This is a genomic window from Streptomyces sp. NPDC057438 (assembly GCF_042802995.1).
In the GTDB taxonomy this organism is placed as follows: Bacteria; Actinomycetota; Actinomycetes; order Streptomycetales; family Streptomycetaceae; genus Streptomyces.
Window position 1 is genome coordinate 1 of record NZ_JBHVDD010000024.1, and the last position, 57,671, is coordinate 57,671.

The following is a 57,671-nucleotide window of genomic DNA, read 5'->3' on the forward strand; positions in this document are numbered from 1 at the left end:
GATGTGGTGCCCCGGGCGATCTGGCTGACCCGCTCGGCTTTGAGCGCACACGCTTCGGCGATCCGGTTGAAGGAGATCCCCACGTCGTGGGCCATTGCGAAGACGACGGTGAAGTCCCGCTCGCGCAGGGCCCGGACGAACACCGGGTCGGCCAGCAGGCGGCGCGGCACTTGGGCGGGTGACGGCGGTAAGTCGTCCACAAGTCCCCCAGAACTCTCGTGGAATGACGAAGCGTCAGCCCAACGACCATACCCATCGTGGGGGCCCCGTCACGGGGTTATCGCCCGTGTGGTTCGCGGCTGTACTGGCGGTGTTCGCGGCCGTGCCGTCCAGGGCCCGGCCACCAGCCCCGCAGGATGCGCCGCCGACTGCCGATCACTTCCTCCACAGTCGAGGCGATCACGGCATGGCAGAGAATGCGGGACCGGTTCGAAGCCCCATCGGTCAGTGACTCCTACCTGTTTCCTGCGATCACGGACAATAGCGGCTTCGACCACCTGACCAGCAACAACTTCAGCGCCGGGCTACGGGCTTGGGTCGATTCACTCCCATCTTTGGACAGCGATGCGCTGGACGCAGAGGGCACCATCCTCCCGTTCGATCGCTCGCTGATCTTCCCCTATGCCTTCCGACACTCGTTTGCTCAGCGGCATGCGGATGCCGGAACCCCGATTGACGTCCTGCGCGATCTGATGGACCACGACGATCCCAAGACCACGATGGGTTACTACCGGGTCTCCTTCGAACGCAAGCGCCAGGCTGTCAAGACGCTCAGCCTGATGGTCATCGACCGACACGGCAGCTCGGTGCCCTGCTCCTCAAAAGCCTACGAACAACGCTCCGTCGCGGTCCCGTTCGGAGGTTGTACCGAGCCATCCAACGTCAAGGCTGGCGGTCAGTCCTGCCCGATCCGATTCCAATGCTCGGGCTGCGGCTTCTACCGCCCCGACCCGTCCTACCTGCCAGCGATTGAAGATCACGCCAACAGCCTCCGCGGGGACCGGGAGCGCGCGACGGCGATGGACGCGGCCAGCTTCGTCATCGACAACCTCACCGCCCAGATCACCTCCTACGACGACGTCGCGACGAAGATGCGCAAACGGATGGCGGCCTTGCCCGAGGACGAACGGTCTGAGCTGGAGGACGCTGCTGCGGTGCTTCGCCGTGTCCGGGCCGGCGGCGATCACAAGCTCCTCCCTCTGACCGAGGTCTCCAAGACAGGAGAATGAGATGGCTGCCCGCACCCCTGCCGAAGTCCTCGCCGAGTCCCGGCGGAACACCAGCCTCCTCAAACGCCAACGGGTGCTGGACACGATCCTTCATGCTGGACGACGGTGCACCGATCTCCTTCTCTGGCGTCGCTCGCGCTGCCAAGGTGTCGACCTGGCTCGTCTACGCAGAGGGCGTCCGCGAACACGTCCAGGCAGCCATTCAGCGACAGGAACAGACTCCCGTCACTGCGGCCCCCCAAGGCCGCAGAGCAGGGTCCATGAACCGCTCCGGGATCGGTGGAGGCTCTATGCGTTGACGCCAGCCGCCGGTTGGGGCTGGTGTTGAGCGTAGTAGTTGGTTTCGTGTTCGTGGGGCGGGACGTCTCCGATCGCGGAGTGGAGGCGCTGGCTGTTGAACCAGTCGACCCATTCCGCGGTGTCGAGTTCGACGTCGGCAAGGCCGTGCCAGGGCTTCCGCGGTTTGATCAACTCCGTTTTGTAGAGGCCGATCTGGGACTCCATGAGTGCGTTGTCCAGGGCGTCGCCGACGGTGCCGATCGAAGCGTCGATGCCGGCCTCGAGAAGGTGGGCGGTGAACGCGAAGGACGTGTACTGGCTGCCCGCATCCGAGTGATGCACCAGCCCTGGTCCAGCGGGAGTTCCGGCACGGTCCCGACGCCACAACGCCATATCCAGGGCATCGAGTACGAGCTTGGCCCGCTTGCTGGTGGCCGCGGACCAGCCCACGATCGTGCGGGAGAAGACGTCCACGACGAACGCGACGTAGACGATCCCGGACCAGGTGGCAACGTAGGTGAAGTCGGCCACCCACCGCTCGTTCGGACGTGACGCGGTGAAGTCGCGCCGGAGCAGGTCACCAGCCCTGTCCTGGCCGTCGTCCCGGATGGTGGTGCGGACCTTCTTGCCGCGTCGGGCGCCCTCCAGGCCGAGGTCGCGCATCAGCCGTGCGACGGTGCAGCGTGCCGCCGGTATGCCCTCGCGGTGGAGTTGCCGCCAGACTTTTCGCACGCCGTAGACACTGAAGTTGTCCGTGTGGACGCGGCTGATCTGCGTCTTCAGTTCGGCGTCGCGGACAGACCGGGCGCTGGGGGCGCGGTTCTTGGCGGCGTAGTAGGTGCTCGTTGCGATCTTCAGTCCGTGGCTGGTCAGAACACGGCAGATCGGCTCGACTCCGAACACCTGGCGGTGTGCGTCGATGAACGCTACGAGCGTTTCGAGGGCCGGTCGAGCTCGGCCGCGAAGAAAGCCGACGCCGCCTTCAGGATCTCGTTGGCCCGCCGCAGCTCGGCGTTCTCGGCCCGCAGCCGCTTGATCTCCGCGGCCTCCTCGGACGTGACGCCGGGACGCTGGCCGCTGTCGACTTCGGCCTTGCGGACCCAGGTCCGCACCGTCTCAGCCGCACCGATCCCCAGCTTGGCTGCGACCGCCTTCATCGCGGCCCACTCGGTCGGGTAGTTCGGGCGGATCTCCGCGACCATGCGCACCGCACGCTCACGAAGCTCGGGCGGGTAGGGGGACGGACGTGCCATGACTCGATCCTCTCAGGGGATCGAGCCTCCATCAGACCCGGAGCGGTTCACATCAAGCCGTCCAACGTGCTCCGGCTTGACGGTCGATGGGTTCTGGCCGACTGGGGCATTGCGCGCCGTCCGCCTGGCCAGACCACTCACCCACAGCGCACCAGGGTCGGAGTGAGCATGGGCTCGGAGGGCTTCGCTGCCCCGGAGCTAAGCGTCGACGCTCACAGCGCCGGTCCGCCAGCTGACATCTACAGCCTGGGGCAGCTGATCGGCTGGGCGGTTACAGGCAGGATCCCGCAGCAGAATATTCCTCTCGTGCCGGACTCTGGGCCGTGGCGTGCGGTTGTCCGGGAGGCGACGCGCACGGACCCCGGGAGACGGCCGGCGACGGTGCGAGCGTTCCTTGACCTCATCGCCCAGGAGATCGACACACCTCCTGTGCCGCCTGTAGTACAGGCCGAATCACTCCGTGATGCTCTGAATGCTGGAGCAGTGAACGCGGCAGAGGAATTGGTGGCCCTGGCCGCTGCCCATCCCGACGACGCTGCCCTCTACTGCGACGTACTCCTGAACATCGACCCCGAGGCGCTCATACCGGCGTTGATGGCGGACCCTCCTCGAGCACTCGAGATCGTCCGGGCAATGCCCGAGCTCCTGGGCACACACCGGTCAACGGAGCGCGGCGAAGTTGACGCTGTCATCCTGTGGCTGTTCACCGTCGCACACCACGCCGCCGATGCAGCCCAGCTGCACCTGCTGGAGGAAAGCTGCAACGGCGCGTTCGCCTGGGACGCGATGTGGGACCAGTGGACGCCGCAGGACAAGATCAGGCCCTGGCTGCGCACCCTGACAGGAGATGCCGCCGGATCGGTCGCAGGAGCACTGCGCGATCATCCCGATTGCGCACGCCACTTCTCCTCCCTGGCGAACGAACTCCGAGTCGATCACCGGATCCGCTCGGCAGTCTCACCATCTTCGCCGGGTTCGGCCGGAACCGCTGGCCCAGCGTAAGAGGCGGCTACGCCTGGTATTCGTCTTCGGTGCGTGCGGTGTGGCCGGGGCCGGGGTGAGCGACGCCGGGGACCATGGGGCGGGTGTAGTAGTCGAGTTCGATGGTGCTGAAGGCGTCGTCCGGCAAGGGTGCGGTGTCGTTGTCGGCGATGATGAGCTGGAGGCGTGAGCCGTATGCGTCGGTCAGGGCTTTGAAGCGGCTGTAGATGCGCCGGCCTCGTTCCTGGTCGTCGGGGTTGCTGCCGAGCGCTTTGCGGGGAGTGTCGATGATGAGGATCGACGGGACGAGGACGTCGGGGTGGGTGAGACCGCATTCGAGGAGCGCGAGGTGGTAAGCGATGTTGACGCCGGCCTGGAGACTGCCGCCTGAAGCCTGAAGTTTTTCGAAGGGCGTACTGTCGACCACTGGCAGGTAGGTTGCCGGGTCGATGACGGCCGACTGCTCCCAGGGCAAGTTCAGCTCTACGAGGGTGGCGCTGAAAAGACGGCTCAGGTCACTGACGAGGGTTCGTCTGGCATCGCTTTCCGCCTTGCGCGTCTTGAGCTCGGCATTGGCGGCTTTGCGCCGCGCGGTGATGTCCTTGGCGGCTTGAGCGATGGACCGTACGCGCGCCCACGAATCACGCAGGTGAAGGACGGCGTCGATCGCCGCGTTGAGGGCGGCTACGCGAGTGCTGGAGTCCGCGATGGCATCGAACCGCGGGGCGACGACGTCGCGTGTCTGTGCATCGAGCTGTCGGCGCAGGCTGGTGGCGAGGAACTCGGCCTCAGAGGACCGGTCACGGGCCCTGCGCAGGACCTCGGTGTCCGCTCGCATCAGCTCGCGCGCGTCCTGCAGCTGCTGCTCCAGCGCGCTGCGCGCCTCCCGGACGGCTGCCGGGTCCGCGTCGTCATCGACGGGATCGGTTTGGAGGCAGACAACGCAGTGATCTTCCGGGACAGTCCGGGCTTCGAGGCGTTGCGCGCAGCGCGGGCAGACCACGAAGTTGAAGGGAGAGAGCTGGTCGATCGCGGTTGCGGAGCGTTCCAGGCGCCGCAGGTCGAGTTCGACCTGGGCGATGACGGACTCACGAGCCTCGACCAGTTCCCGGGCGGCGAGCATCTCCTGGGTGGCAGCCGTCGCCGCCTGGACGGCCACTCGCAGGTCCCCGCGTAGGACGGCGTCCGCGGCACTGGTCTCGGAGACCTCGGTCCGCAGTGTGCGCAGTGTGTTCTCGGCGTTGTGCAGCATGTCGCGCAGGCCGGCCAGCTCGGTGCGCAATTCGTCATCGGTCCGGGGATCCGTGGCCCGCAGGAAGGCGCCGACGTTCTCCTCCTCGGCTTCCTTCTTCCGCAGGTCCGTGGTGAGCTGGTTCACCTGCCTCTCCAGTTCCATGACGGCCGAGGTCGTGAGACCGAGCATGAGCTCGAAGAGCGTCTTGCGCTGCTTCTTGAAGTTGTTGTCGCGGTGTCCGACTACCTGGAAATCCAGTTCACTGGCTTCCAGGTAGACGTAGCGGAAGAGGTTGGTGAAGGTGAGGTTGAGGGTCGCGGCCTTGCCGTTGCGAGTGGTGGGGATCTTCTCGCGCGGAAAGCCCAGAGCGTTCAGGAGAACGTCCGACAGGCTCACCTGCCCCTCCTCGGCCCGGGTGCCGAGAGTGTGCTGGAGCGCCATCGTCTCGGGATCGAGGACGTCGACACGGTCGGAGCGATCGCCGCTGATCGTCCGCTTGAGGATCATGTGCTGCTCGCCGACCACGACGGAGGCCAGTACCGAATGGACGTGATCGCGTACTGCGGGCGTCAGGACGGCGGTGCCCCCGACCGCGTGCTTGAGCAGCATGAGAAGGCTGGACTTGCCCGCACCACTGGGGCCGCTGATGACGGTGGCCGGCTGATCGAAGCGGTACGTCGTCTCCGCGGTGGCGGTGGTGACGGTCAGAGCGAGAAATCGGAGGTGGGTGGCCATCAGATTTCCGTCCGCAAGGGCCTGTCCACCGCGTCGGGCAGGCGATCATAGATGAGGGTCTTCAAAGCCGATCCCGACTTGTCGAAGCGCTTCTTCAGCAGGGCGGTCCGCTGAGCCACCACGGCCCACTCGTCGGTCTGCGCCAGCATCGACGCGGCCATCGCTCCGTCCGCGGTGACACGGAATTCCGCGCGTGCTGACCCGCTGTAGGTGATGAGCCCGCGGCCGGCCAGGGAGCCGAGGACGCTGTAGTACCGCTGGTCCCAGGGCCCGTACTTGTACCGCGTCATCCGGCTTTCCACCGCCAGACGCTCTGAGGACGTGGGCTCTGCCCCCGCCGGCCAGCTTCCTCCCTGCTCAATGAGCAGACGCTCCAGCATCGTCGGGTAGCGCAGGAGGAAGTCCAACTTGGCCAGCTTCGTCAGACCGTCCAGAGACCTCTTCGCCGTGGTGAACCGCTCGATCAGCAGAAGAACTCGGGCCTCGTGGTAGCGCGCTTCCCTCCGCTCATCACCCCGGGCCTGACGCCGGATCTCTGCAGCCGCGGCCAGGCGCTCGGCACCGTTCGTCACGATGCTTCCCCGGCCGAGACATCGAAGGGAGCGGAGAAGTAGAAGTGGCACTCGTCGCAGAGCTGATAGGCCAGACCCCGAAGATGAAGCTTGTTGATCTTAAAAGGCAAGGTCGTGTCGATGGCCTCAGGGGTGAGGCGCTGCCTGATGAGCTGATTCATCCGCTGCCCGTAGGCAGCCCCGTCAATGACCTCGCTCTGCGCGTGCGCCCGGCAGTCGAAGACGGTGTCCACGACCTCCAAGCGCAGGTTCTCCAGGTCCATGGCGTCCCCTGCCAGCCCGGAACGGCGCTGTGACCAAGTTACGTACCAGGCCGAGCGGAGCTCCTCGGCGTAGGTGGCCTCGTCAGAAGGCACCTGGCCCTGCGCCAGCTTCTTACGCAGTGCTGCCCCGCCAGGGGCGATTGTGGGTGCCTGGCCGCGGGTGTACGTCGGCACAGTCGCTTGGCGATAGACGAACTCGTCCAAGATCGTTTGGGGGTAGAGCGTACGGCTCGCGACACGTCGCAGAATCTGGGTGTCGTAACGCACTCGATTTGAGTCGGCGACGTAGGCGGCCAGCTGCCCCTGCTCGCCCTCGCTTCGGTTGGCCTGCTCCACCCGTTCGATGATCCGTCTGTAGCTGGCGTTCACGTCGACGTGATCGAGCTGCAGGCTTTCGATGGCTGGCTCAAGCAGTCGGCGAATGTTGATGTCTGTGATGTGGCGATGGGACGGCACGTCTTTGTAGTCGATCTCCAGCACTGCCATGAAAGCGGCCACCTGCTCGATGAAATCCTGCGGGGCAGCGATGTCACCGACCTTGCGCAGTTCCGGCAGCACTTCAGGGATGCTGTCGTAGGGCTGCTTCCAGCGAACCTTCAGCAGGTGCTGCGACAAGCTCTTGGCCATGGCGTCCCTGCCGACCGCGAGCTCCGGGTCTGGACCGCACATACGGGCAAGCGTGGAAGCGTTGTCTTTCGCGGGGCTGAGGGGCGCATTCGTAGTCAGGCGAAGCCGCACGTTGCTCGCGCGCCCGCAGGCATACCACCGGTCAAACAGATGGGCTATCCCGCCGTCCTTGCAGAGATCCGCGAGTGTCCACTGCGTGCGGCTGCTGTGCTTGACCGACACCAGCTCCACCTCGCCGTTCGTAAACGCGATGACGAAGTCCTCATGCCACTCGCATACGACGTAGTCGATGACATCCTGGGTGAGCATGGCCAGACAAGCCTGAGCTGCCACTTCGGCCTGATACCGATACAAGCCGAGGGTTTCGGATCCGCTGTCCTCGCCAGGGCGAAGCTGAAAAATCGGGTGAACGAAGGGCTCGGGATCACCCACCGAGTCCGCCAACACATCGACCACGCCCACCCCCCACTACCGACCTCTGAGTCAGTCATGCTCCGGCCGGACGATCCGAAGATCCACAGATCTACCACAGCTTTATGCTGTGCGTAACCGAACAATCACAAAGGATTGGTGAGCCCACGACCCGAAGCCGGCTAGCAGCGCCCGGGTCTGCAACCGTTACGCCCACTCCACGCCCAGTTCCCGCAGCGCGTTCAGCTGTTCCTGGGTGAGCTTGTCGCGCCGGGTCTTGGTGTTGCTGTACCAGATGCCGAGCTTGGTTTCGGTCCCGTCGGGCAAGGTCTCCACCGCCTTACGGGGCACCGGCTTCTGGCCTTCCCGCTCGATCCACTGCGCGAGGGCGGCGAGGCCGCGTTGGAACGCCTGCTGCGCCTTGCTCGGGCCCTTCGTCGCGTGCTTGGCCGTCGGGGCGGGAGACGGCGCCTCAAGCGGTTTGACGCCCAGCTGGGTCAGCCGTTCCTGCTGCTCGGGCAGGAGCCGCGCCCAGGTGCCCGGCTGCTTCTGCTGTTGGAGCCATCGTCCGATGTCGTCGCCGTCCATGAGCACGCCGGGTGCGATGTCGGGCAGTTGGCCGTCGGCGTCGACGAGGTCGGCGAGGACGCGGTAGTGGCGCTGCCAGTCCAGGGGCCACGGGCAGTCCCAGTCCTGGTCGATCTCCGTCAGTTGCGCCGCGCGCACGGCGGCCCGCTCCGGGTCCTTGCCCAGGCCGTTCTTCGCGCCCTTCCGCCGGAGGTTGGCGATGTGCTGCCCGATGGGCACCATCGCCTTGCCTTCGCCCCACACGGCGTCCTGCCGCGGCGCGAGGTGGCCGGTGGCCCGCCGGTACGACCGGAGCGCGGCGAGCTTGGCCTCCCAGGCTTCCTCGCCCGGTTCCCAGAGCATCCCGGCCTCCGGCGCGTCCAGGAGGACCTTGCGCCGGTCCTCCAGCTCACCTGCCCGCAGCGCCTTGCGCTGCTGGTGCACCCACCGCCCGAGGGGGAAGTCCTTGGTGACGCCGACTTCGACCTCGGCGTCGTAGGGCACGGCGTAGAGGCCGGTGATCTCGTTCTCCTTCCGCCAGCGGAGCAGGGCCTGGTAACCCTCCAGCCACACCAGGGACTCGGGCCGGTAGACCCGGGTGCGCAGGAAGGCCGCGATGGTCGCGGCGTCGCGCGGGCTGGAGAAGTGGAGCAGGGCTGACTCGGCAGCGGCGTCGGTGTCGTTCTGCTCTTGGTCCTCGCCGTCGCTTTCGCCGCCGGCCCCGACGATCCGCCCGTCCTCGTCACGCTGGATGTGGACCTTGCGCTTGCCGCTGGTGAGGGCACGGGAGGCGAGCTGCTCGACCAGACGTTCGTCATGCGAACGCAGGCCCTGAAGGACCGCTACAAGGGGGCGGAAGCTGGCACTGGCGACCATGTCCGTCGGGTCCTCGTTCGGCTCCAGGAACACCGGCACGATGATCCTGGCGACCTTGGTGGAGCCGTCCTTGTTGAGCCGGAGCGCGCGGCCGATGTTCTGCACGATCTCCACTTGGGAGCCGCGGGTGTCCGCGAAGCACACGCCCTCGACTCCCCGCTCGCCGGTGATGTCGACGCCTTCTCCGAGCACGCGCACGGACGCGAGGAAGGCGCGGTGGACCCGGCGGCCGGCTGCGTCGATGCCGTTGGCGAACTGCCTGAGCACCTCGCGCCGTTCGGCGACGGTGTGGTCGCCGCACAGCCACGCCGACCACACCCGGTCCGGCGGGCCGTGGCGGCCGGCCTCCAGCTCGTAGAACTCCGCGTCGATCGACGACGCGGGGATGCGAGTCTGTAGGGGAGTGTCAGTTCAGCCTCGTCATCTGAGTGTCAGTGGTATTGGCCCGGTGACCTGGTGGTTGGCGCTGACGGATGGTGCTCATCCGGTGCTGACATGAGTTACGAAGGGCCATGTCATTCTCGTGCAGCCCGCTATAGCGGGTGCCGAGTTTGTGCTGGTCAGACACCACCAGCACACTGGCCGGTTCACCGCCGCCGTCGACCGGACCTTCCCCGCACCTCACATACAGCCGCGACCTTGTACACGCAGTCCTCAGCAGCCTTGACCCCGCACAACGCCATACCGACTGACCCGAGGGGAGGGTGGCGGTGTCAGTGCAGGGCGTTACGATTCCCGGTCTTGTTGCCCAGGGGGTGTTGTGATGGTGCCATGGCCGGCCAAGTGGAAAGAGCGCTGGGCGTTCGTGCAGGACTTCGTTGCCGCTGACCTTCATGAGGTGTATCGGCACGGGGTGAGGGCTGGCCTAGCAGACCCCAGCACGGCTCGACTGCTGGGCAGACGCGACGGGGCGCACGCCGGCCTGGTGCAGTGGCGGATGCTGTTTCCGGAGAACGAACAGCAGGTCCGGGCGGCATCCGCACGAGAGCTCGTCGACGCCAGCAGGGCATGGTCGGCTCTAGGCGAAGCCCAGCGGAAACAACGGGAGGCAGCCGAGGCGACTGCGTGGAAATGGTGGGCCGTCTGCTTGACGGCCGCAGCGGCCGGTTTCACAGTGCTGGCTGCGTGGGGCCAGGTGGTGGGGAGCACCGTATTGGCTGCCACGGCGCTCATCTGCCTCCTACTCCGCCAGCGGGAGACGCAGGTGTGGGCCGACCTGCGTCAATGTTTCCGTGCCGGATGGCTGGCCCTTGGAGTCCTCGCGCTGCGCTGTCAGTTCGGCTTCCTGGCGGCCCTATGGGGGCAGGAACTGCGCCGGCATGCGATCAAGCCGGTGATCGTGAAGGTCGTGCGCAGCATGCTGGGGGAGGACCCCGATTCGCTGCTGATCACCGACAACTATGACGGGCTGCGCTCACCCCGGGGGCGCGGATATGTGGTGGACAGCGCCCCGACTCTGCTGTTGAGACGGAAGCTTTCGCAAATCGACGCAGGAACGGTAGCGGTGTGCGGGCCACGAGGCGCTGGCAAGACGACCTTGCTCGAAACCTGCGTCCAGGAGGCTGATTTCGGTCTACTTGCTCAGGCACCGGCCACGTATGCACCTCATGACTTTGTGCTGTCGCTCTCGGTACAGCTGTGCGAGACATACGTCGAAGCGAAAGGGTACGACCTACCCGAGTTCGCCCGGTTGTCCAACGTGCGCCGATTCCTGCGCCGTGTATGGGGCTGGTGCAAGAGACGGCTGCACTGGTCTGCTTTCGCTCTTCCCGCCGCAGCATGTCTCGTACTGGGCGGGGCCGCAGCGGCCCGTTTGTTGCCTGACTACTACGAACCTTCCGTACGCGACTACGTCGGCACGCACGTCGATTCGGTGATGGCCTGGGCCGAGCTCACCTGGCACGGCCAAGCGGCGGGGACGAGCGTTTCCCTCCTCATCATCGGTGCCCTGTGGTGGAGGCTGCGCACCGCATCCTGGCTGTTCGGATTCCTGCGCCAGTCCGTTCTGGCCCTCAGTGCTCTCACGGGGATTGCGCTATGCCTGGTCAGCCTGGCGACACTGCTTGCAGACAATGAAGTCGTTCGGCGTCTGGGAGCTCTGTCTCCGGCCACGGTGCTCAGGCTCTGTTTCTATGCCGTTCTGTGCTTTGTCTTGTCTCAGGCAGCGAGCAGTGGCCGGCGCCTGCCCGCAGACGAATCACAGACGGTTGTGAAGACGGCCGTCAGGTGGGCTAGCAGGGCCATGGCCCTGTTGCTGGTGGTCTTCGTCCTGCGCAACCCTGAGACACAGGCGGTACTGGCCGATCCTGAAAACCCCTTGCGTATCGCAGCAGTATTGACTGGCCTCCTCCTGCTCAAAGCCAGCAACTGGAAACCCCGTCCATCGGAACCGGCACTCGTGACACGATGTCGCAACCACCTCTACCGGCTGCAGACGATCCAGTCATCGAGCGCGGCACTCACCACCGGCGCCTCACAGATCGGCTCACTGGGCACCGCCCACACGACCTCCGTGTCCACGATCCCCCCGAACTTCCCCGAACTCGTAGGCGACTTCCGAGAACTCCTGTCCCAGATCGCAGCGGAGTACAGAAAGGAGGGCGGCCGCGTCGTACTCGCCATCGACGAGGTGGACCGCCTCGGATCAGAAACCCAAGCTCTGGCCTTCCTCGGCGAGATCAAGGCCGTTCTCGGCGTCCCACACGTTCACTACCTGATCTCCGTCGCCGAGGACGTAGGAGCCGCGTTTGTCCGCCGGGGTCTGCCGCACCGCGACGTCACGGACAGCTCCCTCGACGACGTCGTCTACGTCCAGCCGTCCACCCTGCAGGAGTCCCGCACCATCCTGGCCCGCCGCGCCCCCGACCTGTCGGACCCGTACATCATGCTCGCCCATGCTTTGTCCGGAGGGATACCGCGTGACCTGCTGCGCTACGGTCGGCGCATCATGGAGACCCGGGACAAGACCGCATCCGACGAACTAGCGGACATTTCCCGCGGTCTGGTACTCCAGGAACTCGCCGAAACCTTGGCGGGTTTCCGGACCCTTCTCAGCAAGAAACAGTGGTCACCCGATACCTACAGCATCCTCAACGCCTTCCGTAACCTCGTTGCCCACCTACGCAGCGCCTGCCCCTGCACGGAGTTCGAAGTGCATTACGCACTGGAGCAGTTCGCCATCGGCTCGGCCAACGACCTCGGCCAAACGCCGCATGCTGACCTCACAGAGGACGCCCGGCACATCATCGACGAGGCGTCTGCTTACGCCTACTTCTCCCTCACACTGCTCGACATCTTCAGCGCGGACGGGTTCGACCGGCGCCGACAAGCGGCGGCTGAGCGTGGCCCTGATGGTGATCCGGAACTCCTTGCCGAGGCACGGCAGGAACTAGGACTGTCCCCCTACAGCGCTCGCCCGCTCATCTCCGCAATCCGGGAGGCATGGTTGCTACCGCTGCAGCCTGCCTCGGGGGCGGGCACCATCCCGCCTCCGCGGTCACGCCCCTGCTCCCACCATCAGCAAACTTTTTAAGGGAAGTTACCGACTGCGCCTCTCCAACAGCCCGGCCGACGCCATCGGGCCAGCATCGTCCCAAACCCCTGCACGAAAGGAGAGTCATTCCGCCATGTCTGGCGGCAGGGCCCGCTGAAAGAACCGCTCATACGCATCGTCCGGCAACTGACCGTCCAGCGCGAGTGCAGTACGCAGGGAACGCACCGTGATCGCCCGGGGCACCTGGAAGCGTCGTTCGGCTTCCCCGATGATGCCGCTGATGGTGTAGTGCGCATGGTCGGGACGATGGCGGATGAGCCAGTCGAGCATCTGCGTCACAGGGGTCAAAAGCCCGAAGAACTGAGCACCTTGCTCCGTTCCCCACAGGGCCAAGTTGCTTCTCCCGCTCGTGGCTATCTCGTCCATCACTGCCAGACGGATGACCGTCGAAAGCGCGTCGGGAGGCACGATTCGGTCGAGTCCGGCCGCCGTGTGCCAGGCCAGCTCGTCGCTCACTTCACGCACCACGTCCTCGTTGCGGTGCCGTCGCGCCCATCGCCGGCGCGCCTCAGGATCGTTCCACAGCACGGACATGAACTGGGTGCTGAAGTGTGCCTGCAGGTCCGCAACCCCGACTGACGTGTCGCTGCTCCCCTTGGACGCCATGGTGGCCACAACGCTGTCAGTCGAGCGGAAACGCTGCTCGAGCCAGTCCTCGATAACCGGCCGGGACCATGCTCTTCGGCCACCCACGACAGCCTGTGGCTGCGGAACGTCACTCTGTTTCGATGCCATGGCTCTGCGCAGAGCGACAGGCTGCATGCCCGCAAGCTCCGCCATCTTCGTCAAGCCCACCAGGACGTCCGTGGCCAGCTCGGGAGCCGTCAGTCCCACTACACATGCGGAGACGTCGGAGGCTGTCTTGCGCTCGGCGCGATACTCGGCCCACAATGCAAGGTGGTTTTTCCACTCATCGGCTTGCAGCGGCTCGGTGCCGACGTCGCCAGCACGCAGGACAGACGCACGTGAAGGGTCCCCGCCGCTCTGGAGGAGATCTTCGGATAGTACGGTCACTGCTGATTCCACTGGTCTGCGTGAATAGGTCTCACTCGCCGCATCCCATACCTGGAGCGGTCGATACCACGTCGTTCCGTCCCACCAGTATCCGCCAGAGCGAAACAGCAGCGGCCCGTCGTGCCACAGCGTATGAAAACTCGCGGCATCCTCGTCCCGGACCAGCAGAACAGATCGGCCGAACTCGGGATGATAGCGCACACACCAAGCGAGCCCCCGGCGGACCGGGTCCGTCGTGAACGCGCGCCAGCTGCCGTCGAGGTACTCCTCGTCCCAACGCCCCCACATGCCGTTGCCTGCTCCACGCCCCACCGCTTCAAGGGCCTGGGGGTCATCCAACGGGACGTGAGTGTCATCAACAAAGGGAAGCCCAGGAACGCAGTGGTCGGTTGAGATCCCGTTCGCCACCACAGGCGGAACATGCATCAGACCGCCTTCCCCCTCCTGTAGACACGTAGTAGCCCAGTACAGCCTACGAGCGGCTTCGTGTGTCAGCCCTGCGGCGGACGCCCACGGCAAGATGCCTGACGAGCAACTGTCAAGAGTAGTGGGTCGGTTGAGGGTGATGGGCTCCTCGGGGCGTTCGACGAGATGACGTTCTCGAAGCGGGCGCCGGCCCGGACGACGGTGACGAGGTGGGGTGGGGCTCTGGGCCACCAACCTGAAGCGATCCACTCGCCTGTATGCGGACCGTTTGGAGGCTGCCGCGGCTGGAGATGCTCGCCCCTGAAGGGGAGTGGGTCAGGCGGCATCCCGCCGCTACTGTGGGACAGCAACACCGGGGGAGCAGTTGCATAACAGGCACTACCGCTTTCAGTTGCCGGCGGAATATCTGTCCGCTGATGTTTTCCCGACTCTCTCATTCGATGCGCAGACATTCTTCCTGTGCAATGAATGCGGCGAGGAGTACCGGCTCAACCGGCATCTGAGCCCACTGAGTCCACCTCGGGAATTAGGGGGAGAGCCATGTCCTAGTGGGGACGGTGGGGCGCTGCGGCTCATCGTGCATCGATGGGTTCAGGAGGCGCTCTGCCAAGACTGCGACCGTTCATGGATAGTGAGGACTGCACTATTCAGACCGGTCAGCTGCCCTGACTGCGGTTCGAGTCAGTACTTTCCGATATCAACATGGCTCCGGCCTGAATACCCGAGTCGGTTCAACGACTTCCGGCCGCTAGAGGCAGGAAATCACCACGTGTGGGGCGTCGATGCTGCCGCCGACGTTCGAAGGCTTGTCGATGAGCTGAAGTGGCGAAGCTATTACCCGGATGCAGCACAGCATCTCATACCTACCGTTCTTTTCATCCGTAGCCTTCATACCTGGTGCAGTTATGACACCGGCGCGTTACCCCTGATGAACCTGGAAGGGTCCTTGCTGCGTCAGTACTACCGGGAGACTGGAGAACTGACTGCCGGTCTCCGAGCGGTCGCAATATTGAGAGAATGCGCCGAAACTGAAGCGGAACCTCTGGCGCGATATGCGATCCTTCACAATCTCGCTCTTTCGATCAACAGCCTACTGGCCGGAGGTGACCCGGAACTTGCGCTGACCGGAGGGCCAGAAAGCTATCGAGCGATCGGCGTGGCCGCCGCGGAGAATGCGTTGGAGATCTGCAGCGTATTGGTGGAAGAGGCCGAGAGCCTCGAAAAACGCACCAACATGCAGGAAGGACTGGCCCGGACACGGCATGCTCTCGGGTCTCTGCTCCAGTCTGGCGATGCCTCACGAGAGGACCTCGACAAAGCTGTTCGCCTCTTTGATCTGGCCCTGACCGACCCAGCTCTCGGTGAAGTGCGGGGCTCTCTGCGAGTGTCGAGGGCAGAGGCACTCCTGAGCCTGACCGAGAGCTCGGTATCCCCGCCCCTCCAAGCGCTGCGTGACGTACTTGCCAGCTTTGACAGCCCGCGTAACCTGGATATCCAGCAGTTCTGCAGGAACTTGATCATGATCGCGCGGATGCAGGAGGCGCGTGGCGACCCCCACGGCGCGCTCGCATCGTTCCAATTGGCAGCCAGAACGGCTCAGGAGCAACTTCTCATCGCGGACGACGAAACCACGCTGGGTCACGGCGCTGTGCAATACTGCAATGCTTTCGATGAAGTGGCCCGTCTGCAGGTCGCGCTAGGCAGGCCGCGATCGGCACTGGAAACTGTCGAGACAGTCAGAGCAACCACCGTGCGCTTTGGTAGAGAGACTCCGGAAGATATTCGGCGCCGCGTCAGCGCCTCGCTCGTGCGCGTTTTAGTTGGACCGCGGGTCCATCTCCCCTCCCGTCGGCGCGTTCTTACACGATGGCACATAATTCCCCGAATTCCTGTGCAAATTCGCAAAGATGTCGCTGAGTTGGTGAATATAGACAGGCCCTCCAAACGCATCAACAGAGGTCTGATGGCGCTGCGCGATGCGGGGTGGCCAGATGACACCGCCATCTGCAGCTTCACCGCCACCTCTGGCAAGATGTCGGCGATCCTGGCCTTCCCAGACGGCGCACGTGGCTGGGACGTACAGGGCCACCAGTGGCCGATCGATCCCAACACCTTGGAGCGCGTGATCGCGGGCCTGCACCTTGAGCCGGGAACATTCCGCGAGCGCCGTTTGCGCCGATCTTGCGCCGAGGCTCATAAAATCATGCTAGGCGGCATCGAGAAAGTAATTCAAGACTGGGGTGGAAAAAGGATCGCCATTAGTGCACCTGGCCCGCTGAGCCATGTGGCCTACGAAGGAATTCCTCTTGACGGCGCCCAACTCTTGGGTCGGAAGTTCGAACTCTTCTACCTGCCGTCCGTGCTGCTCGGAAATCACCTGGCTCAGCGGGTAGTCGGGGAACAGGGTACTCGTGTTCTTGCCGTGGTTTACAGTGGCACTGATCTTCCGCGAGTGTCCGTCGAGGTCGAACGCCTGAGAGAGCTGTGGACGGACAGAGTCGACGTTCTCTACGGGGCCGACTGCACCAAAGCGGACGTGCTGAATACATTGGGGGGCGACTATCACCTAGTGCACTTTGCCTGTCACGGAACATTCAATCCCCTAGCACCCTTGCGATCCGCCCTGCATCTGACAGACGACCACAGCAACGACTCGAAACGGGTAACCGCTGGAGACCTTCTGGAGCGCCGTTTCACGAGAGACCCAGTGGTGACCCTTTCAGCCTGCTCGTCGGGTCTGACGTCCTTCGGTACGACGAACGACTGCACAGGTTTGACAGGGAGTTTCTTACGCATGGGCGCCCGTGCCGTTATCGCAAGCAGATGGGCCGTATACGATGACACCGCTGAAAAGTTCATCCGTCATCTCTACACCGCAATGGCCGAGGGAATAACCCCCCAACGCGCGGTGGCCTGTGCACAGCGCGCCTTGTCGGCCGATCAGGGCCTTGAGGACTGGGCCTCATTCTCCTATATGGGCACTCCTTGACGACCCCTTGCGTGAGATGCGAAAAGTAGGATGTGAAAGGTGGTCTAGTGGAAATCGACATTCGGATTGAGTCCCGTGTGGAAGCGGAAGTCGAGGTCGCAGAAGGCGCGCTGCGGGCTCGCGACGGCGTGACGATCTCCAGGGGCCGGCCGTCACGGGCCATGGACCCAGTCACGGTGCTCTCGGTGGCGGGAAGCGCAGCTTCCATCCTGCAGGCACTATGTGCGCTTCGCGATCTGTGGTTGAGCCGCGGTGAGGGGAGTGTTGTGGCCGCGGAGAACGAAGCGGGCCAGCGCGTCCTCATTGTCCAAGCCACCCAGGAGGAACTCGAACGGCTACTCCGCCCCGACGAGAACAACTGATGATCGTCGGGGCACCCAGCGTTTGCGCCCCCGCCCAACTCTGGGGAGGCAGGAAAATGTGAACAGACAGCGCGGGATCGCAGGGCGCGAGGAGCGGCTGTCAAGAATGGTGGGTCGGTTGAGGTGTGTCACGCTGCGACGGGTTCCTCGGGGCGTTCGACGAGGTGACCGTTTTCGAAGCGGGCGCCGGCCCAGACAAGGGCGACGAGGTGGGGTGCGGTCACGGCGCGCCAGCGGGCCTGGGCGGACTCGACAAGCTTGAACACCATCGCCAGGGCGGCGGCCGGGCTGCCCGCGCCGCGGGTGACCTTCGTACGAAGTTGCACCGTGGAGAATGTCGACTCGATGGGGTTGGTGGTGCGCAGATGGATCCAGTGCTCGGCGGGGAAGCCGTAGAACGCCAGCAGCTCGTCGACCTCGTCGGTGATCTTCTTCACGGCCTTCGGCCATTTCGCGCCGTACGCTTTCTCGAACGCCTTGACGGCCTTCTCGGCGTGGGTGCGGTCCTCGGCGTTGTAGATCTCCTGCAGGGCCTTCTTCGCGCCCGGCTGTGCGGACTTCGGCAGGGCGTTCGCGACATTCCGGGTTTTGTGAACCCAGCACCTTTGATGCCAGGCATCGGGGAACACCTCCGCGAGGGCCTTCCACAGGCCCATCGCGCCGTCCCCGACCACCAGCGCCGGATCGCGCATGCCGCGCCGACGGCAGTCGCGCAGCAGGTCGGCCCACGACTCGGTCGACTCCCGCAGCCCCTCCGCCAGCGCGATCAGCTCCTTGGAGCCGTCGGTGCGCACGCCCATCAGCACCAGGACACAGGAGCGGGCTGGCCCAGGCGGACCTTGGGGTGCACGCCGTCGGCCCACACGTACACGTAGTCGGATTGCGACAGGTCGCGCTCCTGGAAGGTGGCGTGGTCGTCCTGCCACTGCCTGGTCAGTCTCGTCACAGTGGCCGGCGACAGCCCGGCACGAGCTGCCCAGGAACTGCTCCAGCGCGGGCACGAAGTCCCCGGACGACAATCCGTGCAGGTAGAGCAGCGGCAGCACCTCGGAGACCTTCGGCGACTTGCGGCACCACGGCGGCAGGATCTTCGAGGAGAATCGCTTGCGTTCGCCGGTCGCTTCGTCGACCCGTCGGTCGTTGACCCGCGGTGCCTTGACCTCGACCGAGCCGGCGGCCGTGGTCACCGCGCGTTCGCGGTGGTAGCCGTTGCGGACCACCAGCCGCCGACCCGCCTCGTCACGCTGGTCGGCCAACTCAGCTATGTAGGCGTTGACTTCGGCCTCCAGGGCGGCGGCCAGCATCCGCCTCGCGCCCTCGCGGACGATGTCGTCGATCAGGGAGCCGGTCTCGGTGGAACCGTCGGCATTCACTACGCTGAACACGGGCGTGCCTTCCCGGCCGACGGTGCAACGTCGGCCTACTCGATGACCAGAAGTCGATCACTCGGGAAGGTACGCCCTTCGCGTCCAACCTGAGGCCGATCCACAAGTCATGAGCATTGCTCATGCCTCTGGCGGTCGCAGGCGCCTGCTTCCGAGGAGCCTATCCTCACCCACATGGGGAGAAGTGATCATCCACCGATAACTCAGAGTACGGAGCGAGCCGTTGGGCAGGATGAACTCCGTCCTACGCCGAAGATGGCGCCTTTTCGCCGCCTGGTGTCGTGGAGGCGGTTTCCTGCGGCCCTGCAGATCTGGCGGGACTGTAAATTGTTCGGCTCTGGCCCGTAGTCGGTGGTGCAACGTCCTGGCCACCGGCGCTGAAGACGTCCAACTCTGGGACGTACGGACATGCCGGATGATCCACGAGCTTCTCAAGCCATGGCCCACATTCAGGGATTGCTGGCCTCTTGCTTGCGGCGTCGGCGGAGTTCGCGTTGGGCCTGGGCGCGGGCGCATTCGCGGGAGCAGTACTTGACGCCGGTGGTGCGGTGTTGGCGGTATGCGGCGCGGCCGCGTTGGCGGACGAAGGCGCGGCCGCACTTCTCGTTGGCGCAGTGGTGGATGGTGGCGCCTTCGACGAGGTGGTTGTACAGCTGCAGGAACGCCGCGGAGTAGACGGTGGGGTAGCGGTCGGAGAGATCGCCGATGCCGATGCTGAAGCGGCCAAGGGCCCGGTTCAGCACCTCCTCCAGCGAGGTGAGTTCGGCGTCGATGAGTATCTCCTGCAGCTCCTCGAGCGACTGCGGCCAGGGCTGCTCGCGGTGCTGGGTCTGTGCTCGAAGGTCGGCCAGCGTCTCCTCGGTGACGTGCGGGCGGACGAGTTCCTCGAGCCCGCCCTCCTGCTGGCAGGCCAGCCATGTCGTGATCGCGTCCTGCGCGGTCCGCACGTAGATGGCCACCAGGTCGCGGTGGACACCGAACGGATGGGACTGCTGATCGCTGCCGGCTTCGGGGATGTCCTGCACCTTGTAGTACACCTCCTCGTTATCGAAGGACAGATCGTCCCGGTCGGCGCCGAAGAGTGGGCCGTAGGCCGACATCATGCGGGCTGCGCCCTCGAGGTCGTCGGCCGGCAGTTCCATCAGCTCGCGCAGGTAGAAGTCCTCGGGCAGCTCTACGAAGGTGCGGTCCTCAAAGGGAGCGGGAGTCCACAGGATCCAGTCGCCCTCCACGCGCACGTTCTTGATGCGTCGCGTCAGGGGCGGGATCGGGATGGTGGACCCAGGCCACAGCGTAGGACGAAAACGTGGGTCAACGTACTCCGGCATGTCGGCATCATAGCCGCTACGGTGGTAATACAACACAGTGGAGCTTCGTACTACGCGAAGTTGCGGCCGACAGGGAGGCGCAGGAGTGACCGACTGGCTGGCACGAAAGACCATCGGAGACCAGCACGAACGCACCGTGAAACAGGCACTTGAGACACGCGGTTGGACCGTCCACCCTTGCGGACAGGGCACCTACCCGGCACCGATTCAGCAAGCCCTGGGCCACACGCACTCGGCACTGCGCTACTTTCCCGACCTCATCGCCGCTCGCGGCAGCGAGCTGGTCACCATCGACGCCAAAGCCCGCATGCCCAGCACCTCGTCCCAGAACTATGCCATCTCCCACACGTGCGCCCTGGCAGGCCTGCAGTTCATGGGCGCTCATGCGCCCGTACCGCTGTACTACGTCCTGGGGGACCTCTGGGTTTTGACGCCCGCGGAAGTCCTTTACAACGCCTTCCACACGCTCCGGCCCACCAGTGGTGCCTACCATCTGGTCAGTAGCCGTCATGCGCTTCCCTTCGACGAAGTCTTCGGGACCAGCACCGCTTATGAGCGCGCCGCCTGAACCTCGACTGGCATGGACCGCAACCGCAGCTGCCGGATCGGAGCGCCCAGCAGCAGCGGCCGACGGCCCAGCGAGCGAAACGCCGCTCCACCCAGGGACTTGGGGACACCGCCACGGGGGCCAGATCTGCCGGAGCTCACCCTCCTGTCGTGTGATCAGGAGCAGGATGGTGGCGAAACGTTCGCCAGGAGAGGGGGGCCTGTGGAAGTGGGGGAGCGGTGGGCGTACCGGGTGGCGCCGCACCACGGACCGGTCGCGGAAGTCGAGGTCCTGAAGATGGCCACGCAACGCCCGCTGCGTGTCAAAGTCCGCTTCGTCGCGGAGGAAGCCGAAGGCAGGCAGGAGTGGGTGCCGCCGGCCCGGCTGCGTGTGGTCTGGCAGGACAAGGATGCCTGGCTGGCCCGCGAGGAGCGGTGGAGCGAGCTGACGCGGGACAGCCCGGACGACGAAGACACAGCATTCCGAGCGGTCGTCATCCTGTTCGACGAGCACCTGTGGGAGGGGCTGGTGTCTTTCGGCGTCAACTACCGTGACCGGGGACTGCTGTACGTCGACGATGTGCCCGCGCTGGCGACGCTCCTCGACGTGCCCGAGAGCTTCTTCTGTAGTGACCCGCGGGCCTTCACCGACACCGATGGTGCACTGACCGCGCCCTGGCCCACCACCGTTGAGGTGGCGCGGCTCCTGGCCCGCAGCCGGGCCGACCATCTCATGGCCGTCGTGGACCAGCACGAACGCCAGGCACGGCAAGCCGCGATCTACGGCCGCTACTACCGTGGCCGCGGCAAGAATTCCGGCACACACATCAGCCCCGAGATCTGCGCAGAGGTCGATCGTAGCTCCCAACCCGCCTACGACCTGCTGCGCCAGTGGTGCGGCGCGGACGTTGTAGAGAGCTTCGAGGAACTGAAGGCGCTGCGTGATGAGGTCTTCCGCATCGGCCAGCTCATGGAGCAGGCCATCGGCTGTCTCCGCCAGGCCGGACAGGTCAGGGCAGCCGACCGCTTCGAGCGGGAACTCGGCATCCCCCTCGAGACGCTGCGCCATGCAGAGCGCGACGACTGACATCCGACCGTCCTGGCACCGACGACAGGAAGATTCCGTGGCCCGCACCAAGCTCAGCGAGCGCCAGCTCGACGTCCTGCGTCGCATCTGCCACGGCGAGAAACCCGTCACCTCCGACGACTCCGGCCTCACCACGACCGTCTATGCCCTGCGCGACCAGGGCCTGGTCGCCATGACCCGGGCTGACGGTCGCTGGAGCGCAGCCCCCACTGAGGCCGGCTGTCGACACCTCGCCCGCACCGACGCCTCGCTCGCCCCACGTTCGAACGCCTCTGCCCCCTCGACGGCCCCCGAGGCGGCTGAACTGATCACCAGACTCCAGCAAGCCGGCGGTACCCTGCACATCACCACCCCCACCCCGGACGAGCGCGCCCGCTGGCGCCGCGCCCTGCACACTGCACGCGCAGACCACCTGGTCCCTGACGGCCACCATCTCCGGCACACCGGACGCGACAAAGGCGACCTGGTCATCACCCTGCGCCCTGGGTCACCGCCGCGACGCTCCGCGCCCCCAGGCGAGTCCGTTCCAGTTCCCGAGAACTTGCCCCCAGAACGCCTGCACCCCGCAGCCGCCGCAGCACACATCCCGGCCTGCCCCGACTGCCAGCCCCGCGCCCGCCGCATCCTCCACGCCCTCTGCCACGCAGCCGAGGCCAACACCTACACGGTCAGCAACCCAGAGACCGGTTCAGCAGCCAGCCTGGTGATCACCATCGGCGACAGTTCCTTCCCGCTCTCCCTCCACGAAGGCTCCTACGAGGTCCCCGACCCCAGCAGCGCAAAATACGCCTGGCAACGCGTGACCGCGCGCACCACACGCCCATCCCACGAACTCGAGCTCAGCCTCGAGCACACCTACGCGCATCGGGGCCGGCGTACTCACTGGGGAGACCGGAAGCAGTGGAGCCTGGAAGACAAACTCCCCGCCCTGTTCAGAGAGATCGCTCACCGTGCACACACCGAGTACGAACGACAGCAGGCTCAACAGCGCAAAGAAGAAGAGACACGCCAACGCTGGCTGACCGCGATGCAACAAGCTCGCACCGCCCTGCTGGAAGACCATCGGCTGAAAGCCCTGCGCACGCAAGTGCAGGCATGGCAGGAAGCCACCGCCATCCGCGCCTACTGCGACGCACTCGAAGACCACCACGCCACCTCTGGCAAGGCCGAAGCAGCCACTGCCTGGGCGACCTGGGCCCGGGACTATGCCGACCGCATCGACCCAGTACCCCAGAACCCAGGGACACCAGAACCCCCGGCGATCACACCAGAAGACCTGCGCCCGTACCTGCGTGGCTGGAGCCCATACGAGCCCAAGCGGGGATGACCGCCTCAGTAGGGGCCGTGCGCATGCAGGTCATTGGATGCAGAGGATGACCCGCACGCCGTGCAGGTAGCCCCAGCCCGCTGTATGCGTGCCGGGTGCTCGCATACCAGGGGCTGGGGCAGGAGGCTTTCGCCGGATATCAGAAGCCGTATCTCAATCGAACGTGATCACTTGACTCCTGCTGGTCAGGCATGGTTTCGCTCGGGTTGAGGGTGAGGTTCCCCCGCTGTGCGGTAGGTGCTGATCAGCTGGTCAGAGCGGGTTGGCGGGTGTTCAGGTTCGTCGGTTCGGCCGTCGCCTGCTTGGTGTAGTGCTCTTCCTCGAACTCGATCGGGCTGAGCCAGCCGAGCCGTTCCTGGATGCGCCGGCTGTTGTAGAAGCCGTCGATGTACTCGAAGAGCGCGAGGTTCGCCTCGGCCCTGGTCGCGAAGACGCGACCGCGCACGCACTCCGTCTTGATCAGCATCCACAGGTTCTCCGCGAGAGCATTGTCGTACGAGTCCCCGACGGAACCTATAGATGCCTGAACTCCCGCTCTGACCAGGCGAGTTGTTAGCTTGATGGACGTGTACTGACAGCCGTGGTCGGCGTGATGGATGAGCCTGCCGGGCTCGACCTCGCGGGACGCGAGGGCGTACTCCAGCGTGGTCAGCACCAGGTCGGCGTCGGCTCGGGCGGAGGTCTCCCACGCGACCACCCGGCGGGAGAACGCGTCGCGGATCGCGGAGAGCCACAACGGCCCCTCGCCGGTCGAGATCATGGTGAGGTCGGTGACCCACAGCCGGTTCGGCGCCTTCGCGGTGAAGTCCCGCTCCACGAGGTCCGGGGCGAGCGTGGCCTTCGGGTCACGGCGCGTGAAGCCCTTCCGTCTCGGGCTCACGCCTGCGATGTCGGCCTCGCGCATCAGCCGCTCGACGCGTTTGCGCCCGACGTGGACGCCCTCCCGCTTGAGGACGGCGTGCACGCGCGGTGAGCCGTAGACGCCGCCGGATTCCGTGTGGATCTCCTTGATCCGCTCGGTCAGCTCGGCGTCACGACGCCGCCGTTCGCACGGTTCGCGCTCGGCGCGGCGCCACCGGTAGTAGGTGGAGGAGGAGAGGTGCAGTTCCCGAAGCACGCACTCGACTCCCAGGCGGGGATGCTCGTCAAGGAGCGCGGTCACCTGGGCCGGGTCGGGTCGAGTTGCGCCGCGAAAAAAGCCGACGCCGTCCGCAGGACATCGTTCGCCCGCTTGAGCTGGGCATTCTCCTTGCGCAGCGCGACCAGCTCGGCGCGTTCGTCGGTGGTGAGCCGGTCATCGCGCTCGCCGGCGTCCGCCTCGGCCTGCCGGATCCAGCCGCGCAGGGCCTCCGGATGCACACCGAGGTCGACGGCGAGCTTCTTGATCTGCGGCTTCGGGTCCGAGGTGCGATACATCCGCACCGCGCGCTCACGCAATTCGAGCGAGTACTTTCTGGGAGCAGCCATGGTCGATGTTCCTCTCATGAAGACCATCTGACCCACTGTCATCAACCCCCGCATCTCGGGGGAACCTCAGGGAGGCATGCCGACGTCTTGTGTCCGCTTCATGGTCGAGGAGTGCGCGGTGGCGTCGGTGCTGGGAATGCTGGAGGAGCGGGAGGCGGCTGCCCGCATGCGGGTGGAGGGTCTGCGGGAGGAAGTCGCGCGGTTGGCTGAGGTGTTGGAGGCCGCGGAGATCGAGCTGGACCGGCGGGTGATCGCGCGGGAGGAACTGGTCGAGGCCCTGGCAGTCTCTGCGGCCGAGTCCACTGCCGTGACCATGACCGAGGCGGAGCAGAAAGCGGCGCCGTCGCTCGCGCCGGTGCCGGGCTCGCCGGTGCCGCCCTGGCGGGAAGGGCTGCCGGTGACGGTTCTTGCGCCGGACTATCAGTGAATTCTGGGCGTGCTGGAACAGCAGCGGTCCACGGGTCACGGGCCGCTTCGGGCCAAGGAGATCGCGGTGGAGCTGGGCCTTGAGGCGACGCCGGCGAAGGTCGAGGGGCTGCGGTCGAAAGCCCGGCGCCTGGCGGAGCGCGGGTGGCTCCTCCTGGAGGCGTCGGGGGCATTCAGTGCCGGCCGGCGGCCCGTGGCCGTGCCAGACGTCGGCTCATCCGCGTGACCATCGACCACCGGATCATCGCCTCGCTGGTGGCGGGCAGGGTCTCGTAGTCCCGGGTCAGACGGCGGGAGTTCATCAGCCACGCGAACGTGCGCTCTGCCACCCACCGTCTCGGCAGCACCACGAACCCTGTCATGTCGTCGGTGCGCTTGACGATCTCCAAAGTCAGGGCGAGCTTGTCCCGGCACCAGCCGACGAGGGAGCCGGTGTAGCCGCCGTCGGCCCAGACGAGGGTGATGTCGCGGTGCAGGCGGCGCAGCCGGGTCAGCAGGCCGACGGCGGCGTCCCGGTCCCCGATGTTCGCGGCGGTGACCGCGACGACCAGGAGCAGACCGAGGGTATCGGTCACGATGTGCCGTTTGCGGCCCGGCACCTTCTTCCCCCCGTCGTAGCCGCGTGAGGCAGCCGGCACCGTCGCGGCGGCCCGCACCGACTGCGCGTCGATGATCCCCGCCGTAGGCTCGGCCTCACGGCCCTCGCGCTCACGGACCTTCCCGCGCAGCCGGTCGTGGAACTCGGCGATCAGCCCATGCTCGCGCCACCGGCGGAAGAAGGCGTAAACCCGGCCCCAGCCGGGGAAGTCCGCGGGCATCGCCCGCCACGAGATCCCGCCCGCGACCAGGTAACGGATCGCGTCCAGCAGCTGCCGGTGACAGTAGCCCTCGGGCCGTCCGCCCCGCCCCTGAAGCCAGGCCGGCACCGGCAACAACGGCCGGATGGCCGCCCACTCCGCGTCCGTCGTGTCCGACGGATACCGGCGAACCCGATCAGGATGATCGGCCGCGTTGCCGTACACGTGCGCGAGGCAATCGCACGACACGGCGGGCGAGTTGAAGTCAACGGGCTCGGGCGCGTACAACAACGACAACAGGGCCTCCGGGAACCGCTCGGAATGGGGTCGCACCCCCGAGCTACCAGGAGGCCCTGCCTTCATGCGCGTACCGCCGGAAGATCACCCGACCAGGAACTCCGTTCGATCCACACGTTCCAAGATCGGTTGAGATACGGCTTCTCAGCGAATGAGCCCGTCCTCTGAGGGGTGTCAGGCGATGTTCCTGTTCGCCTGGTACAGGTCGACCTGGCCGTCGTCGGGGCGGAAGGGGGTGCTGAACGGGCCGGCCGGGTCAACTCCCATGTGGTTCAGGCACTCGGTGATGATGAGGGCTTCTCCCGAGACGACACGCGGCAGCACGGGACGCCAGCTCTCCAGATCGTAGGTCTCCCCGGTCGCCCACTTGCTTCCTTCCCGAGGCAGGACCATCCACGAGTTCAGCTGGTGGCATTCCAACTGGTCCCAGATCGTGTCGGCGACTCCGCCATAGAGCCCGGGCACGCACGCCTGGATCGCGTGCCACTGCTCGACGACGGCATCGCGGGGGTTGAGAGCGGCGAAGGCGTGCCAGCGGGCCTCGTGCGTAGGGGTGAGGACGACCTGGAACTGGCCGTCTGCCCAATGGGCGACTTCGATCTTCTCGACGTACTTGCTCGGACCGCAGTAGGGGTAGGGAGCAGCCTCCGCTGACGGTGCCAGAGCCGTGAAACCGAACGCCGTCGTCAGGGCCGCGATCCATACGGCTGGCTTCCGGCCCGCGCGGCGAAGGCGTGTTGCAAGGTTCATGATCGGGTGAGGTCCCCTTCTTGCAGTGGGCCAGTGCGGCCCCTGTGGCGGCTGGACGACTCCAGCATGACGGCGGGATTCGGCTCCCACCCTGTCCTGCGGGCTCAAAAGCCCAGATCGGACAGCCTGTCGGACGCTTGTGAGCATGTGAACTCAGGGGCAGGGCGGGGCGTAGGAACGGTCGGGGGGAAAGTACTTGTCCCATTCCTCGGGGGTGAGCGGGTCCCCTGTGGTGCGGCAAATCAAGGCGGTCGCCTCAGTGACGTCGGTGTTCCAGATCCAGGCCTTCTTCTCGGCACCCCCGGCGACCAGAGTCCGTGAGCGGGGCTTGTAGCTGACCGGGTACACGGCGTCGGTGCTTGTGCGGAGAGTCGCCCATACGGTGGGGGACCGGCGATCCTGCAGATCCCAGAGCCACACCGTGCCGTCGGTGGCGGTCGCGGCCAGGAAGGCGCTGTCGCTGGTAAAGGAGAGGGCGGAGACATATCCCTCCGGCCCGGTCAGCGGTTGCCCGATGGCTTCGGGACGGCCGGGCTCGGTGACGTCGTAGAGCCGGACGGTGCTGTCGGCCAAGCCCACGGCGAGTAGCGAGCCGTCCGCACTGAACACCGTTGAGAAGACGTAGTGATTGGCGGGAGTGATGGGTGCGCCGTACGGTCGGGGCTTTCTCGGGTTGCTGACGTCCCAGAACCGAACCGTCTTGTCTGCGCTGCCGGCGACGAGGAGTCGCCCGTCCGGACTGAACCTGATGTCGGTCACCATGCCGTCGAATGGGCCGGGCTCGGCGAGCTCCTTCGGCCGCTCGGGTGTGCGCACATCCCACAGGCGCATGCTCCCGTCGCGCGCTCCGGTGGCCAGGGTGGTGCTGTCTGGGCTGAAGGCCAGAGCCTCGACCTGTTTGGAGTGGGCTTCCAGCGGCGGACCGAGCTCTGACAGCCGTGCGGGGGTGGCAACGTTCCAGAGCTGGACGGTTCCGGATCTGCCGCGGCCCTCGGCGAGAAGACGGCCGTTGGGGGCAAAAGCGACAGTGCCGGAGAACGTGTCCGGGTTGGAGACGGCCGGCCCGAGACGATGAGGGCTGTGTGCCTGGGTGACATCGAAGAGTTGCAGGTCGGCGCTGCCGATGGCCAAAGTTTTGCCATCGGGGCTGAAACGCGCCGCGCTGACGATGTAGGCCATGCCTTCCAGGGTCGGAATGTTCACGGGCCAGAGCCGAGCGGTGCCGTCGTTCGCCCCGGTGATCACGCTCTTGCCGTCGGGGCTGAACTTCACCGACGTGACGGGGGCCGGGTGCGGAAGCGTGGCGATGATCCGACGAGAGGCGAGGTCCAGCAGACGGATTCCGTTGACGCCGTCGGAGCTGGCGATTGCGAGTGTGGCGCCGTCCGGAGAGAAGGCGACCGCGTTGATGTAGCTTGTCGCGCCGCCGATCGGCTTTCCTTCTGCGCGAGGGCGGGAGCCACTCGTCGACCAGAGATGGACCAGGTTGTCGGCGCCGCCAGCGGCGAGCAGCTTTCCGTCAGGGCTGAAAGCCAGCTGGCCAATCGCCTTCGTCGTTCCCGGGACTTCCACCGGGTCAGTGGGTCGGTCGGGGCTGCTGATGTCCCACAGCTGCACGGTGCCGTCGTCGGTGCCTACCGCGAGCTGTTGATTATTGCGGAAGGACACCGACTTGGCCGGAGCCGCATCGTCGACACGTACCGCTGCGCTCAACGGCTGCACAGCGGAGCCGGTGACCGACCACAGCCGGATGCTTCCGACGGCGACGCCGTCGGCCTCCGGCTCGGCGATGGCAGCGGCCATCAGGCCGCCATCCGGGCTGAAGGCGACTGAGTAGACCTTCGCGCCCAGGCCGCGCAGGGCCGGCAACGCGACCGGAGCCTTCGGGTTACGCGTGTTCCACAAGCGGATGGTGCCGTCGTTGCAGGGACCGGCCAGCAGATCTCCGCTGGGAGAAAAAGCCAGCGCGTAGAACTTGCGGCAGGTGGAACCGGGCAGGGCCGGAAGCGGTGCGGGGTGACCTGCGTCGGCCAGGTTCCAGAACCGAACCGTGCCTTCCACAGCAGCGGCGGCGACCGCACCCCCCGGATGAATCCCGACCGCATACATGATGCCGCTGTCCTTGCCGCCAAGCATCCGAACGGCCGGCGGGAGAGCCGTCGCTTCGATCAGAGCCGAGCGCGCTTCGGTGGTGGGGGAAATCTGGTATGCGGCCAGCGCCAGCTGGCGGGCGAGGTTGACGTCCTTGTGGCGCAGGATGCTTGCCTGGCTGGCCAGGGTCCGGGACTGCGCCTCATCACGCTGCTGCTTGAGGTCGCTCTTCTGCCAGGACACCACCACGGCCAAGGTACCTGTCAGCATCACCAGAACAGTCAACGCGGCGATCGTGCCCCACAGCCGCCGGGTTCGTTTCTGAGACTGCCTGACGGATGCGTCGATGAATGCCTGCGACAACTCGGTGACATCTGCAGGATAGTTCGTACGCCAGGCCTGTGCGCTTTGCAGCCGGCTTGCCGAGTACAGGTCGGACACCGGCCGCTTCGCCTGATCCCAAGCGCGCGCATCGGCCACGACCTGCTGCGCAACCAGGCGGCTGCCGCGGTCGGCGTCAAGCCACACCCGCAGCGTCGGCCAGGCGACCATCAGAGCCTCGTGCGTGATCTCGACGGTCGTGTCGTCGATGACGAGCAGCCGTCCTTCCACGAAGCGATCCAGCACAACCTCAAGCTCCGCCTCCTCGCAGTTGACCTCGTCGAACAGATCATCCTGGGAGATCTGGCGGCGGGTAGCGGTACCGGAGTGCTGCACGTGCACGAGACTCAAGAACATCTGCCGCGCGATCTCCTGCTGACGGGGAGACAGGGCAGCATAAATCTCTTCAGCGGTGACCCGCAGCGCGCCCTCGACGCCGCCGACCGCCCGGTAGTTGGCTTTGGTCATCTCGCGGCCACCGCCGCGCTCCCAGGTCATCTGGAGCGCATGGGAGAGCAAGGGCAGGACGCCGGTCTGGTGCGCGAGTCGGCCTCCACGTGCGGAGATGTCTCCCAGGACCAAACCGGCGAAACCGGCCTCTGGATTCACTTTGAAAGCGCGAGCGGGCATTTCAATGATGGCAGTCAGGTCCGTCTCACCGATCGGCTCGACGAAGACGGGAGGTCTTCTGTCCGCCCCCGCTGGCGAAGGAGCGCTCTGCAGGGCAGCGTTGAGGAAGTCAAGCCGCACACTCAAGATCACAATTGCGGCCGTGGGTACGGACGTCATCGTGCGCAGAACGGCGTAGAAGGCTTGGAGCCGCTCGTCGCTGCCGGGACCGTCCTCGGCGCTGACCAAAGCCCGTTCGAACTGATCGATGATCACGACTACCCGGCTGTCTGCGTCTGGCGCTGGTCCCCCGCCGGGGCGTGCACCACGCCCGAGGGTGACGATCTGCTGCATGAGGGCCTCGACCGCCTGCGGCCCACTGTGCAGCGCCCCGGTGACCTCTGCAAGTTCCGCCTCTGCGCAGGAAGCCATTGCCTTTGCGAGACTGTCCAAGGGGTCCGGTTCGTCGCTTTCGGCAATCATGCTCACTGTCGGCCAGTCGGCACTGCCAGGTAACTTGCCAGCGCGCAGGGCCGGAACGACGCCGGCCTTCAGAAGCGAGGACTTGCCTGTGCCGGAAGCGCCGGTCAGTAGGATCGTGCCTCCCTTGCCCCGTACAGCCTCCAGTTCACTCAGAACGCGCTTGACGAGCAGCTCCCGACCGAAAAAGACCTGAGCGTAGTCGGAGTCGTAACTCTTCAGACCGCGGTAAGGCCCGGCGATCGACGGTCGCTGACGCCAGGACCGCAAAGCGCGGGCAGCCTGCAGCCATGCCTCCAGATCAGCTTGCTGGGTCACCCCCAGTTTCTGCAGCACGAGCCGGAATGCCGGCTCGTTGGACTCCGATACAACCCCCCCTTTCCCCCAGTGCTCGATAGTCGAATGACTGACCGGATGGTCCTCCGCGCATGACTTCTGCAGCATCCGCAGAGAAATCCTCGCCCGACTGCGCAATCTCGTGAATGCCTCGCCGAAAGCGAACGGATCTTTGCAGTCCTCGGCAGAGGGTGACATCGGTGCCTGCGGCGGAAGTTCGCTCACGGGTCTCCTTGATAAGCGGCACCCAACAACTGACCAGACCATACTGCGCGATACCCGCCGCTTGCACTGCGGGGCCGTCCGATTCGTTGTCCGATCTGCTGTCCGCGCCGGCGGCAGCGCAGTCAAGGAGATCTAAAGCATATGCTCCTGGTTCGTGACATGTGACAGGAGGACCGCCGTCGAACCGGGAGACAGGTGTCCCGCACGCGACATCTGCACCACCCGATGATCGAAGTCCAGTCCTTTCTGACCGTCCCTGCTCCTTTTTTGATCCGCTGGAATGGTCTTCGTGTGCGAAATTGATCCATGCGGGCAGAACGTCGCTGTCCGGTTGGATGTCGCGTGTGCTCAGCGTGAATGAGTTCAGCCGTCCGATCCCGGGAGACTCTGCCCATCCGGACAGTTCCACCCATGCCATCAGTCCACCGCTGCACATATGTTGGCCTGGATCCCGGTATCGATTGCCGCACGAGCCCTCGGGACGTTCTGCGGCTGATGCCCTACGTCAGGTGCGGCGCCGACGGTCACGCACCTGATCATTCCCCTCGTATGCGACACATCAGTCACATACTGATGGCTCTTAGGAGGCTCATGGTGGCCAACTTGTCACGTGTTACGGAGAATGCATGTCCAGCCCACTCCGTTCCGCCGGTCCGCACCGTCACCTGGCCGCAGGTCGTTCAGACTCTCAGCGTGCTGCTCTTCACAGGCTGGATGCTTACCCAGGGCTTCGACTGGTACCTGGCCCTACTGACCGCTGGCGGAGCCGTAACGGTCGCCACCAGCCTGTCCCGCGTCCCGCGCGGCATCGTCCACATGGCACGGGTCCTTAGCCAAGACGCGGGACAGCCCTGAGTAGAGCGGCCTTCAACGCACGCGACGACCAAGATCATCGCGACCCGGCAGGAGTTGTACCTGTGCCCGACTGGCACAACTTCTGCAGTGCCCTGTTCTCAAGCGGAAGACTCCACGGCCGGCCCCTTCGGTCCGTGAACCGCACCGGAGTCTGCCTGCTCCCAGCATTCCCTCGTGACGCCCGTGTCGCGCATCAGCGCAGTCAGCAGGCATCACAATGGACTTCCGTTCACGGTGGGGCCGCGGCAGGCAGTCCCGGAATCTCAGGAGGCCACCTCATGCGGCTCCCGTGGCAGCGGCGACTGTTCTTGCTGGACGAGCCACCGGCGCAGGGCCGTTACGGCTGGCCACCAGCCAACTCGAAGGCCGGCGTGCTGCTGGCCCAAGAGCGCAGCACGGCAGTGCTTGTCCTTCGTGGTGAGCGTGGCCTGGGCAAGAGCGTCGCCCTCCTTCAGGAGTACGAGGCTCTGAGCAAGGAGGGTGTGCCGGCTGCCTGGTTGGAGCTGAAACAGTGCACCACCATGGAATCGGCGCAGACGCGGCTTCGACAGGCCCTGACGCCGCCCTCCACCGAAGCGGGGGAGTGGCACGTCCTGCTCGACGGCTTGGACGAGGGTCTCAACGACCTTCCCCAACTGGATCAGCTCATGGACGACGTCCTCGCAACTCTTCCCCAAGAGGCTCTCAAAGCCCTGCGGCTGCGGATCACATGCCGCAGCGCCCGCTGGCCCGCGCGCCTGGAGGATGCTCTGCGGCAACGCTGGACGGACCTCAAGATCATGGCGATGGCGCCCCTGAGCCGTGACGACGTCGCCCTCGCCGCGCAGGCATTCAAAGTCACGGACACCGAGGCATTCCTCCAAGCGGTCCGCCAGCAAGGACTTATGGCACTCGCCACGCACCCCGTCACTCTGCTGCAGCTCCTCGACAGCTACCAAACGAACGCCAGTCTGCCCAAAACTGCACAAGACGCTTATCTGCAAGCGTGCTTGAGGCTCTGTACCGAACACCGGCGCCCCACCGACCGCCGCCAGCTTCAGGCCGAGAGCTCTCCCGAACATCTGCTGGCCGTCGCGGCGCGCCTGGCGGCAGCCCTGCAATTCGGCCCCTACACAGCGGTGGCCGACACCCCCGCCGAAGGGGGCGCCTCCGCAGCCGACTTGCGGCTCTCACGCCTGGACGGCGGCGATGAACCCGGACACCTGGACAGTCAGGTCCCGTGCACGCTGTGGGAGCTGCGTCAGGTGACCGAGTCGGGGCTCCTGGCGCCGGTCGGTGAACTGCGGTGGGTGTTCGCCCACGACAGCTACCGCGAATTCCTCGCCGCGTACTTCCTGCGCACGCGTGCCATGCAGCCAGAACCGCAACGCCAGCTCCTGTGGATCGGTGACGGCGACGCCCGCCACGTCATCCCCGCTCATCAGGAAGTAGCCGCCTGGCGCGCCACCAGCGATCCCGTCCTTTTCGCCGACCTTCTGCGTGACGCCCCGCTCATCCTTCTGCTGGCCGACCTGCCCAGCATGCCTGCCGCCGAGCGCGCGCGTACCGTCGACGCCCTGTTCACCGCGCTGGAGCGGGACAGCACCCTCACCCTCGACCCCAGCCTGCTGCACCGCTTGGATCATCCAGACCTACCTGCACAACTCGAGGCACGCCTGACAACGGCCAGTGCCCCACATCTGATGTATGCGGCCCTCGAGATCGCCTGGGCATGTCCTCATCCCGAACTGAACGACGCTCTCATGGCAGTCGCCGAAAACCTCAGCTACGACGGTTCTATGCGGACTGCGGCCCTGACCGGTATCACCCTGCCCGCCCCCAGGCAGACGATCGCCCGATTGACCGCCTTGACCGACGACACCTCACGCGAGGTGGTCGCCGCGGCACTGGACCGCCTCTACCCAGAGCACCTGCCGTTGGCGGATCTCCTCGCCCGTTTCCGCGATAGTGATCAGGACTTCGGGGGAGTGGCCGATCGGCTGCGGCGCGAAATTCCAGAGCGTATCGATGGCACCACCGTCGTCGAAGCCGTCACCTGGGCACAGGACGCACTGAAGCCAGACTCCACCACCCCCGTCAGCTGCCCCCTGGCCGTCAGCCTGCTCGCACGCGCGGTCACCCTCAACGAAGACACCCCCACCGCAGATCTCGTTCCCCTGGTCAGCAGGGCCATCCTCCATCTCGTCGACCACGGCGAGGACCTCCTCTACACCGACCCGATGCAGGCCGCTCTGGAGGATCTCGCGGACGCCCTCGGAGCATGCCCCCACACCCGCCGCGAGGTCGCCCTCCACACGCTCCAGCACAGCGACGAAGAGCAGCTCTCCACCGCCCTCAGCGTGATCCCCCAAGACGCCATCCTCCCTGGCGCCGACGCGCTGTACTGGATGGAACACTGGGACCAACTCATCACCGCCAACGCGGACCTGGCTTCACACGCCGTCCGCTTCACCCCACCCACGAACGCAGACGCCAAAGCCCGAGGCGAGGCCGCCCGCCGTGCTCATCCCACACTCGCCGCCGCCACCGCCTTCCAGTGGGAGATCTACCCCCGTCAGCAACAAGAGCGGGCCGAACGCCGGGAAGCCGCAGCCCAAAAACGCCGCTTCGACGCAGCAGCACTGAACACCGCGATCGAGGAGGTCATCGCCACCAGCGACGCGGGCGATCCGCTCCCTGCGTGGAACGAGGTGCTTCAGCAGCTGCACCGCACCCCGGACGGCTCCCCCTCCCGCCACAACGCGAGCCTGCTCAGCTACGCCTCCCACGCGCCGTCCCGTCCGGCGGCCGACAGCGACCTCGGTGCGCGTCTGGCCCAGGCAGCAGCCCACCTCCTGAGGCAGCTGCTTCCACTCACCGCGACCGCTCTCCTCAACGCGGGCGGCGACCCGCGCCCAGCTGCCGAACTCACCGCCTTCGCCCTGATCCCCGATCCCATGGCCCTGGACGTCACCCCCGAGCACTGGGCCGGCTGGGCCCTCGCCCTCGCCGCCGCCCCCGCCTACGAATCCAGAGAGAACATCACCCGCGCCACCTGGCTGCCGCTGTGCGTCGAGCGAGCCCAAGACCACCTCCCGCCACGACTGACTGACACCCTGGACCACGCCTCGATCCACACCGTGCGCACCCTGGCCGGCGCCCTGGGGGGCCCGCCCACCTACGCACTCAGACCAACTCTGCACACCTGGGCCCTGCATACTGAACGCAGTCCCGAGCAGTGGCACGCCGTTGTCGACGAACTCGCTGCAGCACACGACCCCCAGGCCCTCACTCAACTCGCCCAAGCCCTGGACGCCGACCCGCGAACGCGGCAACCGGACGATCCGGCACGGCAGCGATGGCTGCTCGCAGCCCAGTCCATGCCCCACCACCACAGCCTGGCCACCTCCTGGCCCGCACTACGGCGCGCCCTCAGCGACGCTTCCGTCCTGCAGCAATACCGCAGCCAGCTCACCCGACACGACCCCGACACCTGGTCCTTTCACCGCCTCGACGACGACACGCTGGCCGAGCTCTACACCCTCTTGCTCGACGAGGACAGCCTCGCCCGCCTGCAACGCCACCCCCAGCTCGGCATCCAGCCCGACGACCGCCTCGTCGACCTGCTGCAGCACGTGCCACGCCTACTCGCCTCAAGGGCGACCTCTTCCGCAGCAGCCGCTTTGCGCCGCCTTGCCCAGACACACCCGGGCGTTTCGCAACTACGCGTATACGGCCGTGCCACGGCCAGGGCAGCAGCCGACCGAGATGCGCTGCCCCTCGAACCCGAACAGCTCATCCGCCTCGCGACCGACACTCAGACGCGTCTGGTACGAGATGCCCGCCAACTCCTCGACCTGGTCCGCGAATCACTCTCCGCCATGCAGGAGGATCTGCAGGGATACAACGGCACTGCCGTCAACCTCTGGAACCGCGACCGCAGCCGATTCGAGGCCAACACTCGGTGCTGGCCCTGCTGGGAGGACGACCTCAGCGACGCAGTCGCCTCCTTCCTCCGCCGCGACATCGGAGGACACCGCGTCGTCGTCAACCGGGAAGTGCAGGTACGACGCACCGGCCTGCCCGGACTGAGAACCGATCTCCAGATCGAGGCCCCCTCTGCGCCCGGCACCGGCCAGCACACCATCCGAGTAGTGATCGAAGCGAAAGGATGCTGGAACCACGAACTGCCCACCGCCACGCGTACCCAACTGCGCGCCTACCTCAGCGAACCACACACCGCAGGTCTGCTGCTGGTCGGCTACTTCGACTCCACACGCTGGAACGCCCATAGGCGCGGTTGCCCCAGCACCGGCCACGAAATCGACGATGTCCGCAGCCAGCAGGTCGAGCAAGCGCGCCTCCTCGTACAGGACGAACAGCTACTCGTCGCCGCACACGTGCTGGACTGCCGGCTGCCGAGCGAGGACAGCGACTGGCGCAAAGCACCGAACCCATCCCACGAAAGTCCGAACTCACCGTGACGAACAGTCAACTCGGTCGTGAGGACCCGCGGGATCGGCACAATGCCTGCCTTGGCGACACCTCGTAGAGCCACGCTGCAGCCTTGCCAGGCCGGCGGCCGTCGGGCACGGCGGGGCCTCGAAGCAGCCTCGCTCTCAAGAGGCCGCAAAAGGGGCGTCGTCATCCTTGAGCCGCTTCAGATGCTTTTCATGCCCCCGCTTGCGTCAACAAGGGGGCAGCCACGAACGGTGATGCCCGGCCACTTCCTGTCGCAATGTCCGGCAGAAACCTCCTCTTGAATCCGCAGACGGGGCAAGGTCGGTGCGGGCAGACAAGACCTTCTCTGTCTCTTCGCGGTGCAGCACGACGCGGACGCGTCGTGCCTGGCAGCGGGGCATCGGCCGAACAGGGCCAGTTCACGTCACTGGGTTGCCCATCGCCTGCGCGCTGACGGTCGCTGTGACCTTGGCCCCGGGGAAGCGTGCTTCCAGCTCCTGTACCAGGGCCTGTACCCGGCGGGGGGTCTGAGCAGGGTTGACAGCCCGCAGGAGCGGAAGAGAGGGCAGGTCTTCACCGTGGGACCATCGCCCCTCGATGATCAAATCCAGCCCGATCAGCCGCCGCCCGCGCTCCTGAGCCTCGTGCGCTTCCACCGTCGGCGGCGGCGTTCGGGTCACCCGCAAGGCCAGGGTGCGCCCGGCGTATGGGCCCTGCCTCACTGGCTCCGGCAGCGCCGGCTGGGCGCGGCGGGGCTCGAGCGGGTGCCCCCGGCCGATCGGCCACAACCGCGGCGCGTGCATCTCGGGGTCATAGGCCGGCAGGTAGGGTCTGTCCGTCTCCGGGTTGATCGTTTTGCGGGCCTGTTCGATCCACCGTTCCAATGTTCGGGAGTACTGCGCGCGCTCACCGGGCGCCTCGGACACACGAAGCCCGTAGACCTCGGAGATGGCCCGCCGGGGAGACAGCCCGAAGTTGAGCGCGCACTCGTACAGTGCCGCGATGGTCTGGGCACGCAACCGCACCCCGTCCTTCTTCTTCCCGTGGGGCGAGGGAAGACCGAGGGAGACAAGCCAGATCCCGCTGCGGGGTGCCTCACGTGCTGCCTCCGCCGCTTTCTTGATCCGCTCTACCAACTCAGGGTCATCACATGGCCGCCGGGAATTGCGCCGCGTGCGCTGCGGCGGGACGTCCCGGACCCGGGTGGCGCTCCACGTCCGCCAGTCGATATCAACCTCGATCACCCACCCCGGCCACCCGTACAAGTCTCCCAGGACCAGGCCTCGCTCGGTCAGATCTCCCCACACCACATGACCACTATCGCAAGCCCGGGTGACCGACAGCCCGCAGCACGCGGTGGGAACACCCCCGATTCTGTCGGCCAGGATCCGGCGGTGATCACTACAAACCTGTGAGGGCAGGGCTTTTGGCACTCCCGACCAGGAGCCCATCGAACGAAGCCTCTATCGCCCGCCCGCCCGGGCGGGGCGATCAGGCCCGAGCCGAAAGGGCACAGGGATGGTTATGTGGCACGGCGACCTGGACCTCATTGTCTTGCTCCTGATCGGTCTGCTGACCGCCTACGCGGCCCACAAGTGGAAAGAACTGGCGACACCCATCACCGTGGGGGCCGTCGTCGTGACACTGCTCCTGCTCCTGCTCCAGGGGCAGGAACCAGGAGGCGCCGGGCAGCAGGTACCGTCGCCACCCTGCTCGTACCAGGCCGGGCGTCAGGAGACGGATCTTCCTGCATGTTGAGGCGAGCCGTGAGGCAGCGGCGGCCAGGCGTTCTGTTCAGCGGCGCGGCCCGCACCCGCTCGGAGAGCCACGGCGCCCGAAGCAAACGAGCCCAGCCGAGGCAGCAATTGAGGGCCCTGCATCCGACGGCAGCCGTAGGCGCACGAAGCCTCAACAGCCACGGACAGCCAGGTCAAGCGCGCCGCCGCCACCCCCAGCCCTCGAACGCGCGCCTGACCCAGCGGCCGGGACCACCGCCGGCCTTTCTCGGTGAAGCGCCGAGGTGATCTTGCCCGCTCCTGTCCGGGCAACCGCGTGCCCTTGCAGCACGCGCCGGGACGCTTGGCACAGGCGGCCGCGGCAACCGGCCAGGTGCTTCAGCCGCGCGGCCGCAGTGGCCACCAGGACGAGCGGCCCCACCGACATCACAGGGCCAGCAGCCGATCACGAAAGGAGACGGAGGCAGCTCACAGCGCCAGCCCGGGGCCCCTACGGCCACCCAAGCGCGATCTCGCCGACCTGCCCGCTTTGGCCGCGCGCCGGCGCCTCCCTTTCGCGGGCCGCACCGAAGGAAGGCGCACCCGGCTGCGCCTTAACCGCTCCGTCGCCGCCCGTGTCAGATGCCGCGACGCAGGGACGGTGGGGGACACCCCTGCACAGGCACGCCCCAGCCGGGCACACGGGCAACCGGCTGCCTTGCGGAGCCGCTCGGCAAAGACGGGCCCGCGCGCTGGGCACGCCTGCTTCGCCCCAGAACGCACCAGCGGCCATGGCAAAACCCATACGCCCAGAAGGGGACAGCTGGGGCGTTGAGTCTGCCGTAGTTCCAGGCTTGTCAGTCCCAGGTGATACACATGCCATTGGCCAGCGTGAATCAGGCCGGTAGAATTGATTCTGAAGGAGGTGCTACGTGGATCTCGTGCTTGTGGGGGAGCGGATCCGCTGCGAACGTGAGCGTGCTGGGCTCAATCAGCGCCAGCTCGCCTCTCGCGCTCAGCTCTCCCAATCGACCTTGACCCGTATCGAAAACGGCGCTCGCGCCACTGTGACGCTCGCCGAGCTGGATCGGCTCGCCGTTGCGCTGGACATTCCAGTGCGGCTGCTGACCAGCGGGAATCCGGTGCGCGGCAGGGTACGGATCGCGGCCCGTATCAATGAGGTGGTGGCCGCAGAGCGGGAGGAAGCTCTGCGGCGCACCCTGGAGGTGCTGGAACTGGACGCCCGGCTGGACAAGCTGGGCCCCGTTGCGGTGCGGCACCGGAAGACCGATGGCTCCTTGTCCGTGCCGGATGAAGACTTGCCCCGCGAGGAGCAGGGCCGGGTGCTGGCCCAACGGGTGCGGGAACTGCTCCACCTTGGCTGCGCTCCCATCGCCGACGTCGATGAGCTGATCGAACAGCTCACCGGCGTGGACACGGCAGTCCTGAGGCTCCCGAAAACCACAGAGGGATTCACCGCCACGGATCCGGAGCGTGACATTACACTCATCGCCGTCCGGGCCTGCGATGTCCCAGAACGGCAGCGTTTCAGCTTTGCGCACGAACTCGGTCATCTGCTGTGGAACGACGGCACCGAAGCGCATCAACTCGATGGCAAAAGAACCCCGGGCGAGAAACGCTGCGACGCTTTTGCCCGCAATCTGCTGGCTCCTGAAGAAGGCATTACGGCGTGGCTTTCCGCGGAAGGACTGCCAGAAAAAGGCGTGATGGATGAGCGCACAGCCGCTCTCCTCGCACGCCATTTCCGAGTCAGTTTCATGGTGATCCTCATCCAGCTCGAATCAATGTCACTCATCACGAAGGAGCAGAAAAACAGACTGCAAGGGCCCACCGGTGCCCAATTGGCACAGCAATACGGCTGGGGCCCCGCATATCAGCAGGAGCAGGAATCCGCCAAGGCGGTTCGGGCTCCGCGGCGCATCCTCGAAAGAGCCGTCGAAGCGTACCGGCAGAACCACATCGGAGTCCGTGCCCTGGCCATGCTGGAGGACAGCAAGCCGGAAGAAGTGGAAGCCCGGCTGAAAGATGCGGGTATAGTCCCCAATCCTCCGGCCCCCCGCCGAGCCGATCTCTCGCGGCTGGTAGCCCGCGGGCTGGCGAAGGACTAGTAGAGTGGTCCTGACGGGGGCTTCGAAGGGGTGGGGGATTGCCCGAGCAGCAGGTGGAAGAAGCTGGCGAAGAGGCTTCGCCGGAGCAGCGTGAACCGGTCTGCATCCTGGATGCGGTCATCTGCGTGCACTTTGTCGGCGCCAATCTCCACGCCCTGCTCGTAGAGGTTCTCCGCAAGGCCGACCTGGTACTTCTCGTACCGCAGGAGGTCTGCGACGAGGTTGTCGGCAAGGACCGGAAATACCCCGGGATCAGGCTCCGGTGGACCCGCCTGGCCGCCAGCCGGCACGTGCGGGTCCTTCCCGCACTCCAGGCCGAGTCCGCCCCACCCCGTGTGGTCGAGGTCTTCGAAGACGTACGCGGGCGTCAGTTCGAAGACGCCCTGCGCGAGCGCAGGGATCTGGGGGAAGCCGTCGTCGTGGCGCACGGTGTGCACTACCAGGACCTCGGTCACGAGGTCCTGGTAGCCATCGATGACGGCGCCGGCCAGGCCATCGCGGCAGGCCGCGACCTCCAGGTGATCACGATGGAAGACGTCCTCGAGATGGCCGTCGAGTTCGGTATGTTCCCCACCGAGGGTCAGCTCAAAAAGGCCTACGAAAAGCTCCAGGGGTTCGGCGAAGGACTTCCCCCCTATGCGACAACCGGTCTTTCGTCCCGGTTCAGGAAATGGCGTTCCCGTAAGGAAAATGAATAGGATCCGCCTCGGGACAGTCGGGCCGCCGTGAAGCTGGCACGCCAAAAACATCCTCTCTTCCCATCAATGTGTACACCGGCTGATAAGAGGATCTGAAGATAGTGCGGCGTGTAGGGTGGCCCATGCGCCCTCTCGAAGTACTCCGAAAATCGCACGCATCCGTGGAATCACGCGATGCCCGTCGCAGGTGCCCGTATCCTTTCGCTGTGACTGTGGCACTGGTAGGGCGATGACATACTGGCCGGACAGATGCACCGATGTAAAAAAGAGAACCAACCCCAGAGGGATAGGGGAGTGCACACAGTCTGTATGTGTACGAGGGCGTCCTGACCGTGGTCCTGCTCCGGTGCGCTGTGTGAGGAGAATCGTCAGCGGGCTGGGACGCAGGCAGTAAGGCGAAGCTGCTCCATGCTCGTCTCTCAAAGTGAACGCCGTCCGTCCGAGTAGTTCGTTCCACCGGCGAATGGACAGTCGTCTGCACTTGCATCCGCCGAAACCGGGAGCACCCTATTAACGGGGCCGAGCAGCACCAGATTGCGGCTGGCGGACGGGCCCTCTTCCTGCAATCCCAACCCGGCTGAAGCAACTCCCGACGCGGCCGGCTCGCTCTTTCGGTCCGGCCACTGCGTGTGGGGCAGGATTTCAAGACCCGCACGCAAACAGGGATCGTCTGCCAGCTTTGGATGCTGTGGCCGTCTGCGCCCGGGCGCCCCAATGCACGGCTGCGCCCCTTGCGGGCGCCGCGCCCAGTGCTCCTGGCGCCCTGGACAGCACCGGCAAGGCGCTGTGACCTGCGGCGTTGACCGCGGGCGGGGCGTCGAGGGCTTTCGCCTATTGCTCCTCAATCTCGCCGCCTGGCGCCGTGTCGCTCACGGTAACCCCAGCAGCCGCCCGCGCTGGTTCATTTGCGACCTGTCTGGCACAGCCCGGCACCGCGACGCCCAGGTACGGCACGCACTCACGCGGCTGCTGAACTGGGCCGAGACCTGCGCCGTCAGAGCCATCGCGGCGGAAGATGCAGACTTCCAGGCGAGAACCACAGAGGAGTACGGGCGTAAGCGCCGATGCCGGCAACTCGTCCGCGCCCGCCTCGCCCACTGCACGGCTGAAGCTTTCCTGAGGCGGCGGGAAGCACGCGCCCCGCGTGCCGATCAGCCGTTATCCAGCGGTCTGGCGGTTCTGCCGGCACAGCTCGGTGGCCCAGGCCGCGGACCGTTCGTTGATGAGATCACTCTCGTAGTCGAGGGTGGCGACGTGGTATGAGTTCGGCAGTTCCACCAGCGTCGCCTCTCCGCTGCTCCGGGCCACGAGCAGCTGGGAGGAGGCTGGGTCGACGACGTGGTCTTGGGGGCTGACGAAGACCAGGGCCGGCGAGGTGATCTGCGGCAGTGCCTGGACCAGGCCCGCCAGCGCCTCGTTGAGGGACCTCAGCGGCGCGATCGGGACGGCGTCGTAGGCCGACTCCACCACACCGGGCAGGGCGATGTCGGACCCGACCTCAGGCAGGTACTCGCCGTCCGCGGCCTCCCCGGCGGCCGTCAGCGCGGCCCACAGCGGCGCGGTGGGGTCGATGAGGGGGTTGACCACGATGATCCCCAGGATCTCCGGGTGCCGGGAGGCGAGCCAGGCGGTCAGGGCACCGCCCATCGACAGGCCCGCGACCACGACACGGTCGCAGCGCGAGGCGAGGTCCACATACGCCTTGTCGATGACCTCGGACCAGTCCTGCCAGCTGGTGGCGTTCATGTCACTGACGTGCGTCCCGTGACCGGGCAGCAGTGGCAGCTCCACGGCGAAGCCCGCTGCGGCGAACGCCTTGGCCAGGGGCTTCATGGACTGGGGTGAACCCGTGGACCACGAGGGCGCCGTCGGATCCTCCCGGGGCCGAGAATGGGTCTGCGTCAGGCAGCATCGTTGCTACTTCCTCTCATCCGGACGCGAAGGCTGTCCGCCGTCGTGTACTTGCTCATCGATGTCGGACGCGCCCAGGTAGGCGTCGGCGACGCTGACCCCGGCACGGGGCCGTGACCGTGGACCGTGCCGCGGCTGAGGATCCAGGCCTGGTCGCAGAGGGTCTCCACGAGCTTCACGTTCTGCTCGACGAGCATGACCGCAGTACCGCTGTCCGGGACGGTGGCCAGCACGGAACCGATCTCGTCGACCGCCACCGGGGACAGGCCGCTGGAGGGCTCGTCCAGCAGCAGCTTGGGCTTGCCATGAGCGACCTCGCGATCGCGACGGCCTGCTGCTCGCCGCCGCTGAGCTTGCCCGCCAGCTCCCCGCGTCGCTTCCCGATCCAGGCGAACTTCTCGTAGGCCTGTTCGAGGCGTTCAGCGATGACCTTGTGCGAGTTGCCGTAGCCGCCCAGGACGAGGTTGTCCTCGATCGTCATGTTCGGGAACAGGCGCCGGTTCTCAGGGCAGAGAGCGATCCCGGCCTTGACGATCTCGGTCGTCTTCAGCGAGGAGCGAAACGGTCCACCGACTCCGTCGGCGGACCGTCAAGAAAGATCGAGGTCAGTGCGCAGAGCTCTTGGCGGAGCCGAGGAGGCGCTGGTGATGCGATGCCGGCTGCCAGTGCACTTCGTCGGTGTCCCGCTGATGGTGCCAGGCCGACAGGGTGCGGCCGGCCACCAGCCGGTCGAGCAGTTCTCCTGTCTGCTGGGGGGAGTGGCCGCACAGGCGGGCAAGGACGTCCAGGTCGACTCCGCGGCCGTCATGGGCGGAGGTATGAGCGGCCAGCACGAGCGCGGTCAGTCGCACGGCCGGCGGTGCGGTGGCCGGCAAAGCCAATGGTGCGGGGTGCAAGGCCCAGTGGGCAGTGTGGCAGCGAGTACGGCGGCCGGGAGCGCGGTCCAGGAGCGTGACATCACGCAGCTGCACCTGCACCGGCGCTGATTTGAGGTCGGGCAGATGGAGCCAGTGGGCCTGGGCCAACTCCTGCCACAGTTCTGTGTGTCCGCGCAGCCGCATGGCCCGCAGGAGGCCGTGCGGTACCCGCAGGTGCCCGTGGGTGTCGGCGCGCAGGGCGCATTGCAGGGCGAGCAGCCGGGCGCCGGGGGAGGTGAACCTGGGCAGTACGGTGGCCAGGTAGGTGAGCATCTCCCGTACCCGCAGCGGCTCCTCGGATGCCGAGCGGGGCTTTACCGGCGTGGGGGCCGGCGGGCAGCTGGACGGTCGTGGCCGGCGGGGGCCGAGGACCGTGTCCGGCACGATGGCGGTGTGGCTGGTCGCGGCCGCGCAGGCGGCGCAGGCGTCGGCCAGCCGCCAGGTGCGGCCGCTGCGGTCGCGGGTGAGAGCGAGCAGAACGGGGCCGGCGCAGCCGCGGTGACGCGGATGCCACGAGCACCCGCGTTCCCGGCACTGGCAGATCCGCAGATGCCCGGGCAGCACATCGGCGCTGGCGTGACAGGCCAGATGTGCCAGGGCGGCGGAGCGCGCGGAGACGCTCCCTAGGGGCGCCGCGTGTGGGGTGCAGCGCGTGCAGACAAGGCGTGGCGTGCCTGCCCGGGAACGCAGTTGCACCGTCCAGATACGCCGCACCGCGACGTGCCCACCGGCAAGCCTCATCGGCGGGTTGCCCTCCTGTCGTTCAATGCCGCCGTGGCCGGTGCGTGCCGGGAAAAGGCACCCGGGCGGACGCACGGACGTGCAGATTCCCAAACCGTCAGCGGCACTCTCTCGCAGAAACCGAAAGTGCAGAAATTCGCACTGACAGGGCGGGTGGCGGAACCGTCGGATAGTCGGGTGTCGATCTTCCAGCCCGATCCCGACCTCACCGCCCTGCGTGTAACGCTGGCGCGTCTGAGGAACGACCGCGGCTGGACCTTCGACGAACTCGCTGATCGCAGCGGCCTGGCCCGGCGCACCGTCATCGACCTCGAACACGGCCGCGGCGCCGGCAACATCACCACCTGGCACGCCCTCGCGCACGCCCTCGACGTCCCGATCGGGGAACTCCTCGGAGTCCTCTGCGACGACCACACCCCGCCCGGCACACCGCACGCCTGACCCCGCGTTCCCTCGCTGAGAACGGCGCCGCGAAATCACCCGAACGGTGAATCACGCTAGAACGTGTGACGGCTCGTCAGTTCATTTGTTCGAGCGGGCGGGGCTGTCCGGGGGACACCACAGCCGACATGTGCTCCGCCGGTGAATGCCGCCTGGCACGGTCCCTGCCATGTGCCCCAACTACACCCCCACCGGCCGCCACTGGGACGGCAGCACGCGCACCACGCATCCACGCCGCTGCCTCCACGTGGCCGCACACAGCACGAGCCGTCTGCTGCGCCACGGCCACAGCGGCATCTGCCGCAGCTGCGGCCACCGCATCGACATCTACCCGCGCCCTGACCAGCGGCCCATCGCCCTCCACCCCACCGAACTCACCACCCACAGCGTCCCGGCGACCTGCCGCTGGCACCTCAGCAGCGGCATCGCCCAGCCTCACGACGACGGCAGTGACTGGTGCCGCATCCCGCACGCCGCCCTCTGCCCGGCCCTCACCCCCCACTGCCAGACCAGCCCGTACATGAACGAGCTGCGCCGCCAACTCGCGGTCCGCACCCGCCGCCTGATCGACACCGGCCACCTCACCCCCCTCCCGCCCGCCCCCGACACGCCGCCAGCCATCACCGGCCACCCCGCCCGTCCGGTCGTGAGCATGCTGCTGGACCGCTACCTCTCCAGTGGTCCCCTCGAGCACATCCGCTGCGTGGCCCAGACCCGCCACCGGCAGCGGTGCCCCCAGCCCGTCCTGCACCCCGACAGCCCGGCTGGAACCTGGCGGCTGCTGCCCACCGGCCCACGCCGCCACCGCCAACCACCTCTCCCCGACAGCCTGATGGCCGTCTACGACCTCGGTTTCCTGCCCCACGCCGAACAGCGCCGCTGGCGCACCCAACGCTGCCCCAACCATGCCGCCCTCACCGCCGCCGCCGACCTCACTCTGACCACCTGGCAGATCTTCGACCCGTCCCGGCACGCAATCCACGTCCACACGCGCCTGCCGCACCCCGCGGCCGGCCGGCGCCGGCAGGAATGACCATGCCGCACCACGCCCTGGAAATCACCCTCGCCCGCCCTCTCTCCCCGGCAGCCCTGCACCACGCCGCCCGCCTGCTCCCGCTCGCCGCCAACCACGACGCCACCCGCCTCATGGCCCTCTTGCCCGCCAAGACCCCCCGCCGGGCCCTCCGCCGGCTGCGCCACCGACTCGGGGACCGGCTGCCCATCGACGTGATCACCACGCACTACCCGGACGCCTCCCACCACGTCCTGCTCAACGTCGCCTTCCCATCCGCCGTACACGCCGCGCTCACCGCCCAAGCCCGGCGCGCCGCCCAGACACCCGAACGCTTCCTGGAACTGGCCCTGCACCGGGCCCTGGCCGAACACGCCGACCAGGAAACCGACCGCCTCGACCGCGCGGTACGCCAACTCCTCGCCCACACCAGCCCCGGCTACCTGCTGTCCGCCGTCGGGCATGCGCTCACCCGGCTCCCCGAGAGGCCCACCCCGTGAAACCCACCGACGAACAGACGGCAGCCGCCGACGCCTTCCACGCCGGCCACCACCTAGCCCTGCAGGCCGGCGCGGGCACCGGCAAGACCACCACCCTCGCCTTCCTCGCCCGCGCCACGACCCGACGCGGCCGCTACCTCGCCTACAACCGGGCCATCGCCCAGGACGCAGCCGCCCGCTTCCCCAACACCGTGCAGTGCAAGACCGCCCACGCCCTCGCCTACGCCGCCGTCGGCCACCGCTACACCCGTCGCCTGAACGCGCCCCGCCGCCCGGCCTGGCAGACCGGACAAGCCCTCGGCCTGACCAAAGCCGTCCGCATCGGCGACCGCGAGATCTCCCAACGCGCCCTGTCCAACGCCGCCCTGCGCACCGTCGCCCGCTTCTGCCACACCGCCGACGAGGCCATCACCCGCCACCACGTCCCCCGCCTGCGCGGTCTGGACGACTCCGACCTGCACGCCCAACTCGCCGCCCACATCGTGCCGTTCGCCCGCAAAGCCTGGGCCGACCTGCAGCACCCGGACGACGGCGCCGTTCGCTTCGACCACGACCACTACCTCAAGATCTGGGCTCTTGCCCGGCCCCGCATCCAGGCCGATTTCCTGCTGCTGGACGAGGCCCAGGACACCAATCCCGTCGTCGAACAGATCTTCCTCACCCAGCGCGAGCACGCCCAGCTGGTCATGGTTGGCGACTCCGCCCAGGCCATCTACCAGTGGCGCGGCGCCAAAGACGTCATGACCGGCTTCGACGGCACCCACCTGACCCTGTCCCAGTCCTTCCGCTTCGGCCCCGCCCTCGCCGCCGAGGCCAACCGCTGGCTGCACCTCGCCGACGCCACCATCCGCCTCACCGGCACCCCCGCCGTGCCCACCGAACTCGGCCCCGTCACCCAGCCGGACGCCGTGCTGTGCCGCACCAACGTCGGCGCCATGGCCCAGGTCATGACCCTCATGGCGGCCGGCTACCGGGTTGCCCTGGCCGGGGGAGGAGACAGCCTGCAGGCCCTGGCCCTCGCCGCCCGCGACCTGAAGGAGGGCCGCCGCACCCACCACCCCGAACTCATCCTCTTTCCCTCCTGGGGCGACCTGCAGGACTACGCCGCCCACGACCCGGCCGGTCGCGACCTGCAGCCCCTGGTCAACCTCGTCGACACCCACGGCACTGATCCCATCCTCACGGCCGTCGCCCACCTTGCCCCCGAGCCGCACGCCCAGGTCACCGTCTCCACCGCCCACAAGGCGAAAGGACGTGAATGGTCCCGCGTGCTCATCGCGGACGACTTCGCCCGTCCCAAGGACAACCCGCCCGACGACCAGACAGGCTCCCCGCCGACACCCGATCCCATCGACGACGCCGAAGCCCGCCTGGCCTATGTAGCGGTCACCCGCACCCGTCAACGCCTCGACCTGGGCGGACTGTCCTGGATCCACGACCATCCCGACGGCCAGCCGGTCGGCGACGACCGCGCCCGTCCACCGGCGCTGCCACAGCCAACCGCCGCTGCCAGGACATGAAGCCAGGTGCTCGCCAGATCGTCCTGCCAGCCGGCCCGCCCCCCCTTCCGGGACGGCCAGGCTCGACGCGAGGCCCCGCTCCAGCATCACGGACGATCGGCACCTCGGCTATCCCGATGCACCTGACATGCGCTCACTGCTGCGGGTGGGGCTGGGGATGGACAATGACAAGTTTTGTGGTTTGCAGGCCCTTTGAGGCCGGTAACGGTCATGCTGGTCCAGGGACGCACGTGATGCGGGGGTGGAGGGGGACTTGCCGGATCAGCCTGACTTGTTCTCCGTGCAGCAGGAGGACGACCCGGAGGGTCTAGAGCACATACCGGCATTCGTGGCACCGGTCGCTGCTGCACCGAGCGCAGTGACACGCGATCCGGTGGCACTGCGCATCGCCGAGGCCGTCCGGGACGTGTTCGGCGACTTCGGCTCCGAACACGGCCTGAGCCGCGGGGAGATAGCCCAAGCGTGTGTTGCGGTGGCCTCCGCCGGCGAGTTCGATGCGAGATTCAGGATCTTCATCAAGCTTGGTCTGCTGGAGTCGCTGCGCGGCAAGGCCCACGACCAGCGGTATGTGTTCAACCCGACCAGCGGCGCGGCCTTGTTGGTCTATGAGCGGCTCGGGGAGGCCGGAGGGGTCCAGGAGATCACCATGCTGCTGGACCGGACCCGCGAAGGCCTCCTGAACGGCTCCCTGACCGAGGAGCAGCTAGCCGCCAAGATTGCGCAGGCCCGGCGCAGCTTGGCGAACTACACCAACCACCTGCTGCGGCTCGTGCGGGCCAGGCCCATCGAAGAACTGCTTGGCCAGCGCCACCACCATGCCCACACCACCTCGCTCGAGGAGGCAAAACACCTGGTCCACGCCGTCGCCGAGCAGTACCCCGCGCTGCGTCCTGCCGGTACCCGCCTGATCCAGGAAGCCCTGCGATACACGGCAGCCGTCAACGAGTTCCACGACCGGCTCATGCAACAAGCCACCACCCGCCGCGACTTCACCATGCTCCTTCCCGAGCAGTACGTGACCGCGGCCCGGCGGTCCTCCGCCGACGCGCTTGCCCAGGTGTTCGCCACGACCGTCTTCGATCCGCCGCACGTCCAGATCACCACAGGCCAGATCCTCACCGCCGCAGCCGACCACCAGCCCCCACCACCACGGCAGCGCCTGCCCCGCCCCCCGTCGCGGCCGCCCGGCCCGGACCCGGTCGAGGCCGCACGCGCCAAGGCCGCGCTCGCCCGCCAGCGACGGGAGGCCACCGTGACCCTGCTCATGGCCGGCAAGGACGAAGCCGACGTCACCACCGCCCTGCGGGCCCTGCCCTGGCAAGCAGCGGTCAAGCATCTGGTCGAGCTGCTGCGCGCCGCAGCGGACCCGGCCATCCCGTTCATGCTCGACATCTCCCGCGAGGTCATCGTGGATGGTGCAGGCCCGGTCACCTACGCCTCACCGGTGACCGCGTACCGCATCCCCGACAGCCCCCAAGGCATGGACGACGACACCGAAGCCGCACCGCAGAGCCCCCATGAGTGACCCCTACCTGCTGGCACGCGCCCGGGCCCTGCGCACGGTTCCCATCCCCGCGGACCGCGCCGAACTCAGCCGGCTGCGCCGCGTTGTCGACGATGTGGAGCGCCGTCTGGTGGAGGCCGTCACACCCGACGGTATTCAGGAGCTGATGGCCGGCTGGGCCCCCGACGTGGAACCGGCCAGCGGCGCCCTGGGCGACAGCGACGCCCACCGCACCGCCTCGGCCGTCCGCCTGGTCACACTGGCCTGCTGCATCCGCCACTGCTGGCCCGACCCCAGCCAGCCGCTGTACCCGGGACAGCCCGCCGCGCAGGAGGACGTCATCGCCTCCCTGGCTCCCCTCCAGGACGCCCTCACTCCCCGGGAAGGCGTGGCCGCACTGGGCCAGAGCGCACACTTCCTGACGGCCCTGCGGTTCCTGCGCGCCTGCGGCCACCTCTCGGCGGACGCCGGCGACGGCATGATCCGCCTCGGACCCATGGTCGCGCTGTGGTCCGAGCGCGATGTGGCCGAACTCCGCGACGGATACGACGTCCTGCCCGCCCCGAGGAAGGAGTGAACCGGTGGACGTACCGGCCCTGCAAGCCCTGTCCCACAACCGGCGAGCAGACGTCCGAGCGGCGGTCTGCGCCGTGGAGACCGCCATGCTCCCTGTCCGGCCGGCCCACTACCGCGCCCTCGCGGAGACTCCGCTGCGGGTCGTGGTGGAACAGGTCCTGGCTGCATCCGGACGCACGCTGCTCGCGGTCGGCGGCGGCTACCTCACCGGCTACACCGACGAGATCAGACAACGTCTGGCGCACGAAGGGATCGGGATTCTGCCGCGTGACGACCGCGCCGTCCTCACTCTGATCCTGCTGTTCAGCGTCGCCATTCCACGAGCGTCCGGCATCACCCTGCCCGAGCAGTTCTGGACCCAGGGCACCCCCGTGCCCAGGGATCAGCTCAAGGACTGCCAGGTGTCCGACGTGGCCCTCACCGGCGCGTTGCAGCGCCTGACCGACGCCGATCTGGTCCGCCGGACCAAAGCCGGCTACGTCCTGGGCAACCAGTTCCTGCGCCTGACGCCGGCCGTGGGCGCCGCGCTGTTCGAACAGCTGATCCTGCTCGCCGACCCCGACGGTCCCCTCGCCGAATCGATCCGTCGCCGCCGCGCCCTCCGCGCCATGCCCCCGGCTGCCGCTCCCGACCACGAGGTGCCCGACACACCATGACCACTCCGCCCGCGTCCGATCCGTCCCGGGGCATTGTCGGCGACCGCCAACTCGTCGGTGTCCAGACCTTCGACATCGCCCGCCTTACGGCACACGCCGTTCCGATCCTCCCGGAGACCTTCATCGCCGTCTCCGGCCTCGGTCCCAAGGACGACTCGAACGGCTCCGGCAAGACCAGCTTCCTCATCGCCGTCTCCCTGCTGCTGGCCGACCCGCAGTGGCGCCTGGAGGCCAACGGGGGCCGACACGCCAGCGGCATCCTGTTCCGTCCCGACGCAGCCGGCGTCGACCAAGCTCACCATGCCTCTCCGGTCACCCACGGCTACATCGTCGGCGTCTTCGCTCACCCCACGGACCCCGCCACCAGCTCGCTGACCGTGTGGGTCCGCATCGCCACCACCGCCCCCTACCTGCAAGCCAATTGGACCGAGGGCCTGCACCTCGCCGACGCCCCCACCGATCACGAGCGCAGCATCCAGGCCGACGCCCTGTGGCGCGAGCTGGGCACACGCCAGATCCTTTCCGCCCGGGCCATGGCCGAGAAACTCTACGGCACCGCCCCGCGCTGCCTCACCTACCTCGACACCGCCCTGCGCCCACCCGTTCCCTCGCTGCTCAGCCAGCAGCTGACCGAGATGGAGCCCCACGACATCGGCCGGTCCCTGATCGCCCTGTCGGGCATGACACACCTGCTGGAGGAGGAAGAGGACCTGCGCGGCCAGGCCCTGGAACACCAGATCAACCTCGACAAGGCCCAGACGGAGCACGCCCAGGCGCTGCTCGCAGAAGACCACGTGATGAGCGGCGTGCACGCCCGCGAGGCCGCCCGCCTCGCCCTCCAGCGCGGTCACGAGGCATGGCGCCGCTACCTCGCGGCCTCCTTCCGCGACGCCCACGACAGCGACCAGCGCATCGCCGCGGCCATGGAGGAGGAGAGGCAGGCGGCCGCGACAGTCGCAGACTTGGTGCAGGACGCCGAGGACCATGTGACCTCGTTCGGTTCCGCCGCGGACCTCGCCACCCAGGAGAGCGAAGCCCGCCAGACGTGGTCCGACGCCCAAGAACATGCACGCGAACTGTCCAGCAGGATGACGGAGTTGACCACCCAGCAGGCGCTGCTGCACAGTCAGCGGACCACGCTCCTGCCCCAGGCACAAGGCTGGGACGGCAGCGACTGCGCCACCGCGGCCGCCCGCCTGGAACGACGACAACGCGATCACGCCAAGGCTGAGCTGCAACGCCTGGACGCCGAAGACATCGCCACCCGAGCCCGCACCCACCTGCACAACGTCGAACGGGGCCGCAGCGGGAAGGCCGGCCACGCCATCGATCTGCTGAGCGAACACCGCATCCCCGCGCACGGCCTGCTCGACCAGCTCAACGTGGACGAGGCCGCCCGCCCCGCGTGGGAACCGCGTCTGGCGCCCTGGCAGGACGCGATCGTCGTCGAACCCGAGCATGAAGAAAAGGCCCGCCGCCTTCTGCATGCCGCTCTGCCCGGCGCGCAGATCATCTCGTCCGACGAAGGGCAAGAACGCCTGCCCGAGGGCATGCACAGCACCCTGAACGTGGCACGCTTCCTCGGCACCCTTCAAGAACGTCTGATCCCCTCGGCCGACGGTGCTGCCGTCCATGACCAGGCGCTGGCGCTGACCGTGACGGGTGGCTTCACGACCCCGCTGGCCGGGCGCGAAGCCCGGCTCCGACAAGCCCGCGACGATCTCATAGCCGCCGAGCAGGGCATCGCTGAGGCCGCCGAGGCCGTGACCGTTGCCGCCGCTGCCCTCACCCTGGCCACGACCCAGCACGCGGCCGCCGAGGCCGCTGAAGAACTCACACGCCTCCGCACCCGAGAGAACGACCTTCAGACCCAGATCGACGAACTGACCGGCCGCGTCAACAAGGCCGCGCACGACGAACAGAAGCTCCAGCAGACCTGGAAGGAAGCCGTGGCCCGGCACGCCTCCCACGAGCAGCTCCTCGCCAATGCAAAGCTCAAACTTGAAGCGGTCAGCAAGGCGCTCAAGGAACGGCACCGCACCCTGGCGGCTCTTGAACGCCAGCGCAGCCAAGTCGCAGCAGCCCAGTGGCAGCTGCAGTGGGACGGCACCCTCGAAGACGCCGTCCGCCTCTTGGACCCGGCATCGGACCAGGCTCGTTCACCCCGGCCGGCGACCCTGCACCGACAGGCGCAGGACGAACTACGCAAGGCCTACGAGTACTACGGGCTGGACGGCACCCCAGGCGCAGACGTCGGCGAAGACCTCCGCGCCGGAGAGGAGACGATGCGGGCCTTCTCCGACACCGACCCTACGGTCCTGCCCACCCTCACCTTCACGGACGTGGCAGCACCGCTGGACAACCGCCTCGCCGGCCACCGCGACCAGGACGAAGTGGCCGCAATGCGCATTACCCGCGACCAGCACGCCCGGGAACAGGCGATCGCAGAACTCACCACCGGGGTCGCCACCTGCGTCCGCAACCTGGAAACCCTCCAGGACATGATCGAAAAGCACCTTGACGGCCTCTTCGCCCAGATCAGTGCCGCCTTCAACGACCTCGACCTGCGTGGCGACGGCCACGGAGCCAAGCTCGAGCACATCAGCGTCCGCCCCCAGGGCGCGGGTGACTGGCAGTGGCAAGTCATCCCGCGGTGGAAACGCTCCCGCAGCGGCGGATATGTCTCCTACCGAGAGAACGCCAACAGCGCCCAGGTCAAGGTGCATGCCATCCTGCTGGTCCTCGCGGCACTCCTGGCCGACTCCCAGACCCAGGGCAGAGTCCTGATCCTGGACGAACTCGGCAACAGCCTCGGGGAGGTCAACCGCAAGGACATGCTCGCCGCCCTGCGTGACGTCGCCCGTGACCAACACCTGACCATCCTCGGCACCTGCCAGGACAGCGTCCTCGCCGACGCCGCCGATGTCTGCGGGGAACTGCTGTGGTTCGTCCACGCATCAGCGGCCGACATCATCAACCAGCCCACCAACATCTGGGCCTTCGACAGCAACGGTGACCGTACCCAACTCACCGAAGACTGGATCACCGCAGGACGCGCCCATGTCTGATCCCACCCCCAGGCCTCCACTCCTCATCGGCGAGGCGCACGGCCGCGAGACCGTCCCCTTGCGTAACCTGCCGCCGGGCATCACCGCCGTCACCCTGCCGCGCATCACCAAGGACGCCAACGACACCATCCACGTGAGCGTCCCCAGGGACCAGCGACGGCGGGTCAGCCCCCGGCAGGTCGACCTCGTCGCCGACCACCCCGTCAGCCCCTATGAGCCGCCGCCCGCCCTGACCACCCGACAACTGATGAAGGTCCTGCGGACCAAAACCACCAAGCGCTGGCCCACCATCCAAGCCGACCTCGGCGACAACGCCTGGCAGACCGTTGTCGACCTCATCCGCTGCGGCGCCGTCATCCTGCGCTGCGACGTCGTCAACGGCACCGCCTACAGCCCGCGGTCATGGACCCTGACCCAGTCGTGGGCCGAACTCGCCGAGGACAAACTCGCCGAACTCCAAGGCCGACAGCACCCCGAAGACCTGCACCGCGAGCTCCTCGACGTCATGTCCGGCGTCCCTCAACTCGCCCATGAATACGCGCTGCTGGCCAAGACACCACCCGGGCGCCTCCTGAAGATCCCCGAAGACACCGCCACACGAGCCGAGGACTGGCGCGTGTACGAGGTCGCCATCCGGGCCGCTGGCATCTGGTGGCCCGCCCAGGACACCCCCCGCAAGATCACCGCTAAGGAACTCGCCGGACGCAGCCTGCGCAACACCAAGAGCGCCTGGACCCCAGCCAGGCAGCAGGCCTTCTCCAACCTGATCGGCATCCCCTTCGACCAGGCCGTCGACAAGGCCGACACCGAACTACGCATCCGCGGCCCCCTGCAGTGGCGCGTCGGAACCGTCATCGCCGATGCGGCAGCCTGCAACCCCTGGCTCGCCCTTCCCGCCCGCGGTGTCCGCGCCCTCGGCATGATCTCCTGTGACGCCCAGGGCATCTTCCTGATCGAGAACGAGGACACCTTCGAACAAGTCTGCAAGATCCCGGAGATCGCCGATACCTGGCTGTGTATCTGGGGCAAGGGCTACGCAACCGACGGGCTGGCCGAGTTCCTCCGCGGCCTCGACGGCCTGCCCGTTGCGGCATGGGGCGACCTCGACGCCCACGGCATCCGCATCATCGGGAACCTCGCCGACCGCATCGGGCGGCCCGTCGCCCCCGTCGCTATGACCGTCGACCTCTACCGTGCCGGCACCAAATACCACCAGGAGCCCGCGAAACTGGAGGAGAACCGCAAGCTCGCCGCCCGGCTTGCGCACCAGGGCATCGAGGCCCTGCGCGATCTGGCCGACGAGATCGCCCGAACCGGCGGGCACGGCTGCGAGCAGGAGACCCTCTACGACGATGTCCTGCCCGCACTCCCGGGCCTGCTGAAAGCCGTGCCGGTGCCCGACAACTGCTGACCTTGCGGCACACGACAGAGCGGGGCGGTTGGGACTGCTTCCACCGCTCCTTGCCCTCCCACCGTGGGCGGTGGCTGCCGCGAACGGCAACCTCAGCTGTGCCGTGTGGCGCGCAGTGCGGACGGTCGGCACCCCAGCTCACGGGACAAGCATGTCGGCGGGCCGGGCCAAGTCGAGTCGGGGCAGACGCCCGGCGTGTGCACGCAGATGGCGTGCCTGGGCGACTAGCACGGGGGCGAACACGCTGTCCCCGGGCTGGCCCGTCAGGCGGTGGTGGGCGCGGGCGCCGGCCAGCAGCGGGCGTGCCCAGGCAGGGACCGCGTACAGCGGGCAGCTTCGATGGCCGACCCCGTGGAGCTTGATGGTGGAGACGGCGCCGGTGATGTCGAGGTCGCGGGTGAAGCGCAGGCTGCCCAGGCCGACCCGGGTGAAGGCCAGCACGCTGAGCGCTCCTGCGATGAGCGGGTGCGCGAGAGTGGCCAGAGCGGTGGTGTCTTCGGACGCGAGCTTGAGGGCAGGGGCGGGTTGGGACAGCTGCGCTGTCGCCATCGCGCCGGTGCAGGGGTGAGCCTGTCGTCGCGGCTTCATCGACTGCGGTAGGGCATCCGGCGGCTGCCGGGTGGGGGAGTGCCCCATCTCCACCTCCGCCGCTCCCGTCATCGCCGGCGTAGCGGGAGGAAAGGACGGGCGCGTGGGTATCGGTCCCGGCTCGGCGAGGAGGGCCTCGAACTGGTCCCGGCCGCTGATGCGGCGCTCCACGCGGGCCAGTGCCGGTGGCAGGCCGTGCGGAGGCTTGTGCCACAGCAGGGTCAGCTGGGCGCCCGTCGACTCGCGCCAGGCGAGCAGTTGGTCGATCCGCCGGAGGGTCAGCAGGTGGGCCCGGGGGACCACAACGTGCCGCACCCCCATCGCGACACCCCAAGCAGCTGTGGCGAGCCAGGCCGCGTTGACCGAATCCAGCCACACATCGGGGGAGTTGGGCCCGGGGGCCAGCCGCTTGCCCAGCGCATACAGCATGTCGTGCGCCAGCGCGGCCGGGCTTCCACTGGCCGGCGTCGGCTGCACGGTGATGCGGCCTTCCCCGGGCCGGTGGGCCTGCAGCGCCGCCCGGGTGTAGAACAGGTCGTCCTGTTCGTCCACCACGATCGTCACGTCGCCGTAGACCATGGCCACCGCCTCCCTTCCGGCCGCGCACCGCACAGACCGGTCCCGGATGCGGAGAGACGCAAGGGCCGGTCTGTCTGTGCGGAGCGCGAGGTTGTCGGCGGCGGCCCGGGCTCGCCGGGGCCGCCGCGCATGCGGCGGCTGCTACATGCCGCCCAGCTTGCTGTACACCCAGTTGACGAGATCCTGCTTGACCTCGGTCAGGCCCTTCTTCTTCATGCCGTTGAGCATGTGTTTGGTGATGGTGGCCCAGTTGCGGAAGTTGCCGTGGGCCGCGGCCCGGTCGATGTTGCGGATCATCTGCGGGTCCACCCCGGCCCACAGGGAGTGGAACGCCGGCAGCGTGCCGACGACTTCGGCCTCGGGCATGCGCGTGAACTTCTGCCAGATGAAGATCCGTGACGCCAGCATCGGTTCCCGCTTGAGGACCTTGTAGCAGCCATCGCCGCCGGCGAAGATCACTGCGATGTCGGTGTTGCGGTCGTCCCACAGGTGGCGCCAGTACTCGAACGAACTGCGGCCCATCCACTGGGCCTCGTCGCACACCAGCACGCGGAACGTCTGCGACAGCGTCTCCTTCAGGAGGGTGTCGAATTCGATCGGCCGGGTCGGCGGTTCTCCGGGCAGTCCCAGGGCGTTGAACAGTCCGTGGCGGATGTCGCGGGGGGTCGGTCCCGAGCGCAGCTCCAGGCGGTAGGTGTTATCGGGGGCGATCTTGCGCAGCGCTGAGTTCACCGACATCGTCTTGCCGTATCCGGCTGCTCCGTAGGCGACCATCATGGCCTTGGCGTCGATCGTCGCCTGGACGTCGTCCAGGGTCGTCATGAGCGTGTCGGTGGCCACCAGGTGCGCATCGAGGCGGTGGAAGTGGTCCTCGTCCTCTGCGGGCAGCCTGCCGTAGTCCATGTCGCCGCTCACGCGTTCTCCTCAGAAGTGTCGTTTCCCGGCTCGTCCGCAGCCGGGGGGACCGGGCGGGCCCAGCCGTCCGGGACGGGCTGGTGCGGGATGTAGCCGGGGTCCGCCCGCCGCAGGTCCGCGGCGTCCGATTCGGCAAGTTCTGCCTCGGCCTCCGCCTCGGTCAGCGCACCCAGGCGCTCGGGCGGGGTGGCGGTGGTGACGGCCTCGAAGCGTTCGCGGCGCAGCCGTGCGGCGGCCTTCATGTCCGCGCGAAGCCGCCGCGCCTTGGCGGTGCGGGCCTTGCGGACCTGGCTGACCTGTTCCTCGCTGGCCGCCTCGGCCAGGACGGCGCTGCCCAGGTGTACGCCGTCCAGGCCGAAGACCTCGATGGTCAGGTCGTGGTGGGGCAGGTGGCGCACCGCGACGCGGACGCCGGCCTGGCCCACCATCCAAGGGGCGATGTAGTGGCGGTTGCGCCACCGCACGCCCTGCGTGGTGATGGCGCGGGTGCGTCCGTCGTCCTCGAGCCCGAAATGGGCCAGCTGCCCGGCGGGAACATCTTGCAGGGGAGTGGGGTCGCACGACCACGCCTGCATCGGGGTACGGCCGCCCA

The 57,671-nt window shown here is 67.2% G+C and carries 43 protein-coding genes and 1 pseudogene (1 of these 44 running past the window's edge); 22 read left to right on the top strand and 22 right to left on the bottom strand.

Annotation, left to right across the window (positions count from 1 at the left end):
• A pseudogene (locus ACFU5F_RS15935) lies at positions 1–200 on the bottom strand (hypothetical protein); the annotation flags it as partial.
• 156 nt (positions 201–356) lie between these two features.
• On the opposite strand from ACFU5F_RS15935, the gene ACFU5F_RS15940 reads away from it, so the two are divergent.
• Positions 357–1,229 (top strand): tyrosine-type recombinase/integrase, encoded by an 873-nt coding sequence (locus tag ACFU5F_RS15940; protein WP_383887233.1) that lies wholly within the window; start codon positions 357–359, stop codon positions 1,227–1,229.
• Positions 1,230–1,517: 288 nt separating this feature from the next.
• Here the strand turns inward: ACFU5F_RS15940 and ACFU5F_RS15945 are convergent.
• Positions 1,518–2,761 (bottom strand): IS3 family transposase gene (locus ACFU5F_RS15945; protein ID WP_383887235.1). Its coding sequence is split into 2 segments (ribosomal slippage): positions 1,518–2,479 and positions 2,479–2,761, totalling 1,245 coding nucleotides; the frame shifts between segments, so codons are not numbered across the junction.
• 483 nt (positions 2,762–3,244) lie between these two features.
• Between ACFU5F_RS15945 and ACFU5F_RS15950 the strand changes: the two genes are divergently transcribed.
• The gene (locus ACFU5F_RS15950) at positions 3,245–3,763 is read left to right on the top strand and encodes a hypothetical protein (RefSeq protein WP_383887237.1); all 519 of its coding nucleotides are present in this window, start codon (positions 3,245–3,247) and stop codon (positions 3,761–3,763) included.
• A gap of 7 nt (positions 3,764–3,770) precedes the next feature.
• Here the strand turns inward: ACFU5F_RS15950 and ACFU5F_RS15955 are convergent, their stop codons facing one another.
• From ACFU5F_RS15955 to ACFU5F_RS15970, 4 genes are all read right to left on the bottom strand, one after another.
• Positions 3,771–5,585, bottom strand: a complete 1,815-nt coding sequence (locus tag ACFU5F_RS15955) for a hypothetical protein (RefSeq protein ID WP_383887239.1) — start codon at positions 5,583–5,585, stop codon at positions 3,771–3,773.
• Between the two features lie 125 nt (positions 5,586–5,710).
• Positions 5,711–6,283 (bottom strand): hypothetical protein, encoded by a 573-nt coding sequence (locus ACFU5F_RS15960; protein ID WP_383887241.1) that lies wholly within the window; start codon positions 6,281–6,283, stop codon positions 5,711–5,713.
• Positions 6,280–7,629 carry a dsDNA nuclease domain-containing protein gene (locus tag ACFU5F_RS15965; RefSeq protein ID WP_383887243.1) on the bottom strand — a complete coding sequence of 450 codons (1,350 nt, stop codon included), beginning with the start codon at positions 7,627–7,629 and terminating at the stop codon, positions 6,280–6,282. Before ACFU5F_RS15965 ends, ACFU5F_RS15960 begins: the two co-directional genes overlap by 4 nt.
• A 162-nt stretch (positions 7,630–7,791) precedes the next feature.
• The gene (locus ACFU5F_RS15970; protein ID WP_383887245.1) at positions 7,792–9,345 is read right to left on the bottom strand and encodes a Helicase associated domain protein; all 1,554 of its coding nucleotides are present in this window, start codon (positions 9,343–9,345) and stop codon (positions 7,792–7,794) included.
• Between the two features lie 445 nt (positions 9,346–9,790).
• Between ACFU5F_RS15970 and ACFU5F_RS15975 the strand changes: the two genes are divergently transcribed.
• A complete protein-coding gene (locus ACFU5F_RS15975; protein ID WP_383887247.1) occupies positions 9,791–12,559 on the top strand; it encodes a hypothetical protein in 2,769 nt (922 codons plus the stop codon).
• An 84-nt stretch (positions 12,560–12,643) separates the two neighbouring features.
• On the opposite strand, the gene ACFU5F_RS15980 is transcribed toward ACFU5F_RS15975, so the two are convergent.
• Positions 12,644–13,933, bottom strand: a complete 1,290-nt coding sequence (locus tag ACFU5F_RS15980) for a hypothetical protein (RefSeq protein WP_381203360.1) — start codon at positions 13,931–13,933, stop codon at positions 12,644–12,646.
• 856 nt (positions 13,934–14,789) lie between these two features.
• Here ACFU5F_RS15980 and ACFU5F_RS15985 point away from each other — a divergent pair.
• A complete protein-coding gene (locus ACFU5F_RS15985) occupies positions 14,790–17,009 on the top strand; it encodes a CHAT domain-containing protein (RefSeq protein WP_381203358.1) in 2,220 nt (739 codons plus the stop codon).
• Between the two features lie 47 nt (positions 17,010–17,056).
• Complete coding sequence (locus ACFU5F_RS15990; RefSeq protein WP_381203356.1) at positions 17,057–17,371, top strand: hypothetical protein; 315 nt, start codon at positions 17,057–17,059, stop codon at positions 17,369–17,371.
• Positions 17,372–17,499: 128 nt separating this feature from the next.
• Here the strand turns inward: ACFU5F_RS15990 and ACFU5F_RS15995 are convergent, their stop codons facing one another.
• Together ACFU5F_RS15995 and ACFU5F_RS16000 are read right to left on the bottom strand one after the other, a co-directional pair.
• Positions 17,500–18,756, bottom strand: a complete 1,257-nt coding sequence (locus ACFU5F_RS15995; protein ID WP_381203354.1) for an IS256 family transposase — start codon at positions 18,754–18,756, stop codon at positions 17,500–17,502.
• A 449-nt stretch (positions 18,757–19,205) separates the two neighbouring features.
• The gene (locus tag ACFU5F_RS16000) at positions 19,206–20,084 is read right to left on the bottom strand and encodes a hypothetical protein (protein WP_381203352.1); all 879 of its coding nucleotides are present in this window, start codon (positions 20,082–20,084) and stop codon (positions 19,206–19,208) included.
• A gap of 85 nt (positions 20,085–20,169) precedes the next feature.
• Between ACFU5F_RS16000 and ACFU5F_RS16005 the strand changes: the two genes are divergently transcribed.
• The 3 genes from ACFU5F_RS16005 to ACFU5F_RS16015 all read left to right on the top strand — a co-directional run bounded on the left by ACFU5F_RS16005 (position 20,170) and on the right by ACFU5F_RS16015 (position 23,044).
• Positions 20,170–20,652: a hypothetical protein gene (locus ACFU5F_RS16005; protein ID WP_383887250.1), complete on the top strand. Its 483-nt coding sequence runs from the start codon at positions 20,170–20,172 to the stop codon at positions 20,650–20,652.
• 201 nt (positions 20,653–20,853) lie between these two features.
• Positions 20,854–21,717: a hypothetical protein gene (locus ACFU5F_RS16010; protein WP_381203348.1), complete on the top strand. Its 864-nt coding sequence runs from the start codon at positions 20,854–20,856 to the stop codon at positions 21,715–21,717.
• Positions 21,718–21,754: 37 nt separating this feature from the next.
• Complete coding sequence (locus tag ACFU5F_RS16015; protein WP_383887252.1) at positions 21,755–23,044, top strand: hypothetical protein; 1,290 nt, start codon at positions 21,755–21,757, stop codon at positions 23,042–23,044.
• A 244-nt stretch (positions 23,045–23,288) separates the two neighbouring features.
• On the opposite strand, the gene ACFU5F_RS16020 is transcribed toward ACFU5F_RS16015, so the two are convergent.
• Together ACFU5F_RS16020 and ACFU5F_RS16025 are read right to left on the bottom strand one after the other, a co-directional pair.
• Positions 23,289–24,206: an IS3 family transposase gene (locus ACFU5F_RS16020; RefSeq protein WP_383887254.1), complete on the bottom strand. Its 918-nt coding sequence runs from the start codon at positions 24,204–24,206 to the stop codon at positions 23,289–23,291.
• Complete coding sequence (locus ACFU5F_RS16025) at positions 24,203–24,511, bottom strand: transposase (protein ID WP_033329589.1); 309 nt, start codon at positions 24,509–24,511, stop codon at positions 24,203–24,205. Before ACFU5F_RS16025 ends, ACFU5F_RS16020 begins: the two co-directional genes overlap by 4 nt.
• Before the next feature lie 118 nt (positions 24,512–24,629).
• On the opposite strand from ACFU5F_RS16025, the gene ACFU5F_RS16030 reads away from it, so the two are divergent.
• Positions 24,630–24,938, top strand: a complete 309-nt coding sequence (locus tag ACFU5F_RS16030) for a hypothetical protein (protein WP_381203344.1) — start codon at positions 24,630–24,632, stop codon at positions 24,936–24,938.
• A gap of 172 nt (positions 24,939–25,110) precedes the next feature.
• On the opposite strand, the gene ACFU5F_RS16035 is transcribed toward ACFU5F_RS16030, so the two are convergent.
• From ACFU5F_RS16035 to ACFU5F_RS16045, 3 genes are all read right to left on the bottom strand, one after another.
• Complete coding sequence (locus tag ACFU5F_RS16035; RefSeq protein WP_383887300.1) at positions 25,111–25,959, bottom strand: IS5 family transposase; 849 nt, start codon at positions 25,957–25,959, stop codon at positions 25,111–25,113.
• Positions 25,960–26,205: 246 nt separating this feature from the next.
• Positions 26,206–26,781 (bottom strand): hypothetical protein, encoded by a 576-nt coding sequence (locus ACFU5F_RS16040; protein WP_159765126.1) that lies wholly within the window; start codon positions 26,779–26,781, stop codon positions 26,206–26,208.
• Between the two features lie 153 nt (positions 26,782–26,934).
• Positions 26,935–30,903, bottom strand: coding sequence for an NACHT and WD repeat domain-containing protein (locus tag ACFU5F_RS16045; RefSeq protein ID WP_159765124.1), 3,969 nt, complete (start codon positions 30,901–30,903; stop codon positions 26,935–26,937).
• A 1,133-nt stretch (positions 30,904–32,036) separates the two neighbouring features.
• Between ACFU5F_RS16045 and ACFU5F_RS16050 the strand changes: the two genes are divergently transcribed.
• Positions 32,037–36,221: a hypothetical protein gene (locus tag ACFU5F_RS16050; protein WP_381203340.1), complete on the top strand. Its 4,185-nt coding sequence runs from the start codon at positions 32,037–32,039 to the stop codon at positions 36,219–36,221.
• 396 nt (positions 36,222–36,617) lie between these two features.
• On the opposite strand, the gene ACFU5F_RS16055 is transcribed toward ACFU5F_RS16050, so the two are convergent.
• Positions 36,618–37,442 carry a hypothetical protein gene (locus tag ACFU5F_RS16055; RefSeq protein WP_159765120.1) on the bottom strand — a complete coding sequence of 275 codons (825 nt, stop codon included), beginning with the start codon at positions 37,440–37,442 and terminating at the stop codon, positions 36,618–36,620.
• Between the two features lie 274 nt (positions 37,443–37,716).
• On the opposite strand from ACFU5F_RS16055, the gene ACFU5F_RS16060 reads away from it, so the two are divergent.
• The 3 genes from ACFU5F_RS16060 (at position 37,717) to ACFU5F_RS16070 (ending at position 40,740) form a co-directional block, all read left to right on the top strand.
• Positions 37,717–37,956, top strand: a complete 240-nt coding sequence (locus tag ACFU5F_RS16060) for a hypothetical protein (protein ID WP_159765118.1) — start codon at positions 37,717–37,719, stop codon at positions 37,954–37,956.
• A gap of 889 nt (positions 37,957–38,845) precedes the next feature.
• Positions 38,846–40,042 (top strand): helix-turn-helix domain-containing protein, encoded by a 1,197-nt coding sequence (locus ACFU5F_RS16065; protein ID WP_159765116.1) that lies wholly within the window; start codon positions 38,846–38,848, stop codon positions 40,040–40,042.
• Between the two features lie 38 nt (positions 40,043–40,080).
• Positions 40,081–40,740, top strand: a complete 660-nt coding sequence (locus ACFU5F_RS16070; protein ID WP_383887258.1) for a hypothetical protein — start codon at positions 40,081–40,083, stop codon at positions 40,738–40,740.
• 1,158 nt (positions 40,741–41,898) lie between these two features.
• On the opposite strand, the gene ACFU5F_RS16075 is transcribed toward ACFU5F_RS16070, so the two are convergent.
• The 4 genes from ACFU5F_RS16075 to ACFU5F_RS16090 are packed head-to-tail and all read right to left on the bottom strand — an operon-like array spanning position 41,899 to position 44,309.
• The gene (locus tag ACFU5F_RS16075; RefSeq protein ID WP_381203368.1) at positions 41,899–42,645 is read right to left on the bottom strand and encodes an alpha/beta hydrolase; all 747 of its coding nucleotides are present in this window, start codon (positions 42,643–42,645) and stop codon (positions 41,899–41,901) included.
• A complete protein-coding gene (locus ACFU5F_RS16080) occupies positions 42,642–42,908 on the bottom strand; it encodes a hypothetical protein (protein WP_381203335.1) in 267 nt (88 codons plus the stop codon). The genes ACFU5F_RS16075 and ACFU5F_RS16080 overlap by 4 nt, the downstream gene beginning before the upstream one ends.
• Positions 42,827–43,201 (bottom strand): ATP-binding cassette domain-containing protein, encoded by a 375-nt coding sequence (locus tag ACFU5F_RS16085; RefSeq protein ID WP_383887302.1) that lies wholly within the window; start codon positions 43,199–43,201, stop codon positions 42,827–42,829. The genes ACFU5F_RS16080 and ACFU5F_RS16085 overlap by 82 nt, the downstream gene beginning before the upstream one ends.
• Before the next feature lie 55 nt (positions 43,202–43,256).
• Positions 43,257–44,309, bottom strand: a complete 1,053-nt coding sequence (locus ACFU5F_RS16090) for a hypothetical protein (protein WP_381203333.1) — start codon at positions 44,307–44,309, stop codon at positions 43,257–43,259.
• A 177-nt stretch (positions 44,310–44,486) separates the two neighbouring features.
• Here ACFU5F_RS16090 and ACFU5F_RS16095 point away from each other — a divergent pair, with 177 nt between their 5' ends.
• The 9 genes from ACFU5F_RS16095 to ACFU5F_RS16135 all read left to right on the top strand — a co-directional run bounded on the left by ACFU5F_RS16095 (position 44,487) and on the right by ACFU5F_RS16135 (position 54,997).
• Complete coding sequence (locus ACFU5F_RS16095; RefSeq protein WP_381203331.1) at positions 44,487–44,750, top strand: helix-turn-helix transcriptional regulator; 264 nt, start codon at positions 44,487–44,489, stop codon at positions 44,748–44,750.
• Positions 44,751–44,919: 169 nt separating this feature from the next.
• Complete coding sequence (locus ACFU5F_RS16100; RefSeq protein ID WP_381203329.1) at positions 44,920–45,783, top strand: DUF6083 domain-containing protein; 864 nt, start codon at positions 44,920–44,922, stop codon at positions 45,781–45,783.
• Positions 45,780–46,262 carry a hypothetical protein gene (locus ACFU5F_RS16105; protein ID WP_381203327.1) on the top strand — a complete coding sequence of 161 codons (483 nt, stop codon included), beginning with the start codon at positions 45,780–45,782 and terminating at the stop codon, positions 46,260–46,262. Before ACFU5F_RS16100 ends, ACFU5F_RS16105 begins: the two co-directional genes overlap by 4 nt.
• Positions 46,259–47,782: a UvrD-helicase domain-containing protein gene (locus ACFU5F_RS16110; RefSeq protein ID WP_381203325.1), complete on the top strand. Its 1,524-nt coding sequence runs from the start codon at positions 46,259–46,261 to the stop codon at positions 47,780–47,782. Before ACFU5F_RS16105 ends, ACFU5F_RS16110 begins: the two co-directional genes overlap by 4 nt.
• A gap of 373 nt (positions 47,783–48,155) precedes the next feature.
• Positions 48,156–49,307, top strand: a complete 1,152-nt coding sequence (locus tag ACFU5F_RS16115; RefSeq protein WP_381203324.1) for a hypothetical protein — start codon at positions 48,156–48,158, stop codon at positions 49,305–49,307.
• The gene (locus tag ACFU5F_RS16120) at positions 49,300–49,863 is read left to right on the top strand and encodes a hypothetical protein (RefSeq protein WP_381203322.1); all 564 of its coding nucleotides are present in this window, start codon (positions 49,300–49,302) and stop codon (positions 49,861–49,863) included. Before ACFU5F_RS16115 ends, ACFU5F_RS16120 begins: the two co-directional genes overlap by 8 nt.
• A 4-nt stretch (positions 49,864–49,867) precedes the next feature.
• Positions 49,868–50,518 (top strand): hypothetical protein, encoded by a 651-nt coding sequence (locus ACFU5F_RS16125; RefSeq protein WP_381203321.1) that lies wholly within the window; start codon positions 49,868–49,870, stop codon positions 50,516–50,518.
• Positions 50,515–53,586: a hypothetical protein gene (locus ACFU5F_RS16130; RefSeq protein ID WP_383887262.1), complete on the top strand. Its 3,072-nt coding sequence runs from the start codon at positions 50,515–50,517 to the stop codon at positions 53,584–53,586. The genes ACFU5F_RS16125 and ACFU5F_RS16130 overlap by 4 nt, the downstream gene beginning before the upstream one ends.
• Positions 53,579–54,997 carry a Wadjet anti-phage system protein JetD domain-containing protein gene (locus tag ACFU5F_RS16135; protein ID WP_381203319.1) on the top strand — a complete coding sequence of 473 codons (1,419 nt, stop codon included), beginning with the start codon at positions 53,579–53,581 and terminating at the stop codon, positions 54,995–54,997. The genes ACFU5F_RS16130 and ACFU5F_RS16135 overlap by 8 nt, the downstream gene beginning before the upstream one ends.
• Before the next feature lie 138 nt (positions 54,998–55,135).
• Here ACFU5F_RS16135 and ACFU5F_RS16140 read toward each other — a convergent pair whose 3' ends face one another.
• The 3 genes from ACFU5F_RS16140 to ACFU5F_RS16150 all read right to left on the bottom strand — a co-directional run.
• Positions 55,136–56,164 (bottom strand): hypothetical protein, encoded by a 1,029-nt coding sequence (locus ACFU5F_RS16140; RefSeq protein WP_381203318.1) that lies wholly within the window; start codon positions 56,162–56,164, stop codon positions 55,136–55,138.
• A gap of 141 nt (positions 56,165–56,305) precedes the next feature.
• The gene (locus ACFU5F_RS16145; protein ID WP_381203316.1) at positions 56,306–57,079 is read right to left on the bottom strand and encodes an AAA family ATPase; all 774 of its coding nucleotides are present in this window, start codon (positions 57,077–57,079) and stop codon (positions 56,306–56,308) included.
• Positions 57,076–57,671, bottom strand: the 3' end of a protein-coding gene (locus tag ACFU5F_RS16150) for a Mu transposase C-terminal domain-containing protein (RefSeq protein WP_381203364.1). The gene runs 925 nt beyond the window's last position; 596 of the gene's 1,521 nt are visible here — the last part of the coding sequence; the start codon falls outside the window, past its right edge; it ends in the stop codon at positions 57,076–57,078. The genes ACFU5F_RS16145 and ACFU5F_RS16150 overlap by 4 nt, the downstream gene beginning before the upstream one ends.

Coding starts and splice junctions, on each gene's coding strand:
- ACFU5F_RS16000 (WP_381203352.1), bottom strand. CDS start 20,084: ATGCCGGAGTACGTTGACCCACGTTTTCGTCCTACGCTGTGGCCTGGG.
- ACFU5F_RS16135 (WP_381203319.1), top strand. CDS start 53,579: ATGTCTGATCCCACCCCCAGGCCTCCACTCCTCATCGGCGAGGCGCAC.
- ACFU5F_RS15940 (WP_383887233.1), top strand. CDS start 357: ATGCGCCGCCGACTGCCGATCACTTCCTCCACAGTCGAGGCGATCACG.
- ACFU5F_RS15955 (WP_383887239.1), bottom strand. CDS start 5,585: ATGCTGCTCAAGCACGCGGTCGGGGGCACCGCCGTCCTGACGCCCGCA.
- ACFU5F_RS16040 (WP_159765126.1), bottom strand. CDS start 26,781: ATGAACCTTGCAACACGCCTTCGCCGCGCGGGCCGGAAGCCAGCCGTA.
- ACFU5F_RS16025 (WP_033329589.1), bottom strand. CDS start 24,511: ATGGCTGCTCCCAGAAAGTACTCGCTCGAATTGCGTGAGCGCGCGGTG.
- ACFU5F_RS15975 (WP_383887247.1), top strand. CDS start 9,791: ATGGTGCCATGGCCGGCCAAGTGGAAAGAGCGCTGGGCGTTCGTGCAG.
- ACFU5F_RS16140 (WP_381203318.1), bottom strand. CDS start 56,164: ATGGTCTACGGCGACGTGACGATCGTGGTGGACGAACAGGACGACCTG.
- ACFU5F_RS16090 (WP_381203333.1), bottom strand. CDS start 44,309: ATGAGGCTTGCCGGTGGGCACGTCGCGGTGCGGCGTATCTGGACGGTG.
- ACFU5F_RS16120 (WP_381203322.1), top strand. CDS start 49,300: ATGAGTGACCCCTACCTGCTGGCACGCGCCCGGGCCCTGCGCACGGTT.
- ACFU5F_RS16050 (WP_381203340.1), top strand. CDS start 32,037: ATGCGGCTCCCGTGGCAGCGGCGACTGTTCTTGCTGGACGAGCCACCG.
- ACFU5F_RS16130 (WP_383887262.1), top strand. CDS start 50,515: ATGACCACTCCGCCCGCGTCCGATCCGTCCCGGGGCATTGTCGGCGAC.
- ACFU5F_RS16100 (WP_381203329.1), top strand. CDS start 44,920: ATGTGCCCCAACTACACCCCCACCGGCCGCCACTGGGACGGCAGCACG.
- ACFU5F_RS16105 (WP_381203327.1), top strand. CDS start 45,780: ATGACCATGCCGCACCACGCCCTGGAAATCACCCTCGCCCGCCCTCTC.
- ACFU5F_RS16060 (WP_159765118.1), top strand. CDS start 37,717: ATGGTTATGTGGCACGGCGACCTGGACCTCATTGTCTTGCTCCTGATC.